The organism is Corynebacterium sp. HMSC073H12 (genome assembly GCF_001837775.1).
Classification (GTDB): Bacteria; Actinomycetota; Actinomycetes; order Mycobacteriales; family Mycobacteriaceae; genus Corynebacterium; species Corynebacterium amycolatum.
Genome location: NZ_KV834035.1, coordinates 56,602 through 112,369, shown reverse-complemented (window position 1 = coordinate 112,369; position 55,768 = coordinate 56,602). Strand labels below are relative to the sequence as shown.

Here is a 55,768-nt window from a genome sequence, read left to right as displayed (position 1 = left end):
TGTCGGTATCTTGTGGGCGTTGGTAAAGAAGCGAGTGGCAAAACGATGGATTGCTGTTTTTGGAATCGTATATTTCATTGCCATGGGGGTTATAAATGATAATTTCTATGAATTAGGATGGGTTCTATTTTCTATATTTATCATTACATTTGTGTCGATTGCCTATCTATTCGCTAAGGGGAAGGAATATAAAAATGGGGTTCTTTAATAACAAAAAGGATGAAAATAAAAAGGCTGCCAAGCATTCGGACAGTCGTGCTGATGAGTATCAGGAACGAGAGTCTAAGTATCCGGAGGTTGACTTCGGTGGAGCGCATAATTTCGCCCCGCTGCCGAACTTTGATGAGTCCTTCAGCTCTCGGGGCGCAGTCGACAATGGTGATACCACAGGTCAGGAGCCGGTCGAGTATTCCGGAGATCCGAAACTAGACACCGACGAAGCTGCATGGTCCAAGGTTGAGAACGCCGATTCTGGCAGTGCCGATTCTGGTGGTGCCGAGTTTGGCCATGATGAAGACACCACGGAAGGAGCTCCAGCCCAGCAGGATCTTCCTCCTGCTCCGGTGGAAGAACACTCAGAAGCGGATACCGAAAGTACCGCAGGTATTGCGGCCGAGAACGTCGTAAAGCAGTTGGATTTGATTCAAACTCGGCTGGACACAATGAACGCAGTACTGCGCTCTCAAAGTGAAGAGTTGGAAGCGCTGACTGATCGTCGTTGGTACGCCCAGTTGATGCCCCTGGCGGAAAAGTTGGCGGCCATCCATGACGGGATTTGCGCCGACCTTTCGCGGCTCGAAGAAACTACCGAAACTGATGGCAGTGACCTGTATTCGACCCTGGATTTCCTGCAGGACTCGATTGCAGATGCGCTTCAGTCCATGGGAGTGGCAATTACAGAGGCGAAGGTAGGCGATGCCTTTGATTCCTCAATTCACCGCCGCACCAAATTCGCGGATTCAGATAACCCCGCGCTGCACCGCACGCTAGCTCCATCACGACGAATCTCGCACTACTACACCTTCACCAGTTCTACCAGCCCAATTGTGGTGGCCAAGGCGCCGGTCACGGTGTATCGGCAGAGCGGCAACTAGGCCAAAACTCGAGTCTGAACAGGGCACAGCTCGAGTCCGGCCAGCACACAACTAGAGCGCTGACACGGCAAACGAAGTCAAGAATTCAACAGATTTCAGAATAAGGAGATATATCATGGCTGAGCGTATTTATGGCATCGATCTGGGTACATCCAATAGCGCAATTTCCTACGTGGACTCACTGGGTGTTCCGGTCATTCAAGAAAACCTCGACGGAGATCTGTCGACACCAAGTGTGGTGTGGTTTGAATCGAAGGCCAACACCGTTGTCGGAAAGCTGGCACGTGAAGAGAAGCTCTTCAGCCCCAATGACGTCATCGAGCTGGTGAAGCGGAGCATCGGCACCGATAAGAAATGGAACTTCAGCGGGAAGCCGTACACCCCGGAGGAGATTTCCTCATTGATTTTGCGCTCGTTGATTCCAGACGAAGCAGCTGACGACGAGATTTCGGCAGTTATTACTGTGCCGGCATATTTTGGTGCTAAGGAGCGCGAGGCAACTCGCAACGCAGGGCAGATTGCTAATTTCAATGTGTTGGAGCTGGTAGCAGAACCGGTTGCTGCGGCCCTCTACTACGACTCCAAGCAGCCTCTAAAGGACAAGACCTTGCTGGTGTATGACCTCGGAGGCGGTACATTCGATGCCACGATTGTGCAGGGGATCGACAACACCTTCCGGGTTATTGCCACCGACGGTGATGCTCGACTGGGCGGTGCTGACTGGGATAAGGCGCTTGGTGAATTTATCCTGGATAAATTCATTGAGCAGACTGGTGACGAGGAGGCGGAAAACGATGAGACCTTCGTCGCTAAGTTGCATGAGCAGACGGTGAACTGTAAAGAGGCGCTGAGTAATGCGGAAAGCGCCACTGTGCGACTTGCCAGTGACTCCGGTTCCCGCGCCAAGATTGCCGTTACCCGCGAAGACTTGGAGCGTGTCACGGCGCCATTGCTCGAGCAGACGGAGATTCCTTTGACCCGTGTATTGGAGACGGCAAAGGAAAAGGAGCCGGGACTGACAATTGATGAGGTCATCCTGGTTGGTGGATCTTCGCGAATGACCGCCGTAACCAAACTGGTGGAGCGTCTGACGGGTAAGAAGCCACTGTTGGTCGAGCCGGATTTGGCCGTTGCTAAGGGGGCCGCGCTTGCTGCGATGATTAGCAAGCTCGGGGGCGTGGTCAATGCTGAGTCCAGCCCTGCAGCACAACAGCAGTCAATTGCGCAGATTGCAGCTGAGACGGGAATCGACGCCGGGCAACTGACCGCACTGTCGGAGAAGAAGGTGGCGAATGTGTTGCCAAAGTCGATTGGCATTCGAGTTGTCGATCACCTGAACAACCCGTACATCGACTATCTGGTCAACCAGAATGACATGATTCCGCTGTCTGAACCTGTGGTACGGGAGTATGCGACCATAGCTGATGGCCAAGAGGAAGTAGATTTGACGTTGTACCAGCAGGCCAGCGACGTTCCATCTGAAGATGTCGCCCTCAATGACATCATTAGTGGTTCGGAATCTATGCTGACAGGAATCCCGCCGTTGCCCAAGGGTCAACCAATTCAGGTTAAGTTCTTTGTAGCAGCAGACGGCATGATTACCGTGGAAGGTACTCACGTTCCATCGGGTCGCTCAATCGAATCCCACGTGCGCATTGGTGTGATGAATGAGGACGAGATTTCGGCTGCTCGCACGACGATGATGAAGGTTTCTGTCAGCCAAGGAGATAACTGATGACCGACGATCGCACATTAATCCCGGGCGTCGATGACATTGACAGCGGTGCAAATTCCGATACTGGTGGTCGAAATCGGAAGATTCTGCTGTTCGTGCTCGCCATTCTGATTGTCGTCATCCTGGCAATGGTGGTCTGGATCCTAAATTTCCGCTCTAACCAGCAGGACAACGCCGACGGGCTGTTTGAAACCACTGAAAGCACCGAGGTGGAAGTCTCGCCGTCCTACTATGTGGGCGATGATCAGGAACCAACCTCGACCACTATCGCACCGCCTGCCGACGATCGGTTCGTAGACCCAGAGGTCTTAGCGTCGACCTTTGACTCGGAGTGCAACCTGCAGAGTGCCTGGTCAAACCAGGGCTCCGATATGGACTGTGAAGCATATTACGAGGTAGTGCGGGCGCTCAGTAAACAGCGGCAAGAGCAAGGAACGCTGCCAGAGCAGACGACAATCGAGATTGAGTATGACGGTCAGCCACTGACGATGGAATGCCAAGAAGTTTCGCCTAATTATGATTGCCGCTCTGAGTCGGGGATCCAGATTATGGTGGGTAACCTCGACGGGTCTGGGCAACGGAACCGATGACTAATCTTCCCCAGGTAGGCGATATTTTTGAGGGCTACGAGGTTGAAGCTCTCATCGGTGCCGGCAATATGGGGACTGTTTTTCGAGTACGAAATCCCAAGCTGGGCCGAAACGAAGCACTGAAAATCGTCCCGCTGCCGGAAGAGGCCGGTGCTTCTAAGCGAATGGAGGCACTGTTCCAGAACGAGGTTTCTATCGCAGCTACTGTTCACGTTCCCAACGTTGTGACCGTGTTCGATGGCGGGCGAGCCGGGAACCTGCTCTGGTTCACCATGACTCTTATCAGCGGTAATTCGTTGGGCACTGAGCTGGCTGAGTATCCGCCGCGCAATTTCGACAAGAGCGAAGTCATGTCGATTGGTGTGGAGATTGCTACCGCGCTAGATCGGCTAGCAAAGCACGAACCAGCGGTGATTCATGGTGATGTAAAACCATCAAACATCGTCGTAGAGCGGGATTCGTCGGGGCTTGTATTAAGTGCGACGCTTGTGGATTTCGGTGTATCAACCGCCACTGAAATCGACAGTGTTGGCGTGACAAATCGTGTTGCCGGCTCATTGCCCTACATGGCGCCAGAGATCTTCACCAAGGGGTGCATTAGTGCGGCTAGTGACGAGTATGCGTTCGCGTGCACGATATTCGAGCTGTTGCAGGGATATAAAGCATTTCCAGCTACTGACGCGGCCAATGCGCGGCAACTGCACTGCGGTAAGCGACCGGTTACCAATCTCGGCGCGGTAGTTGACTCGGTCTTCGCCAAAGCGTTGGCAATTGACGCCGATGAGCGCTACGAATCCTGCAATGCGTTTATCAGCGATCTCATTGCTGCGTTAAATGGCGGTGATGTCGAGGTTCGCAATCCGAAGAACCGGAAGAAAGCGCTTGCAGCGTTCTCTGTAGTGGCATGTCTAGGCCTTATTGGTGGCGGCATTGTTGTTGCCGAACGTAGCGGCATTGGAGATGGCGGTCTCTTTAGTGCCAAGCACTTGGCACAGCCAGTAGCTATCGGGGGTTCTGCGGAACCAATGCGACTTCGCGCTCCCGATTTGGCGAAGGGGCCTCGGATTCCGGTGGGTGACCGATGGACCCTTACGTCGTTAAGCGACGTCCCCATCGGCGAGAAGAGCTGGCAGGGGATTCAGCGGATGGGAACATTCAACGGTGCTGCATATCACGCGACGCAGTTTGCTTCAGCAGATGAATTCTTGCTGCCATTTCGCCACGGCATTGATGAGAAGAAGCCGATTGCAGAGGCTGAAAATGACAAATGGCGTGGTGAAATTCTGGATGCCGTGAGCAAGAACCGGTCAGTGGCTGAACCAGCTGGCTCTGAAGTGGTGAAACTGCGAATGGAGCCCGATGGTCGCCGGCTGGATGTCCTACAAACGTCAGGTTCATTTCAAGCTGTGAACAGCGAAGGTTCCGAGGCAACACGGCCGATCAATTATTGCTTGGTTCAGCCGGCGGAAAGCTCTGCGCCATCCAGTCCCGAAGTGCTTCGTCCAGTATTTGTCGTTTTGACTGAAGGCGATCCTTGTTCTGCTGCCTATGACACGGTGGCGGCGTGGGCAATGCAAACCACGACGAATTAAGCGATAACGCCGAGATTATTTGTTATATTTCGGATAATTATCCTGAATGCCAGTCACTTCAGCCGTCGTTGGGCGATTCCCAGGAGCATTGGGTAGGGTTCCTGATTCGCGGTTGGTGGCTGGTGGTGCGAGAGAAAGGCCTGGTCAACGTGACATCGCTCCCGACACTTGTGGTTGATAATTTGTGTGGGGATGCGATTGTTGCCAATCCGAGTGAGGGATTGACCATCGGGCGTGACGCCGACCTCAAAGTGGGCGAAGATAACCGCTACATGCACCGCATAGCAATGTATGTGTATGCGGAATCCGGAATGTGGTTTTTGCTCAATAACTGCGAGCACGTGACTGCAATGGTGCACATTCCGGAGGTGTCGCGGTCATTCCGGCTGGCTCCGCAACAGCGTTTTGATCTGAGCTACCCGGAGTATTTCATCCGCTTTTCCGTCAAGGATGACCAGTACGAAATTCAGATTAAACAGGATATTGAGCACGCCGATGCAAAGGTCGTGCTGCCAACTGACGGGACTGAAACCATCTCGGTTGGGGAGCTGCCGGAGCGCCAGCGTGCTCTAATCGCCGCATATGCGGAGGACTATCTGCGCGGCCGAATCGACACCATTATGGTTTCGTGCACCGATGCCGAGGCCGGCCGAAAGCTGGGAGGCAAGACTGCAAAGGCAGTCGAGCATTACCGCACCGCACTTTTTGAATCCGCTTTGAGCAAGGGGCTGGTCTCAAGCAAGGAGTGGCAACGGGTTAATCAAAAGAGCCGTCTGCAGCTGGTAGTTGTCGCTGCAATCGAAGCACGATTGGTCACTGCAGACGACTTGAAACTGCTCGCTTAACGACGGTACTTGCGATAAGTCAATCCCTTAATTGGCGTGTTCACAGTGGTGGTTCGGCCGCCACGGGCATTCTTCGTCCACCGAACGGGCCCCATGCGATAGGAATATCCGAGGCCAGAACGCGATAGCGTAACCCGGGAGTTGCGGGTGGGGCGGAAGGTCTTTCGGAAGCTGAATAGTTTGAAAGCCATTGATATGAGTCCATTCTCGGTGCGTCACAGACTGCCATGCGCTCTGACCGTGCTGCTTTGGACAGCATCGCTCTCTGACCGCATTGTGCCGGTGACATAAGCGAATAGGTCGTGGTGCGTTTGATCACCACTGTCCAGATTTGGGCAGTCCAGCATGGTTTGGCTAGGGGAGAACTCCCCGGGGAGAACTCCCGTTTCTTTTGCCTCCGAGAGTTTTTAATCTGAGATCATGTTCACCAAGAAGATTTCCGCTGTAGCCGCCGCAATCACTGCCGCCGCTGCGCTTGCTGTTGTCAATCCGTCCGTCGCCGATGCAGCTACGAATTACCCCAAGATCAACCGTGACTATGTCAGCTATTCCACAGACGGAGAAACCGTAGTCTGTGGTGGGTCGGTAAATCAGGACATGTTCCGCTGCCAGACCACAGCTAAGTGGGGTAACAAGAAGAATGCCCACAATCTGGTCACCTTTGATCTCGAGGATGCATCTGGAAGTTGGGAAGCCGGAATGAGCGGTGGAAATTGGGATGCCTCGCGCCCGCCATTCCGACTGAAGGAAGGGAAGAAGTATAGCTTCCACGGGATTGTGGTCCTGAATAAGAATGGCACCCTGTACTTCAGTTCTCCGTACCACGAGGCGCGCGGTGAAGTGACTCCGTATGAGTGGGAGATTATGGAGACTGACTGATAGCCCGTGCGAGTACTCCTTCTTGTCTGGCGTATGGCTTAACGCGCAGGAGTAATTCATTCCAAAATTCGTTTCCTCCCGGTGGCATTGCCGCCGGGAGCTTTTGCTGCCGTACGAGCAGTGATACCTCTCTCGACCAGTCTGTTCGCTACTGGCGTACGGCTATAGGGATTAATCTGTGTCGCGGCGCGTTTAAGCTAGGTGAAACAACCTTTATTGAATTACGGCAAAAATAGACACTTGAAAGGGCAGTGATGTTCGAGAGGTTTACGGACCGAGCACGTCGCGTTGTCGTCCTGGCGCAGGATGAGGCACGCGAGCTCAATCACAATTACATCGGCACGGAGCACATCCTGCTCGGCCTGATTAGTGAAGGCGACGGTGTGGCTGCCAAGGCGCTGGAGTCCATGGGTATTTCCCTGGACGCTGTGCGCTCTGAGGTGGTCGACATTATTGGTCGTGGCTCCCAGCCGCCGAGCGGTCACGTGCCGTTTACCCCGCGTGCAAAGAAGGTGCTGGAGTACTCTCTGCGCGAGGCTCTGCAGCTGGGTCACAAGTACATCGGTACTGAGCACCTGCTGCTCGGCCTGATTCGTGAGGGCGAAGGTGTTGCCGCTCAGGTCCTGGTTAAGCTCGGCGCTGATCTGCCGCGCGTACGTCAGCAGGTTATTCAGCTGCTCAGCGGTTTCCAGGGCGATGAGTCCGATGGTTCTCCGGAGCAGCGTCCGGTCGGCGCCACCTCCGGTGCTCGTGTGCAGGAGGGCAACCACCAGTCCGGTTCGCTGGTGCTCGATCAGTTTGGTCGTAACCTGACCGTGGCTGCGCGCGAGGGCAAGCTGGATCCGGTTATTGGCCGCGAGAAGGAAATCGAGCGCATTATGCAGGTTCTTTCTCGTCGTACCAAGAACAACCCTGTGCTGATTGGTGAGCCGGGTGTTGGTAAGACCGCCGTTGTGGAGGGGCTTGCTCTGGACATTGTCAACGGCCGTGTGCCGGAGACGCTGAAGGATAAGCAGCTTTACTCTCTCGACCTGGGCTCGCTGGTTGCAGGTTCCCGTTACCGCGGTGACTTCGAGGAGCGTCTGAAGAAGGTGCTCAAGGAGATTAACCAGCGCGGTGACATCATCCTGTTTATTGACGAGATTCACACGCTGGTCGGTGCCGGTGCCGCAGAGGGCGCAATTGACGCGGCCTCGATTCTGAAGCCGAAGCTGGCCCGCGGTGAGCTGCAGACCATTGGTGCTACCACTTTGGATGAGTACCGTAAGCACATCGAGAAGGACGCCGCTCTTGAGCGTCGTTTCCAGCCGGTGAACGTGCCGGAGCCGAGCGTGGATCTCACTATCGAGATTCTGCGCGGTGTCCGCGATAAGTACGAAGCTCACCACCGTGTCTCCATCTCGGATAAGGCACTGGTTGCCGCAGCTACCCTCTCGGATCGCTACATCAACGATCGCTTCCTTCCGGATAAGGCTGTTGACCTGATCGATGAGGCCGGTGCTCGTATGCGCATCAAGCGCATGACTGCCCCGGCTGACCTGCAGGAGATTGACTCCAAGATTGCCGATGTGCGCCGCCGGAAGGAAGCCGCCATCGATGAGCAGGACTTCGAGAAGGCAGCTGGTCTGCGCGACAAGGAGCGCAAGCTGGGCGAAGAGCGCCGCGAGCGCGAGAAGAAGTGGCGTGCGGGCGAGTCCGACACCATCGCTGAGATTGGTGAGGAGCAGATTGCGGAGGTCCTGGCATCCTGGACCGGCATTCCGGTGTTCAAGCTCACCGAGGAAGAGTCCTCTCGTCTGCTGCGTATGGAGGACGAGCTGCACAAGCGCATCATCGGCCAGGAAGAGGCTGTCAGTGCTGTCTCCCGTGCTATTCGCCGTACTCGCGCTGGTCTGAAGGATCCGAAGCGTCCGTCCGGTTCGTTCATCTTCGCCGGCCCGTCCGGTGTTGGTAAGACCGAGCTGTCGAAGGCCCTGGCCGAGTTCCTCTTCGGCGAGGAAGATGCACTCATTCAGATTGATATGGGTGAGTTCCACGACCGCTTCACCGCTTCGCGTCTCTTCGGTGCTCCTCCCGGATACGTCGGCTACGAAGAGGGCGGCCAGCTCACCGAGAAGGTGCGCCGCAAGCCGTTCTCCGTCGTGCTTTTCGACGAGATTGAGAAGGCCCACAAGGAGATTTACAACACCTTGCTGCAGGTCCTGGAAGACGGTCGTCTGACTGATTCGCAGGGGCGAGTGGTGGACTTCAAGAATACGGTCCTGATCTTCACCTCGAACCTGGGTACCAGTGACATTTCCAAGGCTGTTGGCATGGGCTTCTCGGGTGTCGGCGAGGCCGATGAAGATGGCAAGTACGAGCGGATGAAGGACAAGGTCCACGACGAGCTGAAGAAGCACTTCCGTCCGGAGTTCCTGAACCGTATCGACGAGATTGTGGTCTTCAAGCAGCTGAGCCAGGCCGAGATTGTCCAGATGGTTGACCTGATGCTGACCCGCGTTAGCGACCAGCTCGGCGAGAAGCGCATCACCATGGAGATTTCCGACCGCGCCAAGAACCTGCTGGCCAAGCGTGGCTTCGATCCGGTGCTCGGCGCCCGTCCGCTGCGTCGCACCATCCAGCGCGAGATTGAGGATCAGCTCTCCGAGAAGATTCTCTACGGTGAGGTTGGTCTCGGCGAGACCGTCTTCATCGATGTTGAAGGCTGGGATGGCGAGTCCAAGGACGTCGACAAGGCGAAGTTCACCTTCACCAACAAGGGCAAGGCCGGTAACGTTGATGCCGACGGCGGTGCTCTGGCTGACTCCGAGGAAGACAAGGACGTTCTTGGTAGCACTGGTGCTAGCGAGCCCGATATCATCACCCCGGATGTACCGGGTGACGGCGGTTCCACCGCCGCTGGAACCGACCTAGAGTCCGGTTCGGACTCCGATGACGACGGCCACAACCCGCCACCGGCTGGTGCGGGTGCTGGCCAGCCGCTCTAAGACGTTTAGCCGCTAGCAGTACCAACGAACACTGCCGCCCCAGTTCCGACTCCATTATGGGAGGAACTGGGGCGGCAGTGTGTCTATATGCGGTCTTTCCTAAAAGCGCGGAGAGCTGTAGTTCTACTTGGCCACGCCGAGGTCGACCAATGCTTTCTTTGCCACTTCGGGGTCATCATTTTTGATCATGTACTCAACGATTCCCTGATCATCTGGGAGGATTTCCTGGACAGTGATGAGGGACTCTACTCGCTGCGCCTTGAATGTGGAACCGCGCGTTGATTCTGCCGGAATCTCAACGGCATCCAAGACGGGCTTGCCGTCACGAACGGCGGCGGTGGCGGCAGGGTCATCGGTGAAGACTACGTAACCAACGTCGGGTGCCTTCGTAGTATCCACGGAACAGTTGGTACCCATTGTCTGTGGGGCAGGGGCACTATCCGGACCATAGTAGCTAAACACCACTTCATAGTCTGTGCAGGCCCGCACGAAGTTAGCAATCGGTTCAGGTGCGTGGTCGGCAGGGGTGAGGCCGCTAGTGGTATCCCCACCAGTGGCGCCGGTAGCGCCACCGTTGGAAGCGCCGGAATCGACAGGTGCTTCAGCTGCGGACTGTGCGGGAGCAGCGGACTCGTCTGACTTGTCACTAAAGAGCGCGTCTTTAGCTGCAACGTAGGCAATCGCTAGCACCACGATGCCCGCTATCACTAAGGGGAGGAGTAATAGCTGCTTCTTTACACTGAGACCTTTCGATGCGCCGCTGGTCTGAGCACCTGTCGTGCCCGCGCTGGAGTTTGACCTGGAGGTAGCAGTCGTATTTGCCGGAGATGCTCCAGTTTCTAGTAACGAGCCATGCTTGATGTAATGGCGATAGCCATTTTCCGCAATAGCCAGATTTTGCTCGATGTGTGATGTGTCTTCTGCCCCATTAAAGCGGTCGGGCGAACCCGGGTATGCAAGTCGAATCATTATTCAGTCCACCACCGTGAATCAATGTCGGAATACAGGGAGCGCATCGACTCTGCAAGCTCTTCTAAACTATTGCGATTGAGACGGTGCTTGTTTTCTTTCCATCGCTCAAAAAGCTCCGTCGACGACACTGCACGCGAGGCCTCCGTTCGTGCCTCTCGGCCTGCGGTCAGGGCCCACTGGGCAGCAAATTGCACACGTTTCGCAGCTTTTTCTGTGAAGCCGCTCCACACCTTATATGTGTTGTAGAGCTGGGCCACGACGGCCCAGCCACCCTTGTAAGGCAGAACGATTACATTGGCGAGGTTGTCGAGTTCAAGGAACTCGAATTGAGACGGATCTTTCTTGTTGGCGGTCACGAGAATTCTTCGGTTGGTGACGAAAGCGGCGCCATCGACTCCACTGGTTTTTGTAGCGGCGGCCTCGAGCACAATCTCGTCGACACCAAGACCTTCTACAACAGCGACGGCGGCAGTGCGCACAATCCCGGAATTACCGGCACGTTCAAGTGCGGCACCGAGATCTGGCCGGTCGGTCAATGCAATCTGGGATCCTGTCATGCACACGAGACTAGCAACACAACAAAAACCGCGCCTGAGGGTTCAGTGCTATGACATAACTCACCCCAGGTGTGGGGTGGTGTGTGAAGTAACACTGACTCAACCCCGAAACCTCGGTACTTTGTGAGGATATGAGTCCTACATTCACTCCAGCAAAGTTTGATGACTCTTCGCTCTACAGGTTTGCCAAGTTCCCATGGCCGGAACCGGCGCCGAGCAAAGATGAAGTGCGCCGCCACTCGTGGGGAATGACGTACAAGCACAATAAGGCGTTTGCGACCCCGCTAGGGGTTGAGAACATCAACGCAAGGGCGGCCAAGTACTACAAAGCATCTCTCGAGCAAAACTGGGGGGTCACCGGTGCCCAGGAAGCGCATCAGGTTATTGATGCCCTGTTCGAGGGCGATCAGCACGTGGAAAATGACCTGATTTTGCCCCTCGCATACGCCGTGAAGGACGTCCCCGAGCGCGAGCTAGATGCGGAAGTGGAGGAAAAGGTCGAGTTCCTCAAAGACTTCTTTGTTGTCCAAGGTGCGGATCCGCGTCGTGGGGAACATAAGTTCCGCTACCTCGTACGGATGCTGCGCTCCGAAAACTTTGCCAAAGCAGCAGCCCCGGCATTGCCCGCCACTACTCGCGCATGGGACATAATCCGAATTCACAGCGTTGGTGGTGCGGCAACGGAGCTGGGATGGATCTCTCCAGAAGAGTTCCTTCAGATTTCCGATAAGGCCGTGGCGGCGTTGCAGCGCTACTTCGTGTCGTGGGCTGACGTAGCCGCAAGCTTCTGGTGGGGGCGAATGATCTGGGCGAGTGATGGTGAGCCCAACGTTGCCGCTGCGATGAAGGACCAATCGCAACGGCTCACCGAGTTGCTCGCACACAGTGATTCACCTTGGGTGCGCGTGCCCCTGCACGACATTGCCGCCGAGGAGCCATTTTCATCCTTAGACGGTCTGCACTAACTAGCTGTCGTCATTGTTCGGGATGCCGTGGTAGCGGCCGGTTTCATGAGCTCATTAGAATCGGTCACAAATAACGGGTTGAGGCATCTATGGCGCAGGAACGGCGAGTTCAAGGGCATCTGCAAGGCGAAGTTACCTTCACCAATATGGGGCAAGGTCGGTAACGTTGATGCCGATGGGCGGTGCCTTGGCCAATTCTGAGGAAGATGACGGGCGTTATCGGCAGTGCTGACGGTATCCTGAGCGTTTGTATCTGGCTACGTCAAAGGTACTGCCGACCAGACCACTGCCGAGGCAGAGACCGAATCTGATAACTCCGAGGGAGAGAACTAAATGGGGATCCAATTTCGCAAGAAGCAGAACCTGGACAAGGACACGTGGCTGAACTACTCGGGTTCGGGAGTCTCTGGTTCGAAGCGTATCGGTCCGGTGACCATTAACAGCCGTGGCGGTTACACCGTCCGACTGGGCAAGGGCTTGACCTTCCGTGGTCGCTGGAAGAAAAAGTAGCTGTAGTTGCTAGATGGAGGAAAGCGGCGGTTGTCGCCGCTAGTACCCCATTTTCTGATTCACCCACGCAAGCATCTCGTCGTGGGTGAGCACGTAGGCAAGGCCGTGCGTCCCATCACCGAGGTCAGTGTCGACCTCCACGTAGGTGATGTCGGCGCCGGCCTTTTGCCATTTCTGCACAAGTTCGCGTGCCGACGTCACGGGTAACACATCATCCAATGCGTTATGGGTAACGAACACGGGCATACTGGGAGTCTTTGTGCCCAGAGCTTGTTCTTCCACGTGGCGCCGAACGACGGGGGAGAGCTCCGGCGAGCGCAGATTCTCCGCTATCCCCAAGTCGTTGGCCGTAAATGCCTTGGTGTCATTGCGGGGCCAACGTTCGACAGTGGCGCCAATGCATTCATCGGCCGTGAGCTTCAGGAAATCCTGCCCCAGCGGGCTCAGCATGCGCTCGATTGGTTCTTTTGTCTCTGGGTACTCTGCAACCAAGCCGTTCATGAAGTAACCGACGAGCCCCGCCAGCGCCGAGCCGCGAATATGCAGTGCAGTGTCGGTGAGATCGGCCGGAATAGCCCCGGCGTAAACAGCGCGGATGTTCAGCTCCGAGGCATACTCATCGGCGAGCTCGGCCGCTGCAGCGGTGGCGCCTCCGCCCTGTGAGTAGCCGAACAGCGCAATGGGAGTGTCTGCAGGCAGTTGTAAAGTTTCAATAGCCGCTCGCGCCATATCGAGTGTGTTATTCCCGGCGATCTCACGGTTGAGATACGGATGTACCCCAGGCGTGCCGAGCCCCTGGTAATCCACAATGGCAACATTCCATCCCTGTGCCAGCAGCTGAGGTGCCGGAGGCGTCGGAGGCGCTTCGTAGCGCAGGGCAACCGAACTGGCACAGTTATCAGCCATACCGAGAGTTCCCGGCGCAATCACCGCCAGAGGCCGTGGGGACTTCTCCGACCAGCGGGCATAGGGCTGCAAAATCGTGCCGGACACGGCTGCCTGGCGGTGGTCGCGTGCACCTGTGGAGGAAAACACGACCCGCTGTGCGCGTGCGGGCGCATTGACCGGAAATGGCGTCTTCGTAATTACCTGCCCCGGAGGCAATCGCTTCACCGTAGAAGAGTCAGAATCCGAGGAACCGAAGCCAGTTGCTCCTAGACCATCCACCGCCGAGCAACCACCGAGCGTTCCCACGCTAGAGCCCAGAAGAGCAACTCCAAGTACCATGCTCAGCGCGATTCTGCGCTTACTAGCCCCAAAGAGACAGCGCTGGCGCTGAGGTCGATGGGGCGTGGCATTCATGTTCCCAATTCTAGGCAACGCACTTGTTCGAATCTGGTCTTTACCGGAGCATTGTCTGGGTTCTAACGGGGCAACTGGAAGCGGCCATCGGAGGTTTGCTCCGCAAGCCCGTCGTCAAGCAGGGAAAACAATGCGCGGGAACGCTGATGCGCATCATCCCAGACCGCATCGAGAGCGGCCTGTTCGACGGGGGAGTCGGCGGCGCGGAGCACGTCGAGAAGCAAGCCCCGGACCTGGCGGTCGGTGCCTTCGAACTTCTGCACGCGCCGTTTAGCAGCGGCGATTTCGTGGTCTTCGGGTTCGGGGCGACCGGCGGCAACCCAGGCGCAACTGGTGGCGATGGGGCAGACCTCGCACTCGGGTGTCGTTCGACAGACAGTAGCGCCGAGTTCCATGAGTGCGACGGAAGTCTCGGCCGCAGTCGTGGGGTCGAGTGGTAGGAACTCTTCGACGAGCGCCATGTCGGCGCGTTTGGCGATGCCGGGTAGGTACGTGCCCTGACGGTGTCGCCGGAGTACGCGGCGCACGTTGATGTCCACCACCGGCGTACGCACGCCAAAAGCAAACGCCGCTACCGCCCGAGCGGTGTAGTCTCCTACCCCCGGAAGGGCTAACAGCGTGTCCACGTCACTCGGCACTTCGCCGTCGTGCTTTTCGACGATCTTTTCTGCGCATTCACGCAGCCGGAGTGCACGTCGGGGATAGCCGAGTTTTCCCCACATACGCAGGACTTCATCCTTGGGTGCGACTGCCAGATCGGCTGGGGTGGGCCATTTTTCCAGCCAGGCGTGCCACGAGGGGATCACCCGGGCGACGGGAGTCTGTTGACTCATCACTTCGCTGACGAGCACAGCCCATGGTGAAGTGCCTTCTTCGCGCCAGGGAAGTGGCCGCATATTGGCGCGATACCAATCACGTAAGGCGGCATCGACGTGTTCGTCGAAGTCGTCGGATTGGTTAATTGCAGAGGTCAATCTACATTCTCGCTTTCCCATAAACAGCGGAGTCGTTGCACAATATAGCTATGAGCAATTCTGAGAGGACTCCTGAAAGTGTATGGCAATCGATGGTGCGCGGAAACCTCCGCTTCTGCGAGAGCAAGACTGCGCATCCTCGACAGGACTTGGTTCGTCGTAAGCAGCTGACTCAGGGTCAGAAGCCGAAGGCCGTTGTGCTGGCGTGCTCGGATTCCCGCGCTCCGGTGGAGATTATTTTCGATCAGGGTTTGGGCGATGTATTTGTGATCCGTACCGCCGGTGAGATCACTGACCTGTCGGTGCTGGCTTCGCTGGAGTTCGCAGTTGATGGTCTTGGAGTTTCGCTGGTGATTGTTCTCGGCCACGAGTCCTGCGGTGCTGTGGCTGCGGCGAAGAATGCACTGGACGGTGGCGACCTGCCGGGTGGTTTCCAGCGTGTGCTGATTGAGAAGGTCACCCCGTCGTTGCTTGCGGCTCGCAAGGATGGTGAGACTGAAATCGACGAATTTGAGCGTCGTCACGTGCGCGAGATTGTTAATCACATTATTGATCGCTCGCCGGAGATTTCATCGCGTTTGGTGACCGGCGAGGTGGGCGTTGTCGGTATGCGGTACCGCTTGGAGGACGGACGCGCTGAGACCGTCGTTACCCATGGAGTCAGTGAGAACCCGCTAACCTAAATGTGTGACCAATAAGCTGCCTCCAGAAATCTACCGGCGTCGGCGTATCGCTGCGGCGGTGTTGCTCGTTATCATCCTCGTTCTCCTGGGCTGGGGTATTTCCGCACTGGTAAACCGGGACAGCGAGGATTCTGAACCGGTCAATGTCACCAGGGATGACGGGAAAGAGGTGACCCCTCCGGAACAGCCTAAGGAACCTTACGCGCCTAAGTCTGACAAGGACTCGAAGAACGACAAGTCTGATAAGTCTGACAAGGACGCCAAAAAGGGCGACAAGGAAGGCGAAGATTCCGCGAAGGATGACGCTCAGGCGGCGCTTGCGAACAAAAAGGACTGTAGCCTTGCAGATCTGCAGGTGACAGCCACCTCGGATCAGCCGAACTACGGCGATGAGCAGCCGACTCTGGCGATCACCGTCCACAATCCCACCGGTGGCGAATGCCGCGTGAACCTTGATGAGCAGCAGTTGCGCTTCGAGGTGTACGACCTGGCAACGTATGAGCGAGTCTGGTCGGATGTGGACTGCAATGACTCCGAAGGCCACGGTGAACTGGTATTGGCACCGGGCGAGGAAATCAACTATGCCGCCACCTGGTCGCGTCTGACCTCGGCGCCGAACAAGTGCTCCGAAGAAGACCGGGTCCCAGTTCCCTCCGGGTCGTACATCTTCTACGGCGTGATTGGTGACAACAACTCTGACGCCTACACGTTCAACATGCGCTAGCGCTTAGCTCCTAACCCAAGCTCAATGGCCTCGGCAACGGTGCCTGCTTCCAGCAGCCGCATCCCTGCCGGGCCTTTTGCGCCTCTGGGCACAATTGCCGTGTCGAAGCCCATTCGATGAGCTTCCTTAAGGCGCCACTCCAAATCGGTCACTCGCCGCACTTCGCCGGCCAACCCCAGTTCGCCGAGTGCAATGGTTTTGTCCTGGAAGGTCTGCTTAGTCATGGATGAGGCCAGTGCCAGCGCAATCGCTAGGTCCGCGGCAGGCTCCGACAGCGTCATTCCGCCGACGGTGGACACGTACATCTCCATGCGGGCCAACTGCTTGAAGTTACCGTGTTCAGTCAGCACGGCCGCGACCATCGGCACGCGCCTCGGGTCGAGACCAGAGACATTGCGTCGTGGATTATGTGCCTCAGTGTTGATTACCAGACCCTGCACCTCCGCCAGCAGCGGTCTGCGGCCATCCATAGCCACGGTAATTGCAGTTCCCGAGGTCGGCGTTCGGTGATGCAAAAACAGCCCCGAGGGATCCTCAACTTCCGCAATACCGCCCGCGGTCTGCTCGAAGCAGCCCACCTCATCGGTGCTGCCGAAGCGGTTTTTCAGACCCCGCAAGAAGCGTAGCCCCGAGTGTCTATCGCCTTCGAAGTTGAGCACCACATCAACCAGGTGCTCCATCGTGCGCGGGCCGGCCACATTGCCGTCCTTGGTCACGTGCCCCACCAGGAAAATCGCAGTCCCGGTCTCCTTCGCCAACGCCGCCAGGGCAGAGGTTACGGCGCGGGCCTGAGCAACGCCACCGCGAGCACCTTCGACGTCGGCACGCATCGTCTGCACGGAGTCCACAATGAGCAGACCGGGGGAGAGCTCTAGCGTCAGATCGATGACGTCCTCGATATTCGACACTGCCGACAGATACAGCGAGTCCGACAGCGCGCCAGTGCGTTCGGCACGCAGTCGCACCTGACCGACCGACTCCTCACCTGTGACGTAAAGCGTCGGCCCCAAATCGCCGTCCGCGCAGCGGTAGGCCACTTCCAGCAGCAACGTCGACTTACCAACCCCCGGCTCGCCGGCCAAGAGTACCAACGAACCCGGCACAATACCGGAACCGAGCACTCGATCCAGCTCGCCGATGCCCGTGCGCACCGCGTGCGCCGTCTTGGCGGAAATTCCGGTAATGGCTGTCAGCTCAGAAGAAGAAGTGGGGATTCGATCTGTTGCGGATGTCTCGGCGAGGAAACGTTCCTCCGCCTCGTCGTCAAGCGCGCGCTGTGCTAAACGCTGGCTTTCAGCCGCGACGGAAGTGGAAGATGCTTTACGACGACCACCCCGCGCGCCGGGCTCCGTTGCGGCAGCACTCCGACGACGTTGCTTGGCTGCCCGGGCGGCGATTTTGTCCTCAAGGGTGGAGCCGGACTTCCCGCTGCTGGAGCGGATAGCGACCTTCTCCAGCGTGCCCCACTCTTTGCAGTTGGGACATTGACCAACCCATTTCGACACCTGCCAGCCGCATGCCGAGCATTCGTAGGCTTCGTCTTTGGTCTTGGCCACGGTGCAACCGCCTTTGCTTCAAACGAGGGGGGCGACAGACCCGACAACGTTTGGTGCGGGATGTGCGGGAAATGTCGCTAAAAAATTGCCCCAGATACGCGAGAACGGGCCAGGGCAGAGTCAATGACATGTGTCAAGGACTGACTGTACCGCCGTGGCCCGTATCAAGCGACCAATCGCCCATGCCCGCTCGATGAAGCTCCTCGCGTTATTTGCGGGACAGGACTGCGCTGTACCAGCGCTAATAGTGCGCTGCGCGTGAGCAGCGCAGGAGCAGCACCGCGCTGCGCTTACTTGGTTTCAATCATGCCGTCAGCACCGCGGTTCGGTGCACCAGCTTCCAGAATGTCAGCGGAGACGGTGATGTCCAGGTCGTAGGTGTTGGTGTTGCCCTGCGGGTCAGTGAACTCGAAGGTGGCCTCGCGGTTCTGGCCGGCAGCGCTGCTCTTGTCGCCAACCAGGGTGGCCGGGTCCAGCTCATTGGTGTAGTACCCGATGCAACCGGTGTTGTCCTTGGCGGTCTTAGCCAGCGGATCGATGACGGACTTCGGGCCGGCAACAATCTGGCACTCGCGCGGCAGGGAGTTCTCGCCCTTGGCAGCCTTAGCGAAGGAAGGAGTCTCAGCGACCTTCTTCAGCTCAACCTCGCCGATACCCTCAACGGTGACGGACTTCAGCGTGTAGACCGACTCGGTAGCGCGCTGCTGGTTGCTGGCGGAGAACTTCAGACCAGCGGTACCAGCCTCCGGGTCAACCAGGATGTGAGCGTCGCGGATGTTGACGAAGCCAAGAGCCGAGTTGGTGTTCTCAGCACCCTTGCCGGCAGCATCTTCGCCGCCGTTCATCGCACCGTCGACAGCCGGGTGCTGATTTGCGGTCTGCGAAATCTGACCGGCGCCACAGGCAGCAAGTGCAACTGCGGATGCTGCGGAGACGGTGATGAGGGCGCTGCGGCGAAGTACGGACTTGAAGGCCATGACTAGATTTCCTCCAGTAGCTTGAGGATGGGCGATAGGATTTTCAGTATTTAAAGAACACCTTAGTGTCTTCCTAAGATGTTCTCATACTACCCGTAAAATCATGGGGGGACATGATAGGGTGGAAGGCCGTTGGAAAGGGCGTGTGCATTACATGGAATTCAGCATTGGCGATACCGTAGTTTATCCGCACCACGGAGCTGCGAAAATCGAAAACATCATTGAACGAGAGCTTAACGGTGAGACCGTTCAGTACCTCGTACTGCAGATTCTGCAGAGTGATCTGAACATCCAAGTGCCCGCCAAGAATGCCGAGCTGGTCGGCGTCCGCGACGTTGTCGGTGAAGAGGGGCTGCTGAAGGTCTTCTCCGTGCTACGTGAGACCGATGTGGAAGAGGCCGGCAACTGGTCCCGCCGCTACAAGGCCAACCAGGAACGCCTGGGCTCGGGCGATATTAACAAGGTCGCTGAGGTAGTCCGTGACCTGTGGCGCCGCGATCAGGACCGCGGTCTGTCCGCCGGTGAAAAGCGTATGTTGAGCAAGGCTCGCCAGGTTCTCGTCGGTGAGCTCGCGCTTGCCGACGGCGTTGATGAGGCCAAGGTCGAGGAAGTCTTTGCCCGCGTCGATGCCACTATCGAACGTCACCGCACACTGGCACAGGAAGGTGCCGCTGGTGAGAAGAAGGATGAAGCCGACGATAAGCCGGTGGACCTGGACGCAGACGCATAAGTCGTCTCCCTTCCCCGGTTCCTTCCAGTAGGGATTTTCTGCACTTTTCCGGGTAACGGCTAGCGTACACACATTGCCCGTGTGCGCTAGCCGTTTTCTCTTTTTCACCCGTATCTATTTCCCCGCTATGCTCGGGGCTGTGACTTTTCAAATCTTCGATACCGCAACCCGCCAACTGAAGGATTTTGAGCCTCTCCGCGAGGGGCATGCCTCCATTTACCTGTGCGGTGCGACTCCGCAGGCTCAGCCGCACATTGGCCATGTTCGCTCCGGCGTGGCCTTTGATATCTTGCGCCGTTGGCTGATCGCCAAGGGGTATGACGTCGCGTTTGTGCGTAACGTCACCGATATCGATGACAAGATCTTGAATAAGGCCGCCGAGCACGGCCGCCCTTGGTGGGAGTGGGTCTCCCGCTTTGAGCGCGAATTTACCTGGGCCTACAACCAGCTCGGTGTTCTTCCGCCGAGCATTGAGCCGCGCGCTACCGGACATGTCACTCAGATGGTGGAGTACATGCAGCGTCTGATGGATAACGGCTTCGCCTACGCTGTCGATGGCAGTGTCTATTTCGACGTGGACGCCTGGTCCAAGGCTGAAGGCAGCGACTACGGTAGCCTGTCCGGTAACCGCGTTGACGAGATGGAGCAGGGCGAGACCAACACTCCGGGCAAGCGTGGCGCGCACGATTTTGCGCTGTGGAAGGCGGCCAAGCCGGGCGAGCCCTCCTGGCCGACGCCGTGGGGCAATGGCCGTCCGGGCTGGCACCTGGAGTGCTCCGCTATGGCTACCTACTACTTGGGCTCGGAGTTCGACATCCACTGTGGCGGTCTCGACCTGCAGTTCCCTCACCATGAAAACGAGATTGCGCAGTCGCACGCAGCTGGCGACGGCTTTGCTCGCTACTGGATGCACAATCACTGGGTCACAATGGCCGGCGAAAAGATGTCGAAGTCGCTCGGTAACGTCCTCTCCGTGCCGCATATTCTGACCATGGTGCGTCCGGTTGAGCTGCGTTACTACCTCGGTAGTGCGCACTACCGCTCCGTGCTGGAGTACTCCGAGGAGGCTCTGCAGGAAGCGGCAGCGGGATACCGTCGTATCGAGGCGTTTGTGCACCGTGCCGTCGATAAGCTCGGCGATATCGAAATCGGTGAGTGGACGCCGGCGTTCGAAGCAGCGCTCGACGACGACCTCGCCGTCCCACGCGCGCTCGCGGAAATCCACAACGCTGTCCGTGGGGGCAATCAGGCGCTTGCCGACGGCGACGAGACCAGGGCCAAGGAGATTGCCGGTGCTGTCCGCGCTATGGCCGCAGTCCTGGGATTCGATCCGCTGAATGAGCAGTGGGCAACCTCCGATTCCGGTTCTGATGCAGCAATGCATGCGCTCGGTGTGCTGGTTGAGCACCAGTTGGAGGAGCGCACCCGGGCTCGTGCAGAGAAGGACTGGGCTACGGCTGATGCTGTACGCGACCGTCTGAAGGAAGCGGGTATCGAGGTAACTGATACCGCGGATGGTCCGGCATGGTCTGTCGCTGACTAAAGCTAAAGAAAAGCATTTCTCTTTTTAAACAACAGGAAGCAGGTAGCTATGGCAGGCAACGGTCGTCGTGGTGCAGTGCGCAAGGCAAGCAAGAAGAATGTTGGCGGCTCCGGTGGCCAAAAGCGTGGCTTGCGTGGCAAGGGGCCGACCCCGAAGGCAGAGGACCGCGTTTATCACGCAGCTCATAAGCGGGCGAAAGAGAAGCGCCGCCGTGACTCCGGGCGCCATGAGCGCAAGGGGGATGGCACCGAGCTGGTAGTTGGCCGTAACCCGGTCGTGGAGTGCCTGCATGCAAAGGTGCCAGCGGCAGCGCTGATTGTGGCGCTGGGTACAGACAATGACGAGCGCCTGCAGGAGTCAGTGCGTATTGCTAACTCCCGTGGTATCCCGATTCGCGAGGTACCCCGCCACGAGCTGGACGCTATGACCGGCAACACCATGCACCAGGGTATCGGCCTGCAGATTCCGCCGTACAAGTACGCATCTGTCGAAGATCTGATTGATTCGGTGGCCAAGACCGGTGAGCCGGGCCTTATCGTCTGCCTGGATAACATCACCGACCCCCGTAATCTGGGTGCGGTCATTCGCTCGGTGGCGGCCTTTGGCGGTCACGGTGTGGTGATTCCGGAGCGTCGCTCGGCCGCCATTACGGGCGTCGCCTGGCGTACCTCTGCTGGTACTGCTGCGCGTCTGCCGGTTGCGCGGGCGACCAATATGGTGCGCTCGCTCAAGCAGTTCCAGAAGGCTGGTTACCAGGTCGTTGGCTTGGATGCTGGTGGCGACCACACTCTGGATACTTACGACGGCACCACCCCGGTGGTTGTGGTCGTCGGTTCCGAGGGCAAGGGGCTTTCGCGCCTGGTGCGCGATACCTGTGACACCATCATGTCCATTCCGATGACCGGCTGGGTTGAGTCGCTCAATGCTTCCGTTGCTGCCGGTGTGACTCTGAGTGAGTTTGCCCGCCAGCGCCGGGCAAAGAGTAGCCAGTAGCGCATTTGATACCCCCGTAGGCGCCATTACCAATTCGTTATAGTAATGGCGTTTACGTGGGCTATTTTGAGTTCTAAATGGCGGCCGGTACTTATGGCTACCCCCAGTAGTTCAGCGCTTTAAAGATAATTCTATTTCCGGCGTGCGCTGCAGAAATGACGGCGTTATTATCACTTCCAACAGAAAATTATCCGTAGTTTCCCGAAGGGGAGGGCGGGCAAATCATGCTCCTAGAAATGGGGGCGTAATTGGCCGTAATTTAGGGATGCTCACGGACCTAGCGGTGGCTTGTACAGCTAGCTTTTGGGTCACTGAGATGTCAGACCACGACATCGTCAGCGTTAGTTTTTCTGTCTGCCGGGTCACCCCATTTCGGCAGCCTCGCAGTCTTAAAGAGAGCTGGGGGTATTGGAGTCTGCTTTTAGAGAATCCAGCAAAAATACGGGCAGCCCCTCGGTGGCGAGAGGGAAGGTGGACGCACCTTCTCCGCAATCGTCTCTCGAGGAGCTGCCCGATGTTTTTGTTGTTTTAAAAGCCACTTCGAAAAAGCGTATGTGTCTATTTGCTCCACTTCGCAGCCTGGACGTCGTCACGCGTTGCCTTGCGCGACTGCACCGTTCCAATGGCGTAACAGGCCAGGTAGATGACAAACGCGATTGTCGTCACTAGAACGCTGACCGGGATACCCGGTGCGAGCGAGAGAACGATGCCGCCGACAGCCGCGACCTCAGCGAAGATGGTCGACAAAATGATGGTCTTCACCGGCGAGGCAGTAACGAATGCGGCTGCGGCACCCGGGGTGATAATCAGGGCGATGACGAGCAGGGAGCCGACAATCTGCACGCCTTGGGCGGCGACGAGACCGGTGAGAATCGCGAAGTAGATCGATAGCGCCTTCACGTTGGCACCACTGGCGGCGGCCATGATGGGGTCGGCGGAGGCGAATAGCAGCGGCCGCCATTTCCAGGCAACGCCGCCGACGACGATGACCGCGACGATGGCCATCGTCCATAGAGAAGTGTCAGTCAGGCCAATGATCTGGCCGGTGAGAAGTGAAAACGCGGTACTTGTCCGGCCAGGGTAGAGGTGGATAAACAGCACCGATAAGCCCATGCCGAAGCTCAAGACCACGCCCACAACCGCATCTTGGCGCCCTCGAAGCGACAGTGTCGCCAGGACTATTGCGATGAGCACCGAGCCGATAATGGCACCGCTGCTGACACTGACACCCAGTAATAGAGCCGCGGATGCGCCCATGAGTGCCAGCTCACTGGTGCCGTGGACCGTGAAGCTCATCTGCCGCATGACAATCAGGGGCGAGATGATGCCGGAAATTAGCCCAAGCAGTGCTGCTGCAATGAGGGCATTGTGGACGAATCCGACCTGGAGTAGGGCGGCGGTGTCGGAGAAATACTGAGCCAGTAGGGTCATTAGGCGATAACCAACTTTCCCTCGACACGGGCAACCACAATTTTGGTTTGGTAGAGCTCCGAGAGCGTCTCTGAGGTGATAATTTCCTCGACCGATCCGACCGCATGTCCATGCGGCGTCAGGTAGAGCACCCGGTCACAGACGCCCAGGATGGGGTTGATGTCGTGGGTGACAAAGACGACTGCCGTGTCATTTTCCCGGCGATGCCGGTCCAGGCGCTCAACCGTGGTTCGCTGTGCCGCAGGGTCGAGGGAGAGCAGAGGCTCGTCGCAAAGCAAAAAATCCGGCGCCGAAACGAGCGCCTGTGCCTGACGGACAAGCTGCTGCTGACCGCCAGAGAGCGTGCCGACACGACGGTCCGCAATACCCGTAGCGCCGACAAACTCCAGCATCTGGTCGGTGGCGGAGCGGTTCTTGCCGGCCGCCAGCTCGACGAGGTCGCGAACCCGAATGGGCAGCGAGGGCTCGAACATCCGCTGCTGCGGAATGTAGCCCAGGTTCCCGTCGACTTTTACTGAACCGTGAGTCAGCCGCCGCATGCCAAGGGCTGTGGTCAGCAGCGTGGATTTGCCGACGCCGTTCGGCCCCAGGATGGCCAAGAACTCGCCGGGCTCGATATCCAAATTCAGACCGGACCACAGCGGTTCGACGGCTGCGTCAGTAAAAGTCAGTGAGGGCAAAGTTATGCGGACTCCATATCGGAAAGGGTTTGCTTGTAGAGGTCAAAGAACGACTGGTCAGTGCTGGGTGACTCAAAAACATCGACGATTTTAACGCCCTTTGCCTTGGCTGCCTCGACGAGTCGCTGCGAGACCTGGTCGTGGGTCTGCGGTGCGTCGATGAGGTAGTCGAGCTCGCCGGACTCAATCAGCTTCAACATTTCATTGACATCGCTTGCCGACGGTTCGGACTCATTCAGCGTGGACTGACGGTAGCCCTTCGGGGTGATGTCCTCGACCTTCGTGTCCTTCAGGATGTCATCGGCCAGCGGGTGAACCTGAGCAACCTTAGCGGCCTTGAGCTTACTCTTGGCCTCTTCGATGTCCTTGATTTCCTTGTCGACAGCCTTGGTGTCGGCCTTGGCGCCTAGCTTGGTCAGAGCTTCGGCGAGCTGCTCTGCAGTTTCTTCAACCGCATCGGTGTCGTACCAGATGTGCTCGTTGGCCTCGCCATCGTGGTGGTGCTCGTGACCTTCGTGGTCGCCATGGTCGTGGTCGTGCCCCTCATGGTCGTGGTCGTGTTCATGGCCGTGGCCCTCGTGATTGTGGTCATGGCCTTCATGGTCATGGTCATGTTCATGGCCGTGACCCTCGTGATCGTGATTGTGGTTGTGGCCCTCTTCTTGCGGCAGCGCAGAGATGATGACCTTATCCTTTGCGTCACGCAGAGAAGAGGTCAGCCATGCGTCGTAATGCCCGCCACCTGCGACGAGAATATCGGCGTCCTCTACCTTTGCCATGTCGGCTGCGGCCGGTTCGTAGGAGTGGGGGTCGATGTCGTTGGACGCGATAATCGGGTCGATGGCGACCTTCTCGTCGTCGGTGACTGCGTCGGCGACGTCTGCCCAGACCTTGTTGGAGGTGACCACTTTGATGGTGTCTTCGGACTTGCCCGCGGACGTAGCGCTGTCATCATTGCTGGAGCATGCGCCGAGGCCAGCGACGAGGCCGGCGCTGGCGACTAGCGCCGCGATGCGCGTGGAAAAGCGTGCCTTCATATATGTATCCAATCCTGTTGCGAGCTGAATTATTTCCTCTATTCAGCTCCTGGGCATTAACCGCTATTGAAAACAGTTGTCTTTTAGTTCAAAGAACATAGTAGGGGCTGCGGAGCTCCAGTCACAAGGCGGATCGCTGCCGGAGTGGCAGAAATGACAGTCGCGCACATTCGTTGGGTAAAGTTGTCCGCGATTAGATGCGTGTAATGCTCGTTGCAGTTCTTTTCCATAAAACTGAGGTTTTCTGCCTGAGGTAGATGAGCGAAGATAGCTGAGCGGGCAGTCACTGTTGGTTTTTCAAGAAGGGTCGGTATTCCGTGCAAAGTCGGCGTCGTCGTGGCACCTTGGCTTCCATCGCAGCAGAACTTGGGGTCTCGCGCACGACTGTGTCCAATGCTTACAACCGTCCTGACCAGCTCTCAGAGAAGTTGCGCGAGCACATCCTGGAAACTGCGGAGCGGCTTGGATATCCGGGGCCGGACCCAATGGCTCGGGGTCTGCGCATGCGCCGGGTTGGCGCCATCGGCGTGCTGTTCACCGAGCACCTCCCATTCGCTTTTGAAGACCCTGCGTCGGTGGACTTTCTCGCCGGCCTTGCAGAAGAGCTCGGCGAAATGGGCGACTCCATGTTGGTCATTCCAGCTTCCTCCGAGGAGGGCGGGGACGTAGATCTCAATCTGATTCGGCAGGCGGTGGTCGACGGCTTCGTGGTCTACTCCGTCGCGGACAACGATCCGTTCCTCGCTGCGGTGCGCGCTCGCGGCTTGCCGACGGTCGTGTGCGACCAGCCTGCAGATGCGGCGGCTCTACCGTTTGTGGGCATCGACGACCGTGAGGCCATCAAGCCCGCGGTGCGGCACCTGACTGAGTTGGGGCATCGCAAGGTGGGAATCCTTTCGGTGCGCTTGTCGCGTACCCCGAACTCGGGATATGTCACGGAGAAGCGGCTGGCAGAAGCTCATCACCAGGTGCAGAAGAACCGCGTCGAAGGTGCGCTGGAAGCGCTTGCCGAGGTCGGTATTCAGCAGGCGGATGTGCCTATCATCGAGCGTCACCTCAATGACCGCGAGAACAACCGCGATGCGGCTCGCCAGCTGCTGACCGACAACCCGGATCTCACGGCAGTGGTCTGTACCACGGATACTCAGGCAATTGCGGTCTTGGAATATGCCGAGGAGAACGGAATTCGTGTTCCAGAGGACCTGTCCATCACCGGCTTTGACGGAATTGAGCGCGCCCTCTTTCACAACCTGACCACCGTGATTCAGCCGAATAGGCAGAAGGGTATTGCCGTCGGCCGCGCGCTGGCCGAGGAGCTTGAGGCCGCACACGAGGACAGCGGTTGCGCTCCTCGCGTCTTGTTGGAGACTGAGTTTGTCGTTGGAGCGACAACTGCAGCGCCGTCGGCACCGTCAGCCGGGTAGCGGGCCGACGAGGCAATAACATCGTGGCGCTATCGGAGGTTCTTGGGGTGGTAAACCCTACCTCGTCTTTACTGTGTTCGGATTCAGATTAAGGTCTATTACATGACAGATTCAACAAATTCGAGCACCGACCGATCAGCTGCGGCTTTCAATAATCCGGAAGCCACCGGCCACGACCATGTCGAACTTGGCGGCCCCGTCGAATTGGATGAAATGTCTATCCGTGGCGCGATGAGTGAGTTCACCACTGGCGTGACCATTATCGCCACCGAGGACGAAGGTGAGCCGTACGGTTTTGCCTGTCAGTCTTTTTCCTCTCTCAGCCTTACTCCACCGATGGTTCTGTTTACTGTCATGAAGACCTCGCGGTCGTGGCCGCACATACGGAACGCTGGACGTTTCTCCGTCAACGTGTTGGCTGAGGATCAGGAGGATATCTCGGCAGCCTTCGGTCGCAGTAATGGCGAAAAGTTCAAGACGGGGAAGTGGACCCGCTCTGAGCTGGGCAACCCTTTACTGCACGGCTGCTCCGTGTGGATTGATTGCACCGTCGTCGATGTTTACGAAGGCGGCGATCACTGGGTCGTGACGGCGGATATTGTGGCTATCGGCAAGCGTGAAGAAATCAATCCGCTCATTTACCACCGCGGTTCTTACGCACGGGTTTCTCACCCCGGCACCGATGCGCCTGTTGATCAAAAGTGGCGTCAGCGCCCCTCGGTGTAACCCGAGGTAGTCGCAGTCCATCCGCGGCGGTCCTCGCCCGGCTTGGTGTCTTTTATCTCTCGCATGCGCAGACCATTGTTGTCCTGCGTGTAGACGAATTCGCCCGCAACAATCTTGTGGAAGCGCTCCGAATAGGTCTGAGCCTGGGCTGAGCAGTCCAAACTGCGAGTCTGCTCTGGGGTGCCGAATTCGACCGCCTCGCCCTTCCACTGCAGCGAACCAGAGCCGTTGCTACAGGAATCAGCGAAAGTATATGTTGTCTGCCCCAGCGTAATAGTCGGTGCCTGCGTTCCGTCCGGCACGCCGTGGGGCAGGTTTGGGTCATCAAAGATTGCGGTTATCTGCCACTGCTTGCCGACGATCTCTGCTGCCGGCTTTGCCTGGCATGCGGTAGCCGTCATGGACACCGCCGCAACGACAGCTACTGTGGCAACCGCCTTTTTCCCGCTCCGACCCATGCTGCGTGACCCCGTTAGTTAGCTGCCTTCTTGGTGCTCTTCTTAGCAGCCTTCTTCGTCGTCTTCTTGGCGGCCTTCTTTGTAGCCTTCTTCGCCGTCTTACGAGTGGTCTTCTTTGCAGCCTTCTTGGCCGACTTCTTCGCAGTCTTCTTAGTGGACTTGCGTGTGCGCTTTGCGGTCTTCGGAGCGTGTTCCTTCTCGTACTCCTCGTGAACCTTCTTGAAGCTCAGGCCTTCCTTCTCCACTCCGAGCATGCACATCAGAGTGACGGCATCGTAGAAGTCCTCGGCGAAGGTAGCCACAATTCGCCGTGCGCCAGCAGCGGTCTTTTCTTCGACCTTGTGAAGAGCCTCGTTCTGAGCAGTGCGAGTGTCTGTGACCTTCGGTGGCACGAATCCTCCTGGCAAGCATGGCCTTAATTGCGCCCAATACACCTACTTCTGCCAGCCATCTCGCCACATGCTCCCGTCACTGAGCTCAACCGAGTTCAGCGGAGAAAGAATGGGATTGTGATGACGCAGTTTCGGCTTTAAGCGCTACTTACAATTCAAAAACCTAATTCTACCACGTTGTTGATTGGTCGCGCGGTGTGGACAACCTGGTTCCGGAAGCGGCCAGTTCACGCAGCGACTAGTCCAGGCGCGGGTTCATACCGCCCTTGAAGCGGTAGTTGCGTGGACGGCGAGGCTTGTTCCGCGGATTCACAGGACGGATGCGACGCATACCGGCCCGGATTGGACGGGTCAGGCCACTGTCTTCGCGCAGTGCGCGAGGGCGACGGAGCCTGCGCGCCATCCATTCACCGAGGACAATGCCCGCAGCTAGTGCCGTCGCAATGCCTAGCGCTGAGGCCAGCGCCGTAAACCCCTTGGTCGGGTGGTCGTGCAGCAGTGCGTGCATACCGCGGTAGATTGTCATACCCGGAAGCAGTGGGGTGACGCCTGCCACTGCCGTAATTAGCGGCGGGATGGACCAACGTCGCGCCAGCAGGCCACCGATGAGACCAATTAGAGTCGCCGCCGCGCCTGCGCTGGTCACCGGATGAACTCCCAGCGGAGTCAACACGTAGTAGTAGGTCATTGACCCCAGCAGGGCGACCGTTCCGGACACTGCCAACGCGGTGAATCCAGCATTCGAGGCCAACGCAAATGCGATTGAGGCGGTAGTTCCCGCTATCACCCTCACTGTTGCCTGTGCAAGGTTGAGGTCGGAGCCCGCGATGACGTCGGGAAGCGGAATGCCCAGCATTCCGGAAAACTCGATGCCCATTGCGATGCCAGCGACGATTCCGCCGGTCAACAACATGGTGTCGAAGAAGCGCGCGGAGCCAGTCACGGGTGCGCCGGTGATGCCGTCTTGCAGTGCTTGCACGAGGGTTAGGCCGGCGAGCATCACGATAATTCCCGAGGCGATCAGCCTGGATGGCTGCATTTCAAAGGGGAGATACGCCTGCGCCGCATTGAGTACAGCAGCAGAGAGTGTGGCGATGAGACCGCCGACTGCGTTCTGGAAGAATGTGGGCAACTCGCGGGCGGCGAGTTCACCAATCACGATGACGATGGCCAGTGTGACCGCAGCCGCGATAAGGGCGACCCCGAAGCTCGAGCCGAGCAGCACTGTCACAGATGAAGCCAGCAATGCCCAGCCAGCGTAGATGACGCGGAGGCGGTATTTTGCGGGCTCACGCTCGACCTTGTCGATAGCCTCAATAGCCTCCTCCAAACTCAGGTGGCCTGCGCGAATTCGGCGGATGACACGGTCGGTGTGACGCAAGCGCTCGAAGTCGGGCACTGGTGCGGTGACCACGCGCATAGCTGTAATTGGTGTGCGGCGGGCACCGATGAGGTGGTAGACCGTCACGGAGGTCAATGTGATGTCGACCTGGATCTGGGTGAGGCCATAGGCTGAGGTCACGGCCTTAATCTGCAGCTCGGTATCGCGGTTGCCCGAGCCACACGCCAGCAGCAACCCGCCGATGCGAGCAGCGAGATCGAGTACGGCCGTGACCTGACTCGGGTCGGAATAATCGATCGGTGCCAGCGGCAGTGGGGTAGTGGTCGAGTGCACTAGGTCGACAGTTGCCGTTGGGCCGGAAACGAAATCAATCACGCGCTGCTTGAAGGTGGACTGATCGTCGATTGCAGGAAACTGGGTCTGCGGAGTGTCGTCGTGAGGGACGGTGGGGTCAGTGTCGTAAGAGGCAGTGGCTTCGGCGTCGTGGAGATCATTCTTCGCTGCGGAGTTTTCTCCGGCGTTGGAATTGCTGTCACCAGCGAATGACATGTCGACACTTCCTTTCCCCGATACTGCCTGGGGTGCATTGCAGTGATGCTGCAAAGACGCGATGTGGAGACGTTGCAGAAACATAGCCCCAGTGATTTAGCGATAGTCACACTACCCCGTCAGCGACCGAGAATCTCAATTCGTTTTTGAGGCGGCGAATTTACTTATCTGAGCGGGGCTTTTAGTGTGCAGAAAAGTGTTCAGGAAGTGCGGTTGCAGTATTCCTGTGGTGTCGTTTTTAACTTCTGCTTGCCAACCTGTACAATCGCCTGTCAGCGGCACAGCTGAGTTCGATTCTCAGGTTGACTCTGATTCTTTCGAGCCAGCGACGGCTAACGCCAAAAGGGTCGCTTTAAAGTTGCCGGGATGGCGCAATTGGTAGCGCAACTGATTTGTAATCAGTAGGTTACGGGTTCGAGTCCCGTTTCCGGCTCCAAAACCCCAGGTCAGGAAGTTTTCCGGCCTGGGGTTCTTTGGTTTTAAGGGGAAAAAGTAGGGGGTTAAGTAGCGTGAGGGGTGAAATCGTCTAACAGAACGTCCGCATCCCTTCTGCCCCGTAAGCCGGCTTAGAAGCTGGAAGAACCACCTGAACCGGAAAACCCCGAGCTAAACCCGCTGTTGACGCCGCCGCTACTAGAAGAGCTGTCGCGGGCAGTGGTGGCATCGCTATCCCAGGTGCTCACGACATAGAAGGGTACGTAGCCGTGGTAGCCGGAGCCAGCGAAGAAATTAGAGTCGTAGATGCGCGTGCGCTCGGGGCGCTCGTCGGCCTCATTGCGCTTCTGCAGCTGGGACTGCACGTGCTCCGACAAGAGCGCGGAGCGATCCAAGAGTTCTAGGTAGCGCTCCATGAACTGCGGATGGTGTGGTTCCTTGGATAATTCAGTGGCGGCATCTTCCAACTCCTTCGCGTGGCGCTCAAGCGTCGAGTCGATGCTTGCGGCCAAGTAGCCTGCCTGTGCCAGATCCTTCCCCAGCTCGTAGAGTTCATAGCGGCGAGCATCCGCATCAGCGTTCTCAATGCGGTGCAGCTTTTCAATATTGACCTCAGCGGTTTCCACGCGCTCGCACAGTTGGCGCACGTTGGCGATGAGCTCGGAGCGTGAGCGGAATTGCTCATCTGGCGCATCCGCCGGAATCGACATGAGGGAACCAACCTGGCTATCGATCGCTAGGAAGTCATCGCGCAAACCCTCCCAGTCCTGGCGCAGGCGCTCATCCACCAGTCCTGATTGGAGCGAGTGCGCTCGAATATCAATCTCCCTTAGCCGTTGCGCCACACCGGTGTAGGTCTGCGACACGTAGTCCCAGTCCTCGCGTGCCTGCTGTGTCTTCTTCTGTCGGCTGCGGCGTACACCGCCGGCGAGGCCGACACCAGCGCCGCCAACGCTCAGGCCCGCCACCCCGAGGCCAACGGCCGCCCCCATCCGATCCTCTTTTGCGCCCTCGTACTGAGTATCCGCAGCACGGTCTACGTCGATTGCAGCCGCTGCGCCAGCAAAGAGGCCAGCAGGAATGTTGTCATCCCGCACGCCCGGCTTAATTGCTTCGATGGACTGTTTCAGATGGCTGTCATTCTTGCGTAGCTTCATTTGAGCAGCCACGTCCTCACCCGCGAAGACGAAGGCTTGGCGCGGATTAAGGCCCACGCCGACGAAGACCTGGCCATCAGCAAACTTATCCTTGCCGATGAGCTCCTGGTGGTTATCGCGCAGGTACTCCTCTACGGAGTCATTAACGTTTTCCTTGTTCTCGGCAAAGACCATGTAGTGCAGCTCTTGGACCACGTCAGGGGCGGCGATCAGGGAGACATCGCGAAGCATGCGCTGTTCTTCCTCCGGCGTGAGCACATCGTCCGGGTCCATGATGTCAGCCTGTACCTCACGCTGCGCAGTCTGCATGACGTAGTCGGAGCGCTCGGGCACATCGAGAATTGCCAAGCAGGTGCCCGCACCGACACCTCCGAGAAGCAGGCCGCCCACTGCGGCTGCGCCGATGATGGCACCGATGGAGGTCACTTTGGGGCCGCGGTTGGATGCAAAAGGTTTAATATCGCGAGAGTCGGTCACGGTGGTTCTCCAATTCGCGAGCAATCGGTCCCCGCCAATTTTATCCGGTTTAAGGGGACTGGGCGGGGAGCAAAGGATGCGTTTGAAGACAGATTAAAGGGCAAATGTCTGTCGGGGCTGGTGTCGGGGAATCTTCTGTCACTTATGCGCACGTTGTCGGAAGTCCCGGTCAACATATGGATGAGCTATCCACTTATGGCCACGCTGCTGCGTATCGATAGGTGAATATTGCATCGATAGGACAACGCAACACCGGCAGCAGAACAGCGCAACACCGGCAGCAGGACAACGCAACACCGACAGCAGGACAACGCAACACCGGCAGCAGGACGACGCAACACCGGCAGCAGGACAACGCACCGCCGACACCCGGAAAATCACAGGCCACAGAGCATTCACATACGTAACACTAACCCCACGTTTCACAGGGGTTACATGCGCATGTAAAGTGGACTTTGTTTTTAAGTCATAAGTGTCGATAGGGCTGGTCTCGGGGAAGGGCCTGCGCTATGGGCGCTTTTGGCAGTTTTCTGTAAAAACCTTCCAGAAAACCCCACAAGCTGGGGTGATTTCTTCGAGAAAAATATTCTACGATAGAGCCATGTCAGAGGTGCTCTTTGTCAGTAGTTCAAACATGGGACTCTCACGCGTACTAGAAGGGCTGCTGCGGCAAGCTGCCCCAGGCCTGACAGTTTTGTCAGCAGGTATCAGCATCGATGATGATGACCGCGGTCTGGATGAAGACGCGCGGCGTGCGCTCTGTGAGGTGGGGGCACGGTGTGACGGTGATCCTCATCAACTCACGCCGTCTCTCGCAGACAGTGCGGATGTGGTCATTGTCGTGGGGAAAATCGATGTGTCGGACTACATCGCACCAGATGTAGAGACGGAGCGCTGGGAATATGATGACCCGGCTGACCGCGGTATTTATGGCTACCCTCGCTACGTGCAATTGCGGGATTATTTCGTACAGCGCGTCAATACGCTGGCGGAACGGTTTGCTGCCTAAATAGTCGCTGTCTTAATAAAAGGTGGGGCGCGGGAACCGTCGTAAAGCATGTTCTGCGGCCGACACACTTTGTTTTCTGACGATAATGCCCGCGTTCGTCCGGTCAGCACCTAATGTAAGTAGTTATGTCTATTGGTCCCTCGCTGCGACGCACCCTGTACAAACTTGCTGAGAAAGAGATGTCCCCGGCTAAGGCAAAGTTCTTGCTGAACATTTGGCCGCCGCTGTTTGGCACCGGCATCCGTATCACCGAGATTGCGGATGACTGGTCTGAGGGGCGATTGGAGCTGCGCCTGAACGCTCTGACTGCGAATATGCATGGCGCGGCATTTGGCGGTGCACTGTTTTCGATGACGGATGTGCTGTTTGGCACGCTGGTTATGCAGCGCCTGGATGTCAAGAAGTACGAGGCGTGGACGCGAACTGGGTCGTTTGAATTTATCCGGCCGGGTAAGAACGGTGCGTACCTCGAGGTAGAGGTGTCGGATGAGATGGTCGAAAAGCTTAAGGCCGAAACCGAAGGTGGCTATTCGACGGTCGTTCCATACACCTCTGTAATCCGAAACCGCGATGGTTCCCTGGTCGGTATTGGTCAGCAGGAGCTCTACGTGCGCCGTCGTGGTCGCAAGAAGCCGCCGGCCAATCCGAATCAGCAGGATCGTGTTGCCGGTGAGAACCTCATCTCTGCTGCTCGCACTCTTGCGCGGCTGGGGATGCGCGGGGTGGAAAACCGTGATGTGCTCGTCCAGCAGGAACGCACCGCACGACGCTGCATTTCGCCAGAGTCGCGTGCAGTCGCATGGCTCCACGGGGTCCTCGAGTACGGCGATGTCACTGTCGACGACTACCGAGCCGCAGGGCTTCCCGACGTCGTCATCGAGGCCCTCACCTCCGAAAACCCCTCGCCAGCCGCGCAGCAGCTGCTTGCGGATGTCGTTACCGCGCGCGAGTCGCTGACCAAGTTCTAGGTCGAAGCTCTACGCCAATAGCCGAGTGATCAGATTGATCACTTCGGGGTCTGTTTGCTGCTTCCAATGCGCAACAGACCTGCCCTCCAGCTCGGTTTCGAGCAAAACAGTTTGGCTGTCCGGCAGGAAGCTCTGCGCGGTATCGGACCACGGAATGACCAGGTTGTCATGGTGGCTGATGACATTAATCCAGTCAGGTGCGGCTGCCTTGTGCCCTCGGAGGTGCGGGGCAGTGTTGGCGGCAGGCAGTCTGTATTTTCCTGCCGCTACCGCAATTTGATCGGCTAAAGCCTGTCCCATTAGCCAGCGGGCAGGTGTCCCATTCCACCAGCCCAAAATGCTGGAGATTCCAGTCAGATTTACACCGCCGACAGAGCTCGACACACTGATGACACGTCGAAACGAAAAACGCTCGCATTCATGGTTCGCTAGGCGCGTAAACAGCAGGAAAGCCAGTAGCCCACCCTGAGAGTGAGCCACAATATCGACCGTGTCCGAGTTCGTTTCAGCGCAAACGCCGTTGATATAGGCCTCGACCTCGGCCACAGAATCCGCAATGGCAGCAGTGCCGCGGTTTCCGTAGGCCGGTACATAGACTCGGCGGCCACAGTCACGGAGTCCGTCGGCAAGCGGTGCCCACGCGCCGGGACTATCGAGCGTGCCATGTAGTGCGATAACCGGAACGGGATCTCTGAGGTCCCCCGCTGCCGGACTCGGATTTGGTAAGGACGGATGTGCGGCTGTCGGTGGGAAAATCCGCGCTAGGAGCGGTCTATTCCGCATGCTCAGTTGGGTCAAAATCCTCGCCTACCAGCTTGAATAGTGCCTCGCGAGTAAGCGCGCGGGGACGCCAATCGTGCGCCATTTGCTCGTGCAAAATGATGGCTTGAGGGAACGCGTCCTGCACATAGAGATTGGTGACCATGCCTGTGTCACCATCGTCCAAGAAACAGGACTGTGGAGGGGAAATGAGCTGGTCATACTTGGTGGCAATGCAGGTGTAAGTAACACCGGGACCGAGGATATCGTGGGAATTGGAGTTCAAAACCATCTTTGAGCCCGTGAGCTGTTCCAAACCGGAAACGCCCCAGTAGTTCTGAACGAAGTTGCTCATCAGCGACTTTGTGCCGGGAATCTTAGTGATACCGGAAGCGATGCCGCCCAGGTTGGTGCCGTGATTGGGCGCGGCAAGGCAGACAACATGTTTGATGTACTTGGAAATGCGCAGAGAAAGCAGGGTGGCAATTAAGCCGCCTTGCGAGTGCCCCACGATAACGGCGTGCTTGGCACCAGTCGCGTGCAGGACAGCCTTGATGTAGGGCACGAGCATGTCGATGGACTGATTGATGGGATCTGTTGCACGGTGGCCAAAATCCGGCGCGAAGACAGCCCAGCCATCCTCCCGTAACTGACCGCCGAGGGTCTCCCAAATTCCCTTGACCTGGCCTGTTCCGTGCAGGAGGATGACCGGCCACGGCCGGGATTTGGACACTTTGGCTCCCCAGTTATCTTCGAAAACACCACGCAGCGGACGGAAGATGGCATAGGGGAGAGATGCCGATCCTTCAACTGCGGCCGGTTTTTGCGCCTCCGGATCCTGCCCCTCCGGGGCAGGGACTACCGGAAGTTGTTCTTCCCGAAAATTCTCTTTTGAAGCGGCGATTAGCGCACCAACTTTCCGTCTTCATCAGTCCCGAGGGCCTCCCGTAGCTTAGCGGCGGCCTCATCCATGGACTCTGCGGAAGGATTGCGATCGACCGACTGGAGGTTGTAGCCGGACATGTCGTGGGCAGGGAAGATATGGATGTGGGTGTGCGGAACCTCAAAGCCGGCGATGAGGTAGCCAGCACGTGGAGCGTCAAAAGCGGAGACAACAGCCTGACCAACCTTCTGGGCAACCTCATTGAGATGAGCCCACAGCTCAGGCGAGGCGTCTGTCCACTTGTCCACCTCTTCAACAGGGACAACCAGAGTGTGACCAGGTGCGATTGGCTCGATGGTCAAAAATGCGACGACCTTGTCATCGCGGTAGACAAAACGACCGGGGAGTTCACCGTTGATGATCTTGGTAAATACTGTGCTCATGTGCCAAGGGTAACCCGAATAGCGGATTGAGGGGTTGGGTGCGATGAGAGTTATCCGGGCTGATTAGTAAGATGATTGCTATGCGCATCCTCGTAATTGGCTCCGGTGCCCGTGAGCACGCCCTGTTGTACGCAATGAGTAAGGACCCGCAGGCTACTGATCTTCACGTAGCCCCTGGTAATGCGGGTATGAGTGAAATTGCCACCATGCATCCACTGGTCGTGGATGACCCCGCTGGCGCTGTTGCGCTGGCCAAGGAAATTGGGGCCGATTTGGTTGTTATTGGCCCGGAGGTTCCGCTGGTCGCGGGTGTGGCAGACGCACTGCGCGACGCTGGCTTTGCGGTTTTCGGCCCGAACGCTGATGCAGCTCGGATTGAGGGGTCGAAGGCTTTCGCTAAGGACGTCATGAAGGCGGCTGGAGTAAAGACCGCCTCGGCAGAGGCTATTCAGCCGGAGGCTTCCGACGAAGACATCGAGGCCACCATTGACCGCTTTGGCCCGAACTGGGTCGTGAAGGATGACGGTCTGGCTGCTGGCAAGGGCGTGGTGGTCACTAAGGACCGCGCTGAAGCTCTTGAACACGCTAAGGCGGTTCTGGCAGCCGGCAACCCGGTACTGCTGGAGTCCTTCTTGGATGGCCCGGAGGTTTCCCTGTTCTGCTTGGTTGACGGGGAGACCGTCGTTCCGCTGCTGCCGGCACAGGACCACAAGCGCGTTGGCAACAACGACGAGGGGCCAAACACCGGGGGTATGGGTGCTTACAGCCCACTTTCCTGGCTGCCAGAAGGCGCAACCCAGCGCATTGTTACCGAGGTCTGTGAGCCGGTCGCTCGTGAGATGGCCGCTCGCGGCTGCCCTTTCCAGGGGCTGCTGTACGCGGGGCTGGCCTGGGGCGAGGACGGCCCGGCTGTCATTGAGTTCAACTGCCGTTTCGGTGACCCGGAGACCCAGGCCGTGCTGGCGCTGCTGGAGTCCCCGGTGGCGCAGCTGCTCAACGCCGCTGCTACCGGCACATTGGCGGACTTCGGTCCGCTGTCTTGGCGTGATGGGTACGCTCTGACTGTTGTGCTGGCAGCTGAAGGCTACCCGGTGTCGACGCGCACGGGCGATGTCATTGAAGGTGCAGAGCCTGGTCGCGAGGCAGATGGCATTCTCCACGCAGGTACTGCCCGCAATGCTGCAGGTGAGCTGGTCTCCGCTGGTGGCCGTGTGCTCAACGTCATCGGCGTTGGTGACACGTTGGAAGAGGCCCGCGATAAGGCATACGAGACCATCAAGACCATTAAGCTCGAGGGCTCGCACTACCGCACCGACATTGCACTACCTGCAGTTGAGGGCCGCATTTCCATCTAGATTTCCATTTAAATAATGCTCGAGGCGGTCAGGCTGCACTCGGATACCTCACTGGTGCACCCACCCGGGTTGAACTGGATTTCCCGGGTGGCCTCGGTGGCTGCAAAGATGAAGGTATGCACGCCGAATCTCCGCAGTCGCCAAAGTCGTCGCAGTCATCGCAGCCGTTAAACTCCTCGCGGCCTCCGCAGGCATCCCAGCCCGAGCACGACCTAGCATCCCGCCGCAGTGAGGTCGCACCCTTCCATGTGATGGATGTTCTCGCGCTCGCACAGGAGCGTCAGCGTACTCACGGTGACGCTCTATTCCTCTGTGTGGGGCAGCCCGCGACTGCGGCCCCGGCTGCCGCGATTGCCCGTGCTCGTGCTGATTTAGAGAATCAGGTTCTGGGCTACACAGCGGCCATCGGCACGCCTGAGCTGCGTGAAACCATCGCCGCCTGGCATCGTGAAAACTATGGCACGGACACGGAGGCTGCCGATGTTGTCATCACCACCGGTTCTTCCGGTGGTTTCGTGGCACTTTTCCTCGCGGCGCTCGATATCGGTGATGACATTGTGCTCGCGCGCCCGGGCTATCCCGCATACCGCAATACGCTGCAGGCGCTCGGCGCCAACATTGTCGAGATTGACTGTGGTCCCGAGACCCGCTTTCAGCTCACCGTGGGGCACTTGGAGGCACTTCCGCGCGTGCCCAAGGCCGTGATCGTCACCAGTCCGGACAATCCCACTGGCACCATTATCGATGCCGACGAGCTGCGTTCCATTGCGAAGTGGTGCGAGCAGCACGATTGCCTGCTCATCTCCGACGAGATTTATCACGGCATTACCTATGGTCGAAAGTGTGCGTCAGCGCGCGAGTTTTCTGATGCGGCGGTCGTAGTCGGCAGTGTCAGTAAGTACTTCTCGATGACCGGCTGGCGCGTCGGTTGGCTGATTGTGCCGGAGTGGTTGCGTGCGCCCCTGGATCGTCTCGAAGCCAACCTCACTGTCTGCCCACCGGCAATTTCGCAGGAAGCGGCAGTAGAGGCGTTCAGCGCCGAGTCCATTGCCGAGCTCAATTCGCACGTGACGCGTTACGCGCGCAACCGCGACGTTTTGCTTGAGGGGCTGCCCCGCGTCGGGCTCGGTAATATCGCCCCGCCCGACGGCGGTTTCTATATCTATGCCAATATCGCGGGGCTTTACGACGACCCCAGCTCCGTCGATTCCATGGCGTGGGCCCGGGCATTGTTGGCCGCAACTGGTGTGGCTGTTGCTCCTGGTATTGACTTTGATACCGAGAATGGCCATGAGTGGGTGCGCCTCTGCTTCGCTGGTGAGACTTCCGAGATGGAAGAGGCCGTCCGGCGTATTGGGGCGTTCACTGGCCGCGGTTAGCGGCAGCTTTTTATTGCTTCCTAAAAGTGATTTGCATCACTCTATTAGATAATCTTTTTATATCTATCTAGAAATGAAGCCTAGGGCTATTGCGTCGCCCTGGGGGCGTTGTTGGCGGTCGCAGAAGGTTCTACTTTGGGGATGTCCTGGGCGTGCGCAGTCTGTGCTTTCGACCTGGGGTTTTACGGGTTTTGCTCGTGTGAAAAAGCTGTGTAGCGCAGCGAGTGTTTTGGTTGTGGCGGTAGCTGAGCTAGGGGGGATAAAGCGCACAGCGCCTGGGATTGAAAGCTCCGTAAAGTTAACGCAAGGTTAACGGGAAACAAACAATAACACTTGCCAGGTCTTGTGTTGTCGTCTACGGTTGCAGGTCATAAGTTCCAAACGGTTCGATGAAACATTGTTTCAACTGCGGAATCGCAAAGAATCGGTTGGAGAAGCCCAACAATAAAGATCAAAGAGATCTTAAGAGAGGTGACCTCTGATGAACGCATTCAACGAGATTATGGATACTGTGTCCCCAATTTTCCAGGACGGCAAGGAATCCAAGCAGGATGCGCTGGCATCGCTGCTTGCCGAAGCCATCGTGGAGGCGAACCCGAAGCAGGGCATCGCCGCCGACGACCGCCGCGCTGCCTAACAAGAACTAACTTTGGTTCGGTTCCTGTTAGTCAGCTAGTGGGGAAACAATCCCTTCTGGCCATCCCTACTGGTTCAGGAACTCCTGAACCTGCTCCATATCCTTATCACCGCGACCCGACAGGTTCACGAGCAACAGCAAAGGCTCATCGCCTTCGTGAACCGGCAGCCCGAGCTCGCTACCAGCGGCAGGGTCGGTTTCACGGAGTCGCGCAATCTTAATGGCCTGCGCCAGCGCATGCGAGGATTCCATCGCCGGAATAATGCCCTCCATGCGGCTGAGCAACTGGAACGCTTCCAGCGCCTCCTCGTCGGTAATTCCGACATAGCTGGCGCGGCCATTCTCCATCAGCATGCCGTGCTCCGGGCCAACAGACGGGTAATCCAAGCCCGCCGAGATGGAGTGCGATGGCAACACCTCGCCGTCGTCGGAAAGCATGACAAATGAGCGCATGCCGTGAAGGACACCAGTCTTGCCCGCATTGATGGGCGCGCCGTGACGATCGGTGTCGAGTCCCTCACCCGCAGGCTCGACACCAATGAGGGCGACATCGGAGTCGTCGATGTAGTTAGCAAATGCGCCGATGGCGTTGGAGCCGCCACCGACGGCTGCGATGACAGCGTCGGGAAGCTTGCCGTAGCGCTCGACCATCTGACTGCGTGACTCCTCCGAGATGACCTGCTGGAATTCACGCACGATAGTGGGGAATGGGTGCGGCCCGGCGGCTGTGCCCAGCAGGTAGAAAGTGGAGTCGAGAGTCTTGCTCCACTCGACCAGTGCCTCGTCAATAGCATCCTTCAAACCGGCCTCGCCGGTGGTGACGGGAACGACCTTCGCGCCCATGAGCTCCATGCGCTCGACATTGGGGTGCTGGCGGGCGACATCGTGCGCGCCCATGTAGATCTCGCACTCAAGTCCCAGAAGCGCTGCGGCCATCGCGGTGGCCGTGCCGTGCTGGCCTGCACCCGTCTCAGCAATGAGACGGGTTTTCCCCATGCGCTTTGCCAGCAGCGCCTGACCGACCACGTTGTTGCCCTTGTGCGCGCCGCCGTGGTTCAAGTCCTCGCGCTTGAGCACAATCGTCGTGTTCGGCGTGGATAGACGTCGGCATTCGAACAGCGGGGTTGCGCGGCCGAGGAAATCGCGACGCAGTTCTTCCAGCTCGCGCTGAAACTCCGGATCGCTCATCGCCTCGATGTAAGCCGCTTCCAGCTCATCGAGTGCTGGCAGCAGGAACTCCGGCACTTCCTGTCCACCGAAGCGACCGAAAAATGCGGGCAAGAGGGTTTCGCGCACCTCGCCCGCGCCGTTAACGCTTGCCGACGGCACCCTGGTTGCAGTCGGTGCTGAAGCCTTGGCGATGGCATCCGCGCTGGGGTTGTAATCAGTCATTGAGAGGGCCTTTCGTTGCTGTTGTTTATTTCAGCGGGCCCTGGTTCTCTTCGTCGAACCGATAAAAATCTCGAACCGATAAAAGAAAAGAGCCCGCCAGATTTATCTTCTTGCGAGCTCGTACTTGACGGGTTTGCCGTCGACATTAATGAGATGACGTGACGTTGCTCGCGGACTCAAGCGAGCCACCACCACTGTGCGCCGCGCGGCGCGGGTGTGTTCATCAGGGGTGTCATCATGAACCTGACCATAACTCAAGGTTTCCGCAGTAGCCAAAGCGGGGTGGGGTGTGGGGGCGGGCATTGGGTGCGGGTTGTGTACGGGATATCGCAACGGTGTCTGGGGTCGTAAAGCAGTTCCTTTATAAGTCCGGGCATATGTAGAGGCGGAATATCAGCATTCCCCTCGACATTGCTGGCCACGAGGACTAACGTTCCGATGGTGATTACGCTGTCGCGGCAGGCCACTAAATCACGTCGGGGAGTTCGTCCCACAACGTTGGTGGTGTGGTGTTATGTCGCCCTGATAACCGCTGGCACGGTTTTGTTAATGCTGCCGATTTCGGCGGCCAATAGCCATCCCACGGGGCAGTGTGCCCCGAGCCCTGGGGATATGTGTTTGCCCACGGCGCTGTCTGATGCGCTGTTCACAGCCACCTCAGCAACAAGCCTGACCGGCCTGATCACCGTAGATACGGCCACCCATTGGTCAACTTTCGGCAAGGTCGTCATCATGTTGTTGATTCAGCTGGGTGGTCTCGGGTTCATGACCTTGGCTTCACTCTTTGGCCTTTTCGTTGCGGGAAGGCTCGGTCTTAACCGACGTGCCGGTGCCCGCGTTGAAGGCCGCGGCATGGACATGGGCGAGATTTCGTGGGTTGTCCGTGCTGCCGTTAGCTTCACCCTGTTGGTGGAGTTTGTTGTGGCAGTGGCACTTACGCTGCGGTTCCACTCCGGATACGGGTATGGCTGGGGAAGATCTGCATGGGAAGGCTTGTTCCATGCCATCTCCGGCTTTAACAACGCCGGTTTCGCTCTATATACCGACAATGTCATGGGATTCTTCAGTGATGCCTGGGTGTTATTGCCACTGGCCTTCGCCCTCATCGTGGGCGGTCTGGGGTTTCCTGTTTTGCTCGAGGCGTGGCGGCACGGCAAAGCGTGGCTTAGTGTTCGCACTCGAGGACAGCTGCCTAAGCGCTGGTCATTGACTACTCGCTTCACCATTAAAGGCACGATTCTGCTGATTGCTTTGGGTACGCTCATGGTGGCTTTTGGGGAGTGGTCCAATGCTATGTCTGGATTCACCACGGGGGAGAAGGTACTCAACTCATTCTTCGCTGGTGTGAGCCCGCGTACCGCGGGGTTCAACGCACTTGATTACGCGGATTTCCACCCATCGACACTGCTGGGCACTGACTTCCTCATGTTCATTGGTGGTGGCACCGGCGGTACTGCAGGTGGCGTGAAAATCACGACATCGGCAGTCATTCTCGCCGCTGTTCTCGCGGAGATTCGCGGTGACACCTCCGTGTCCGTGGCTCGGCGGCGCCTGAATCCAAAGGTGCTGCGCCAGGCCCTCGTCGTCCTTGCCTTCGGTATTGGCCAGGTATTCCTGGCAGTAATCGCCGTCAGTTTCCTAGCGCCACAGTTTTCTACTGACCAAATCCTTTTTGAAGTAGTCAGTGCCTTCGCCACGGTAGGCCTTTCCACAGGTATTACCGCCGACCTGCCGGTGGCGGCACAGGCAATCTTCATCGTGCTGATGTTCACCGGACGTGTTGGCCCGATCGCCTTGGCGACGGCCTTGGCCGCGCGCCCACGCCAGCGTGTCTACGAATATCCGGAAGAAAGGCCCTTCATTGGCTAACTCGAAATTCAACCCGTTTGCTGGTTTTGCAGAGCATTTCTCCAACCAAGCCAGCTCTTCGCCTGTTGTCATCCTCGGTATGGGGCGTTTCGGACAGGCGCTCGGCGAGGAGCTGGTCGCTGGCGGTATCGAGGTTCTCTGCGTAGACCACCGCGAAAAGGTAGTCCAGGAGCTGTCCTCGACCTTCGACCACGTGGTCACCGCCGACACCACCATGCCGGAGGTACTGAAGCAGCTCGGTGTCGATGAAGCCGAACGCGTTGTTATCGCCATCGGCAGTGACATCGAGGCATCGCTACTGACCGCGTCTGCGCTGGTGGATATGGGGGTGCCCATGATTTGGGCAAAGGCCGATAACCAGGCCCACGCCAAAATCCTGGGCCAGATTGGTGTGCACCACGTCATTCGCCCAGAGGCCGACACCGGCCGTCGCATCGCGCACCTCATCGGCGGCAAGGTTCAGGACTTCTTGGAGTTCGACCGCGATTACGCGGTGGGCAAGGTCGCGCCACCAATCCACTGCCTGGATAAGACGGTGGCGGAGATTAACCAGAGCGCACCGATTACGGTCGTCGCCGTGCAAAAGCGCGGTCAGCGATTTCGCCCTGCGCTTGCCGACGACCGCATTTCCGCAGGTGATCTCCTGATTGTCTCCGGTGCCATTCGGCAGTTGGAGACATTCGCCGGAGAGTAGTCGCTGATTGTTACTTGTCGCCGTGGCTGTCGATTCCGTCGACTCCAGTAACCGCAGCGCGCAGGGCACGCGCTACCTCTTCCGGATTTTCTGCCTCGGTCAGTGCGCGAACCACCACAATGCGCTCCGCACCAGCGGCGATAACCGCATTGGCGGTCTCGGCGTTGATACCTCCAATTGCCCACCATGGCTTGACGGGGTCACTTGCGCCGCGGTCGTGTGGGCGCACAATATCGGCCACGGAATCCTGGTGGGACTCCGCTGATCCTTGTGCCCGCACTCTCCGTACCAGTGCCGCAGCTTCACGGACCATCTCGACTCCGACAGGCTGGCGGTCGGGCTTCGTCGGAGTGGCATACACCGGGCCGATTACCGCGTAATCGATGCCATCGTCGGCAAGTGAGGCGGCGAACATGTCCAGATTTCGGTTGGATCGGCCGATGAGAACCTCGGGTCCAACGATCTGGCGGGCCTGCTCGGTCGTGAGGTCTTCCTGCCCCACATGCAGGATGTCTGCGCCGGTCAGCGCGGCAATGTCGGCGCGGTCATTGACTGCGAAGAGCTTGCCGTGTTCAGCGGCGACCTCGGCGAGGGTCTCCACGGCGGCAATTTCGTCGCGAGTGTCGACTTTCTTGTCGCGCAGCTGGATGATGTCGGTGCCGCCTTCGTAACAGGCGTGCAGGAATTCGCGCAGATCACCGCGGGATGCGCGCGAGTCGGTGCAGAGGTACAGGCGGGCGTCGGCAAGCAGGGCGCGTCGTGTTGTGCGAGTGGCAGCTGATGAGGCGTTCATGTCCCCATGCTAGGCGAGGTTGGGGATGCGGTGTCGTGGCGGAGAGTCCGAAGTCATATGATGGGGGAGTACCACGTTCCGCGGGAGCCGTACTCGGCATCGACGAGATGCCGCTGGCTGAGAGGGCGAGTAACGCCGACCGCTTTTACCTGATGCGGGTTATGCCGCCGGAGGGAGGAATGGCAGTGAATGCTGCCGCTATGGGTGCTGCCTCGACAAGTGAGGGCGGCGCAGGGGACACGTCGTCAAGCGTTGTTATCGCAGGCGCGGGCATTATCGGCTTAGCGACGGCATGGAGGCTACTCCGTCAGGGATTCGATGTAACCGTCCTCGATGCCGAGCCCGTTTCCGGCGCAACTTTCGCCGCAGCGGGCATGCTGGCGCCGGTGGCCGAAGTTGTGTGGGATCAGCCGACGCTGTATCCGCTGATGGTGGAGTCGGGCAAGCTCTACCGCGAATTTGCCCAGACCATCGCCGAGGAATCGGGCCACGATGTCGGCTATATCGAAAACTCCACGTTTGTTTGTGCGGGTGATGCCGCCGACCGACAGACACTCAGCGAGCTCGTTGAGCTACAGCATGACATGGGTATGGAGATCAACCGCATCACAGCCACCGAAGCGCGCCGGGTCGAGCCGGCACTGGGGCCAGGCTGTGTTGGTGCGGTGGATATTCCAGGAGATCACCAGGTCAATCCGCGTCTGCTCGCCGACGCACTGCTGACCATCCTGGGAGACCGTGTCATCCGCACCCGCGCGCAAGAGGTTATCTACGCTTCCGACCGCGCCATCGGTCTGCGCGGCGCAGACGGAAATGATTACCTCGCCGATGAGGTCGTGCTGGCGGCGGGGTTGAACACCGCCGATATCACCGGTCTGCCGGAGAATCTGAATCTGCCACTGCGCCCGGTCTATGGGGATGTGCTGCGTCTGCGTGTACCGGAGCGCCTGCAGCCGCTGGTCAACCGCACTATTCGCGGTATGGTTCAGGGGCGTCCGGTGTATATCGTCCCGCGTGCTGACGGCACCGTCGTGCTCGGCGCTACCTCGCGTGAAGATGACCTGACCGGCGTCTCCTCCGAAGGCGTCCACCAGCTACTCCGCGACGCATACCGCCTAGTGCCCGGCATTCTAGACTGCGAAATCTACGAGATGACTGCCCGCGCCCGGCCGGGTTCCCCGGACGATGTCCCCATGATTGGTCGCGTGGCTCCAGGACTGACCGTGTCCACCGGCTACTTCCGCCACGGCATTCTGCTTACGGCCATCGGTTCCAAGCTCACCGCCGATGTTGTCGCAGGTCGAGAAAATGACAACGACCCGGCGCTTCTTTCCGCCGTCAATCCATTCCGCTTCAGCGACTAGAGGAGGCTTGCTTATGTCCACCACAACACTCAATGGCGAAGGCTACACACCGGCTGCGGGGGAGATGGTCGCAGATCTTGTTGCAAAGCACACGGGGCACGTGCTTAACGACGACGGCACTGCCGCGGACGGTACCCGCCTGGGGATTGCAGTAGCCGTGGATGGTGCGGTGATTCCGCGTGCCAAGTGGGCGACCACGCCCGTGGCAGGTGCAATCGACATCGTGACAGCAGTTCAGGGAGGCTAGAGATGACTGAGAAGTCCGCACAAGCAAATATGTCCGCACAGGAAAACGAAACCGGGGCGGCGAGCGAACTGACGCGCGAACTTACACGGGAACCGCTGCGCATTGGCGGGCTGGAATTGAACTCCCGTCTGATTATGGGAACTGGCGGTGCGACCAGTATGGATACGCTGGAGCGCGCGCTGGTGGCTTCGGGCACCGAGCTGACTACGGTGGCGATGCGCCGCTTTACGCCCGGCACGAAGCAGAGCGTTTTTGAGATTCTGCAGCGCAACAATATTGCGGCGTTGCCGAATACCGCGGGGTGCTATACCGCTCGTGACGCGGTGTTGACTGCGCAGTTGGCCCGCGAGGCGCTGGAGACCAACCTGCTGAAGCTCGAGGTCATCGCCGACGAGGACACTCTGCTGCCGGACCCGGTCGAGCTGGTCGCTGCCGCGGAGCAGCTGGTGGCTGACGACTTCGTCGTTTTCGCCTACACCAATGACGATCCGGCGCTGGCCAAGCGGCTGGAGGATCTGGGCTGCGCAGCGGTCATGCCGGCAGGTTCGCCGATTGGCACTGGCCTGGGAATTCTCAACCCACACAACATCGAGCTGATTGTTGACCGCGCGAATGTGCCCATCATCCTGGACGCGGGCATCGGCACCGCCTCCGAGGCAGCGCAGGCAATGGAGCTGGGCTGCGATGCAGTGCTGCTGGCATCCGCCGTGACTCGTGCACATGATCCGGTGGGCATGGCCACAGCGATGCGCTTCGGCGTTGAGGCGGGTCTGACTGCTCGCGAGTCCGGTCGCATTCCACGGCGCCGACTGGCTCAGGCGAGCTCGTCGTTTGAGGGAATCATCACCGAGCGCGTCAGCGGCGCACGCGAGCAGGATTCCCTGTAATGGCTGAGCAGGGTGTCAATCTATCGGATCGTGACCTGCGTCGGTACGCGCGGCACCTTACGCTGTCGGGCTTCGGTGCCGAGGGGCAGCGAAGCCTGCGAGCCTCCCGCGTCCTCGTTATCGGCGCTGGTGGCTTGGGATCACCTGCGCTGTTGTACCTGGCCGGTGCAGGGGTCGGACACATCACCATCATTGACGATGACGTAGTCGACGAGTCCAATCTGCAGCGCCAGGTTATTCACCGCGAGTCCGACATCGGTCGCCCGAAGGCCGAGTCCGCCGCGGATGCTGTGCGGCGCCTCGATTCCGAGGCATCGGTGACCGCAATTGTCGGCAGGTTGAGCGTCGACAATGCCGAGGAGCTCTTTGCCACTCACGATGTAGTGCTCGACGGCGCGGACAATTTCGCCACGCGCTACCTGTCCTCCGATGCTGCGGAGCTGACCGGAACTCCACTGGTCTGGGCCACGATTCTGCAGTTCACAGGGCAGCTGTCCGTCTTCTGGCCAGGCCACGGCCCCATGCTTCGCGATCTCTACCCCGACATCCCCGACCCCGGCTCCGTACCGTCGTGCGCCGCAGGTGGTGTCCTCGGCGCAATGGTCGGACAGATTGGTTCCATGATGGTCGTCGAAGCAATCAAGGTGCTCACTGGTGTCGGCAAGGTCGCCGTTGGCAAGCTCGTGCTTATCGACGCCCTGGAGGCAACCACCCGCACACTGTCCTTTGCAGCCGACCCGGAGCGCGAACCCGTTTCCGACCTGACCGAAATTGCGCAGGTATGCGCAGCATCGTGGTCCGAGGATGAGAACAATCAGGCACAGAGCGTGCGCAGCATTGGTCCCAACATGGCGCACGAGCTTCTTGCCAGGGGAGTGCCTCTCATCGATGTACGCGAACCCGATGAGCACGCGGAGGTCGCCATTGCCGGATCTGTGCTTGTGCCACTCGGCGATATTCGCAGCCGTGGGTGGGCTGCTGTGAATGAGGCACTTGCGCAGGCTGACGGTGTCGCAACTGGGGCAGAGGGAGTTCTCATTCACTGCCACTCGGGGGCCCGCTCGCAACAGGCGATTGAGCTGCTGGCTGGCGAGGTCGAGGCTGATGGTGTCACGCCGGAGCTCATCAACCTGGACGGGGGCATTGTGGCCTGGCAGGCGGCGGGGCAGGAGACCGTCGTAAAGCGTGGCGGAACGCACTAATTAGTAGCTGCCGCCACGCTCTGTTGAACAGTGTGCTTACGCCTGCGGCTTCAGCGTTGTCGACCACAATTCGGTGCCGCGGGTGGTGAGCAGACGGACAGTCATCTCGCGTGAGTCGCCGTCGATATCGACTTCGCCGAAGTGTTGGAAATCCTGTGTGGGGTCGGCGTTGGCATTGTCCTTACCCGGTGCGTGGACGTATTCCACCTTCGGTCCGAAGGTCGGATCCATTTCGTTGGGGCCGAAAGCGCCCGCGTGGAGAGGACCGGAGACGAATTCCCAGAAGGGTGCGAAGTCGGTGAACTGTGCGCGCTCGGGGCTGTAGTGGTGAGCCGCGGTGTAGTGAACATCGGCGGTGAGCCAAACGATATTTGAAACATCCTTAATGGCGCTGAGCAGACGGGCGATTTCACGTTCACGTCCTGCAGGCGCACCGGTGGCCCCATTGGATACGCTTTCTTGGTCACCATCGTCGCCGTCGGGAACGATGATTCCAAGCGGTAGGTCATTAGCAACAATCTTCCACGTCGCGCGGGAGTCCTTGAGGGAGTTGATTAACCAGTTTGTCTGCTTTTCGCCAAGGATTGGTTCTTCGGTTGTCGAGCGCGGGTTATTGGAAGTATTTTCTCCCTTGTAACTGCGCATATCCAGAATGAAGATATCTAGCAAAGGGCCGTAGGAAACCTTGCGGTATACGCGCCCATCAACAGCCATTTGCTGATCAAGTGGCTGCCACTCATGGAAAGCCTGGTAGGCGCGCTTGGCCAGGGTGTTGACATCGCGCTCGGTATAGCGATCATCGTCTAGGACTTCGTTGGGGTACCAGTTGTTGACTGTTTCGTGGTCATCCCACTGGACCAGCTGCGGAACCTGCGCATTGAAGGCCAAGTAGTTCTTGTCCATGAGGTTGTAGGAGTACTGGCCGCGATAATCCTCGAGGGTTTCAGCAACCTTGGATTTGGCCGGAGTGACATGATTGCGCCACACAGTGCCGTCGGAAAGCGTGACGGATTCCTCCAGCGGACCGTCGGCGTAGCAGGTGTCGCCTGAGTGAATGAATAGGTCTGGATTGCGCTCCAGCATGGTGGAAAAACCGGTGTAGCCACCGATTTCGTCGTTAATTCCCCAACCCTGACCTGCGACATCGCCGGACCAGTGCAATCGGATGTTGGATGCGCGGTTGGGGGCAGTACGGAAGGTGCCAATAACGGGATCAGAGCAAACTCCAGTATCTGCCTCTTCCAGCGTGACGCGGTAAAAGATTTCCTGTCCCGGCTCGAGACCAACGACACGTAGACGTCCGGTGCCGTCGGTGTCCGGAGTTAACAGAGAGTTGCTGCGGAATACCTTGGCATTCTGGAAGCTCTCAGTTGCAGCAGTTTCAACCACCATGCGGGCGGGGCGGTCTGAGCGAGCCCAAACTAATGCGCCGTCGCCGCGGATATCGCCACTTGCAACGCCGTGGGTGAGCTGTGGCCGAGAACGCAATAGACCTGGGGAGGCCAGTGACGGCGAACCCGGTGTAACTGAAGCGGCAGCTCCAGGGGCATGAGCGAGCGTGACTGAAGTAGCAAGTGCGGTGGATGCGCCTAAACGTAGAGCGCTGCGACGGGAAAGCTGCATGGAGTCGAACGATAGGTTTTCCACTTTGACGTTCAGTTAAACCAGCGTGAACTCGAAGGGAAAAGTCTCAATTACAGCACAAGGGGCTAGGATATTGAGAATGGCTCCGCTTCTTTTTGTAACGTAGATAACTGACTTGGGAGGAATGTGTCTTCCGAGCTGTCTTTTAAAGACAGACAATCTAGAAGTGAAAGGCGCTGACCCCGATAATGGGATCTACACAAACGCCACAAGCAAATACGCAAGAAAAGAAGTCGGGTGGTTTTCTCAAGAAGCTGCCGACCGATCCGTTGATCTTCACGACAGCGATGGGTTTCATTGTCCTCTTTGTGGCAGTGACCGTTGCGCTGGGGGATACAGCTCGGGATGCCTACTCGGCTGCTTCCGAATGGGTTACATCTAACTTGGGCTGGCTGTTCATTGGTGGTGTCTCGGTAAGCTTTATCTTCCTCATCGGCTTGTTCGTGTCTCGCTACGGCCGCATTCAGCTTGGCGATGACGACGAAGAGCCCCAATACACCATCGCCGAGTGGTTCGGCATGCTCTTCGCTGGTGGTACTGGCTCCATGCTGATGTTTTGGGGTGTGGCTGAACCACTCAACCACGCCTACAACCCGCCGCTCGGTCAAGACCCGATGACCCGCGAGGCCCAGAACACCGCGATGGCATTTACCATCTACCACCTGGGTATTCACATGTGGGTCATCATGGCGCTGCCGGGGCTCGCGCTGGGTTACTTCATCTACAAGCGTCATCTCCCGCCGCGCGTTTCCTCCATCTTCGCGCCACTGCTCGGCACCCGCATCTACTCATGGCCGGGCAAGCTTATCGACGCCGTCGCCATCATCGGTACGGTTGTCGGTATCGCGGTATCGGTGGGCATGGGTGCGCTGCAGATTAACTCCGGTGCTGCTCGTGTAATCGGTACCCCGGAAAACTCGATGGTACAGCTCATTCTGATTGCCATCATTATTGTGATTGCCTCGATTTCCGTGGCCCGCGGTCTGGACAAAGGTATTAAGGTGTTGTCCAATGCGAACATTTGGGCCGCCATGGCATTGATGGTCTTCGTGCTGCTGATGGGCCCGACTTTGACGCTGCTGCGCCAGACCGTCGATACGGCGGGTGTCTACTTGGATGCGCTGCCGCGCATCATGTTCTGGACTGACTCCTACGACGTCAACCCGAATTGGAAGCAGGGTGCCTGGACGGTCTTCTACTGGGCCTGGACAATCTGCTGGTCGCCATTTGTGGGCATGTTCATCGCGCGTATTTCCCGTGGACGTACAGTCCGCCAGTTCATTGCCGGTGTGATTGCACTGCCGACAATCGTGTCGATTCTGTGGTTCTCCATCTTCGGCCGTGCCGGCTTTGAACTGGAAAACGAGCAGCCAGGAATTCTGACTGAACCAGTGGTCGAAGGCGGAGACCCCTCACCGGCACTCTTTATTCTGTTGGAGCAGTACCCGCTGACAACGCTTGTCAGCGTGTTTGCGCTCTTTGTAATCATGATTTTCTTCGTCACCTCCATCGACTCGGCTTCGATGGTCATGGACATGATGTCCACCGGTGAGGAGAACAAGGCTCCGACCTTTTACCGCGTGCTGTGGGGCGTCATGATCGGTGCTGTGGCAGCTTCTCTGCTGCTGATTTCTGGTGAAACTGCACTGGAAGCGCTGCAATCCGCGGTGATTGTCATTGGTGTGCCGTTCTTCTTCCTCCACTTCATCATGATGTACTCCCTGGTCAAGGGCATGAGCGATGACCATATGGCCGTGCGCAAGCCGGTCACGCGACAGTGGAGCAAGGCCGACACTCCGGAGAAACTGGAGGAGAATGAAGCAGCTCCCGCACCGGGCTACGACGAAGAGGGCAACGAACTCCCGCGCTTTGAATACACCCACGATGAAGACGGACGCCTGGTTATTCAGTCCGATGTTGTGGTTGAGGGGGAGGTCGAATCTGGCGAAAAGTCGGAATCGGAGGGGCCAGAGGAGTCGGTTGAAGATGCTCAGCCCCAAGGCTAACTTCGATATGAGCTCGAATTGTCCGAGGCAGTCTCAGGGGTATGTATGAATACATCGGATATATTTCGACGGGAACAATTCGATGCATAATCCCCATTTTGCTTGAGTTCGCTTTGGGGGAATTTTATGGATTGTTCCGGATGTAACCGAAAAGTTGCTAAACTCTCAGTACGTCTGTTGAGAATATCTCAGGAGAGTATCATGAAGAAACTCGTAGTAGGAGCTTTGACAGCTGTGGTTAGCAGCATCGTCCTAGCAGCGCCGGTCGATGCGCAACCGGTTGTTCGCACTATTAAGCCTAAGGATGAGTATCCAATTGAAATAGTGCATCTGGTCGAAAAGGCAGCTTCAGGTCCACTCAGTAATGGTGAAGTCAATCTTTTAAAGAAGGACTATCCAGAGCTAGCAGCAGTCACCCCTGATTATCGGGCGAATAATGTCAAATTGGCGGAGACGATAGCGCCGGCTGCATCGCTACGCGCGGCAAGCGGTTGTGCTAATGCGTTTGGAACGCATCATTCCAGGACCTTACTCGGGGATACTTTTTATCGTATGAACACGTCAGTACGCTTTTGCTGGAATAGTGATCGAGTGACCTCTGTCACAAATCTAAACACTACATTTTCTGACGTATCCCCAAATGCGGAGATCGGAAATGTCGTAGAGGCTATTGCGCGACCTGGCGCAAACGGATTTGCGCGCCATAAGTATTTGGTAAAAAATGTTATCCCTGTGTGGGGTCAGGTGAATGCGAAGTACCCGCATAACACGTTTACTCTCTACAGGGGTGGGCGCTATGACCATGGGCATGGTGAATAATGAAATCGAAGCTCATGCTTTGCCTAGTATTTCTATTTGTTTTCGTAGTCATTGGGTTTCTCGTGCTAACAGTCGTAGCGCTGATTGGCGGCAATATTGGCGTCAGTGAGCTGATACTGCTGGTTATGGTTTCCGCTCTTGTTGCTGGCGGAGTCACATGGACGGTCGGAAACCGCAGCCGTAAGTAAATAAACCAGCAAACAAAACGCCGCCCGGCGGAAACCAAAAGTAGTTTCCGTGGGCGGCGTCGCTATGTTCGTCGTAAAGCGAATGTGGATGCGTGGGTAATGCGGCGAGCTTTACTCGTGAGTGCCACGCAGATCTCGGTGGCCTTCGGCGTGCCAGTCGACATTGGTTTCATCCTTAGTGGTGACACCCACGTCGCGTTGATGCGGAACCTTCGCAATGATGTTGCGTCGAGCGCGGCCGGCGCGGAGCTGGCTTTCGATGCGCTCGGCAAGGTTGGCCAGGCCGAAGTTGATGGCGATGAGAATGATTGCTACGACGACCAGCGATGGGATCATGGCGCCGTAGTACTCGCCGAGCTGGCGGCCGGAGCGAACCACTTCGACGTAGCCAATCATGTAGCCCAGCGCGGAGTCCTTCAGCGCAATGACCATCTGCGAGATAATCGCTGGCAACATGGCGGCGACTGCCTGCGGCAGCAAAATGGTGACCATCGTCTGGCGGTGGGAAAGACCCAGCGCAATCGCGGCCTCTCGCTGGCCCTTCGGTAGCGACTCGATGCCGGAGCGCAGAGTCTCGCCAATGACGGAGCCGTTGTACATGGTCAGACCAAACACAACAGCGGCAAAGCCGAGGTAGTTCGACGGGAACAGCTGCCAGATGGCGAACACCGAGTAGGCGAACAGCATGAGCACGAGCACCGGGATGGCGCGGAAGAACTCGACAATCACCGAGCATAGCCAGCGCACCGGTGCGATTGGGCTCAGCCTGCCGACGCCCAGGAGAGCGCCAATAACCAGTGCCAACACAATAGAGACGACAGCCGCGACAATGGTGCTGACCAGGCCGGGCAGAATGTATGTGGTCCAGGTTGTGGATTCGAGGAAGAACGACCACTTGTTGGCCTCGAACTGGCCCTTGTCGGCCAGTTTCATTCCCACCCAGGCGAGAATCGCAACGGTGATTGCAGCCACGATCCAGGTGAGGGTTCGGTTGAAGCGCTGAGCCTTGGGGCCCGGCGCGTCGTAAAGAACTGTTGCGCGAGTAGCCATTAGCGCTTCACCGCCCATCGCTTGCCAGCCCAGCCAAAGAACAAGCCGGTTGGCAGAGTCAGAATAATAAAGCCGACAGCGATGATGCCGAAGATAATCAGGATATCGCTGGCGTAGTTTTCGGTCATGGTCTTCATCAGCAGCGACGCTTCAGCCACACCGATTACCGAGGCAATCGTTGTGTTCTTGGTCAGCGCGATCAGGGTGTTGCCAAGCGGCACGATAGCGCCACGGAATGCCTGCGGGAAGATGATGTAGCGGAAGCTCTGGCCGAAGCTTAGCCCCAGGGAGCGGGCGGCTTCGGCCTGCCCGAACGGCACAGTATTAATACCGGCGCGCAGGGACTCCGCGACAAAGCACGAGGTGTAGGCAACAAACGCCAGCACCGCCAGGCGGAAGTTCTGCTTGACAATGAAGGAGTCATTCTCCGCAGCCAGCAGCAGACCCAAGTTGTAGTAGAGACCCATCGAAGCCAACAGCACAATCAACGTCAGCGGGGTATTGCGGACGATGTTGATGTACCAGGTCGACAGGGTACGCAGGATTCCCACGGGGCTCACGCGCATAGCGGTGAGAAGCGTGCCAAAAATCAGGGAACCAATCGCCGAGGCAATCGTCAGTTTGATGGTTACCCAGAAAGCCGGAAGCAGTTCCGGCCCCATTTCACTCCATAGTTCTGGATTCATTGTTTGCTCGCACCCCTTCCTACTTCTTCTCTACGAACGACAAATCGCCGATTGCTGGCTTGTCATCGAGCTCGAACTTGTCGCCCAAATGCTTCTTGACAATCTTCTGAAGTTCACCGGTGTCGTACAGCGACTCCAGCGCCTCATTGATGGCCTCACGGCTGGCATCATCGCCCTTGGGTAGACCGATGCCGTAGTACTCGTTGGTCCAGTAGGAGCCATCGGGGTTACGCAGCTCAACCACGCGGAAGTCATCGCCGAAGCGTTCCTTGTAGCGCTGGGCGAAGCCCGCGAGAATAGTCGCATCGGTGGTCAGGGCATCGACGACACCCTGCTTCACACCTTCGGCGCATGCGGCGTAGGTATCGAACTCCTGCAGCTGCACCTCCGGCAGAGCGTCCTTGACCTTCTGCGCTGGGGTGGAACCGGAAACAGAACACAGGCGAGTGCCCGGGGCGACGTCGTCAAGCCCCTGGATGCCCTCGGAACCGCGCACCAACAGTGCCTGGTGCGTGACCAGGTACGGGCCGGCGAAGTCGACGGCAGCCAGGCGGCCAGCGTTGATGGAGTAGGTGGCGGCAATCATGTTGACCTCGCCGTTGTTAATTAGCGTCTCGCGCTGAGCGGACGGGGTCTCGCGCCACTCCATCTCGGGCACATCCCAACCGTTCTTGTTGGCGATGTACTCGATGACGTAGCGGGAGACATCTGTGTCGACGCCCGCGAACTCGCGGTCCGGGGTGCGCTCACCGAGACCCGGCTGGTCATACTTCGTACCCAACGTCACGTGCCCGGCCTCGATATCGGCCAGCAGGTTTCGGGGCCCGCCGCTACCGCACGCCGCAAGGCTCATCGTCGTGGCAACACTTACGACAGCCGCCGCAACTCGCTTGCCGACGACACCTCGGCGGCCCTGGTTGCGACTGCGTCCCCGGCCTCCTCGTAATAGTGAAAGCTTCATGGTGACCAGCCCCGCCTAGTGTCCGACGATCTTGGCCAAGAAGTCCTTGGCGCGATCGCTCTGCGGATTGGTGAAGAAGGTCTCCGGGTCGGTGTCTTCGACAACCGCACCGTCGGCCATGAACAGGATGCGGTCGGCCACACGGCGGGCGAAGCTCATCTCGTGGGTGACACAGACCATGGTCATGCCGCCCTTGGCCAGGTCGGTCATGACATCG

55 protein-coding genes, 1 tRNA gene and 1 riboswitch (2 of these 57 running past the window's edge) are annotated in these 55,768 nt (G+C 58.1%); of the genes, 32 read left to right on the top strand and 24 right to left on the bottom strand.

Annotation, left to right across the window (positions count from 1 at the left end):
• The 6 genes from HMPREF2708_RS05600 to HMPREF2708_RS05575 form a co-directional block, all read left to right on the top strand.
• Positions 1–208, top strand: the final stretch of a protein-coding gene (locus HMPREF2708_RS05600) for a hypothetical protein (RefSeq protein ID WP_070833345.1). Its footprint begins 1,094 nt before the window's first position; only the last 208 of its 1,302 coding nucleotides appear in the window; the start codon falls outside the window, past its left edge; the stop codon is at positions 206–208.
• Entirely contained in the window at positions 195–1,094 is a 900-nt protein-coding gene (locus HMPREF2708_RS05595) for a hypothetical protein (protein ID WP_070833342.1), read from the top strand. The genes HMPREF2708_RS05600 and HMPREF2708_RS05595 overlap by 14 nt, the downstream gene beginning before the upstream one ends.
• Positions 1,095–1,209: 115 nt before the next feature.
• Positions 1,210–2,829 (top strand): Hsp70 family protein, encoded by a 1,620-nt coding sequence (locus HMPREF2708_RS05590; protein ID WP_070833337.1) that lies wholly within the window; start codon positions 1,210–1,212, stop codon positions 2,827–2,829.
• Positions 2,829–3,419 (top strand): hypothetical protein, encoded by a 591-nt coding sequence (locus tag HMPREF2708_RS05585; RefSeq protein ID WP_070833334.1) that lies wholly within the window; start codon positions 2,829–2,831, stop codon positions 3,417–3,419. Before HMPREF2708_RS05590 ends, HMPREF2708_RS05585 begins: the two co-directional genes overlap by 1 nt.
• Positions 3,416–5,011, top strand: a complete 1,596-nt coding sequence (locus tag HMPREF2708_RS05580) for a serine/threonine-protein kinase (protein WP_070833330.1) — start codon at positions 3,416–3,418, stop codon at positions 5,009–5,011. Before HMPREF2708_RS05585 ends, HMPREF2708_RS05580 begins: the two co-directional genes overlap by 4 nt.
• Complete coding sequence (locus HMPREF2708_RS05575) at positions 4,984–5,856, top strand: hypothetical protein (protein WP_246815982.1); 873 nt, start codon at positions 4,984–4,986, stop codon at positions 5,854–5,856. Before HMPREF2708_RS05580 ends, HMPREF2708_RS05575 begins: the two co-directional genes overlap by 28 nt.
• Here the strand turns inward: HMPREF2708_RS05575 and HMPREF2708_RS10890 are convergent.
• On the bottom strand, positions 5,853–6,047 hold the full coding sequence (locus HMPREF2708_RS10890; RefSeq protein WP_016421461.1) for a DUF4236 domain-containing protein: 195 nt from the start codon (positions 6,045–6,047) through the stop codon (positions 5,853–5,855). The genes HMPREF2708_RS05575 and HMPREF2708_RS10890 overlap by 4 nt on opposite strands.
• A gap of 229 nt (positions 6,048–6,276) precedes the next feature.
• On the opposite strand from HMPREF2708_RS10890, the gene HMPREF2708_RS05570 reads away from it, so the two are divergent.
• Both HMPREF2708_RS05570 and HMPREF2708_RS05565 read left to right on the top strand, forming a co-directional pair.
• Entirely contained in the window at positions 6,277–6,735 is a 459-nt protein-coding gene (locus HMPREF2708_RS05570; protein ID WP_070546643.1) for a hypothetical protein, read from the top strand.
• A gap of 254 nt (positions 6,736–6,989) precedes the next feature.
• Positions 6,990–9,722 (top strand): ATP-dependent Clp protease ATP-binding subunit, encoded by a 2,733-nt coding sequence (locus tag HMPREF2708_RS05565; protein ID WP_070833327.1) that lies wholly within the window; start codon positions 6,990–6,992, stop codon positions 9,720–9,722.
• A 123-nt stretch (positions 9,723–9,845) separates the two neighbouring features.
• Here the strand turns inward: HMPREF2708_RS05565 and HMPREF2708_RS05560 are convergent, their stop codons facing one another.
• Both HMPREF2708_RS05560 and HMPREF2708_RS05555 read right to left on the bottom strand, forming a co-directional pair.
• Entirely contained in the window at positions 9,846–10,691 is an 846-nt protein-coding gene (locus HMPREF2708_RS05560; RefSeq protein WP_070833324.1) for a hypothetical protein, read from the bottom strand.
• Positions 10,691–11,251: a hypothetical protein gene (locus HMPREF2708_RS05555; protein ID WP_070833320.1), complete on the bottom strand. Its 561-nt coding sequence runs from the start codon at positions 11,249–11,251 to the stop codon at positions 10,691–10,693. Before HMPREF2708_RS05555 ends, HMPREF2708_RS05560 begins: the two co-directional genes overlap by 1 nt.
• Before the next feature lie 131 nt (positions 11,252–11,382).
• Between HMPREF2708_RS05555 and HMPREF2708_RS05550 the strand changes: the two genes are divergently transcribed.
• A complete protein-coding gene (locus tag HMPREF2708_RS05550; protein ID WP_070833317.1) occupies positions 11,383–12,216 on the top strand; it encodes a DUF1266 domain-containing protein in 834 nt (277 codons plus the stop codon).
• Between the two features lie 333 nt (positions 12,217–12,549).
• Complete coding sequence (locus HMPREF2708_RS11105) at positions 12,550–12,726, top strand: hypothetical protein (protein ID WP_005510144.1); 177 nt, start codon at positions 12,550–12,552, stop codon at positions 12,724–12,726.
• 39 nt (positions 12,727–12,765) lie between these two features.
• Here HMPREF2708_RS11105 and HMPREF2708_RS05545 read toward each other — a convergent pair whose 3' ends face one another.
• Positions 12,766–13,953, bottom strand: a complete 1,188-nt coding sequence (locus HMPREF2708_RS05545; RefSeq protein WP_070833314.1) for a lipase family protein — start codon at positions 13,951–13,953, stop codon at positions 12,766–12,768.
• Positions 13,954–14,090: 137 nt separating this feature from the next.
• The gene (locus HMPREF2708_RS05540; RefSeq protein ID WP_070833311.1) at positions 14,091–15,023 is read right to left on the bottom strand and encodes an HhH-GPD family protein; all 933 of its coding nucleotides are present in this window, start codon (positions 15,021–15,023) and stop codon (positions 14,091–14,093) included.
• A gap of 29 nt (positions 15,024–15,052) precedes the next feature.
• Here HMPREF2708_RS05540 and HMPREF2708_RS05535 point away from each other — a divergent pair, with 29 nt between their 5' ends.
• On the top strand, positions 15,053–15,685 hold the full coding sequence (locus HMPREF2708_RS05535) for a carbonic anhydrase (protein ID WP_070833307.1): 633 nt from the start codon (positions 15,053–15,055) through the stop codon (positions 15,683–15,685).
• A gap of 4 nt (positions 15,686–15,689) precedes the next feature.
• A complete protein-coding gene (locus HMPREF2708_RS11260; protein WP_070833304.1) occupies positions 15,690–16,409 on the top strand; it encodes a hypothetical protein in 720 nt (239 codons plus the stop codon).
• Here HMPREF2708_RS11260 and radA read toward each other — a convergent pair.
• Positions 16,406–17,965 carry a DNA repair protein RadA gene (radA, locus tag HMPREF2708_RS05525; protein WP_070833301.1) on the bottom strand — a complete coding sequence of 520 codons (1,560 nt, stop codon included), beginning with the start codon at positions 17,963–17,965 and terminating at the stop codon, positions 16,406–16,408. The genes HMPREF2708_RS11260 and radA overlap by 4 nt on opposite strands.
• Before the next feature lie 290 nt (positions 17,966–18,255).
• Complete coding sequence (locus HMPREF2708_RS05520; protein ID WP_070833298.1) at positions 18,256–18,942, bottom strand: hypothetical protein; 687 nt, start codon at positions 18,940–18,942, stop codon at positions 18,256–18,258.
• Between the two features lie 154 nt (positions 18,943–19,096).
• On the opposite strand from HMPREF2708_RS05520, the gene HMPREF2708_RS05515 reads away from it, so the two are divergent.
• The 3 genes from HMPREF2708_RS05515 (at position 19,097) to rlmB (ending at position 22,208) form a co-directional block, all read left to right on the top strand.
• Positions 19,097–19,672 (top strand): CarD family transcriptional regulator, encoded by a 576-nt coding sequence (locus HMPREF2708_RS05515; RefSeq protein ID WP_038626586.1) that lies wholly within the window; start codon positions 19,097–19,099, stop codon positions 19,670–19,672.
• Positions 19,673–19,811: 139 nt separating this feature from the next.
• A complete protein-coding gene (cysS, locus tag HMPREF2708_RS05510; RefSeq protein WP_070833593.1) occupies positions 19,812–21,215 on the top strand; it encodes a cysteine--tRNA ligase in 1,404 nt (467 codons plus the stop codon).
• 48 nt (positions 21,216–21,263) lie between these two features.
• Complete coding sequence (rlmB, locus tag HMPREF2708_RS05505; protein WP_070833295.1) at positions 21,264–22,208, top strand: 23S rRNA (guanosine(2251)-2'-O)-methyltransferase RlmB; 945 nt, start codon at positions 21,264–21,266, stop codon at positions 22,206–22,208.
• A 558-nt stretch (positions 22,209–22,766) separates the two neighbouring features.
• Here the strand turns inward: rlmB and HMPREF2708_RS05500 are convergent.
• From HMPREF2708_RS05500 to HMPREF2708_RS05490, 3 genes are read right to left on the bottom strand one after another with little or no spacing between them, the layout of a single operon-like run.
• Positions 22,767–23,639 (bottom strand): metal ABC transporter permease, encoded by an 873-nt coding sequence (locus HMPREF2708_RS05500; RefSeq protein WP_070833292.1) that lies wholly within the window; start codon positions 23,637–23,639, stop codon positions 22,767–22,769.
• Entirely contained in the window at positions 23,639–24,319 is a 681-nt protein-coding gene (locus tag HMPREF2708_RS05495) for a metal ABC transporter ATP-binding protein (protein ID WP_070833289.1), read from the bottom strand. Before HMPREF2708_RS05495 ends, HMPREF2708_RS05500 begins: the two co-directional genes overlap by 1 nt.
• 2 nt (positions 24,320–24,321) lie before the next feature.
• The gene (locus HMPREF2708_RS05490) at positions 24,322–25,356 is read right to left on the bottom strand and encodes a metal ABC transporter solute-binding protein, Zn/Mn family (protein WP_070833286.1); all 1,035 of its coding nucleotides are present in this window, start codon (positions 25,354–25,356) and stop codon (positions 24,322–24,324) included.
• Between the two features lie 317 nt (positions 25,357–25,673).
• Between HMPREF2708_RS05490 and HMPREF2708_RS05485 the strand changes: the two genes are divergently transcribed.
• Together HMPREF2708_RS05485 and HMPREF2708_RS05480 are read left to right on the top strand one after the other, a co-directional pair.
• A complete protein-coding gene (locus HMPREF2708_RS05485; protein ID WP_070833283.1) occupies positions 25,674–26,780 on the top strand; it encodes a LacI family DNA-binding transcriptional regulator in 1,107 nt (368 codons plus the stop codon).
• 102 nt (positions 26,781–26,882) lie between these two features.
• Positions 26,883–27,506, top strand: coding sequence for a flavin reductase family protein (locus tag HMPREF2708_RS05480; protein ID WP_070833280.1), 624 nt, complete (start codon positions 26,883–26,885; stop codon positions 27,504–27,506).
• Here HMPREF2708_RS05480 and HMPREF2708_RS05475 read toward each other — a convergent pair.
• The 3 genes from HMPREF2708_RS05475 to HMPREF2708_RS05465 form a co-directional block, all read right to left on the bottom strand.
• Positions 27,488–27,964 (bottom strand): META domain-containing protein, encoded by a 477-nt coding sequence (locus HMPREF2708_RS05475; protein WP_070833277.1) that lies wholly within the window; start codon positions 27,962–27,964, stop codon positions 27,488–27,490. The genes HMPREF2708_RS05480 and HMPREF2708_RS05475 overlap by 19 nt on opposite strands.
• A 14-nt stretch (positions 27,965–27,978) precedes the next feature.
• Positions 27,979–28,356, bottom strand: coding sequence for a hypothetical protein (locus tag HMPREF2708_RS05470; protein ID WP_070833273.1), 378 nt, complete (start codon positions 28,354–28,356; stop codon positions 27,979–27,981).
• Positions 28,357–28,594: 238 nt separating this feature from the next.
• A complete protein-coding gene (locus tag HMPREF2708_RS05465; RefSeq protein ID WP_070833271.1) occupies positions 28,595–30,247 on the bottom strand; it encodes a threonine/serine exporter ThrE in 1,653 nt (550 codons plus the stop codon).
• Positions 30,248–30,607: 360 nt separating this feature from the next.
• On the opposite strand from HMPREF2708_RS05465, the gene HMPREF2708_RS05460 reads away from it, so the two are divergent.
• A tRNA-Thr gene (locus HMPREF2708_RS05460) sits at positions 30,608–30,683 on the top strand.
• 130 nt (positions 30,684–30,813) lie between these two features.
• Here the strand turns inward: HMPREF2708_RS05460 and HMPREF2708_RS05455 are convergent.
• Complete coding sequence (locus tag HMPREF2708_RS05455; RefSeq protein WP_070833268.1) at positions 30,814–32,316, bottom strand: hypothetical protein; 1,503 nt, start codon at positions 32,314–32,316, stop codon at positions 30,814–30,816.
• Between the two features lie 634 nt (positions 32,317–32,950).
• Here HMPREF2708_RS05455 and HMPREF2708_RS05450 point away from each other — a divergent pair.
• Positions 32,951–33,325 (top strand): hypothetical protein, encoded by a 375-nt coding sequence (locus HMPREF2708_RS05450; RefSeq protein ID WP_141762925.1) that lies wholly within the window; start codon positions 32,951–32,953, stop codon positions 33,323–33,325.
• 125 nt (positions 33,326–33,450) lie between these two features.
• Complete coding sequence (locus tag HMPREF2708_RS05445; protein ID WP_070833262.1) at positions 33,451–34,293, top strand: PaaI family thioesterase; 843 nt, start codon at positions 33,451–33,453, stop codon at positions 34,291–34,293.
• Between the two features lie 9 nt (positions 34,294–34,302).
• Here HMPREF2708_RS05445 and HMPREF2708_RS05440 read toward each other — a convergent pair whose 3' ends face one another.
• The 3 genes from HMPREF2708_RS05440 to HMPREF2708_RS05430 form a co-directional block, all read right to left on the bottom strand.
• Positions 34,303–35,076, bottom strand: coding sequence for an esterase/lipase family protein (locus HMPREF2708_RS05440; RefSeq protein WP_070833259.1), 774 nt, complete (start codon positions 35,074–35,076; stop codon positions 34,303–34,305).
• Positions 35,066–35,785 (bottom strand): esterase/lipase family protein, encoded by a 720-nt coding sequence (locus HMPREF2708_RS05435; RefSeq protein ID WP_070833257.1) that lies wholly within the window; start codon positions 35,783–35,785, stop codon positions 35,066–35,068. Before HMPREF2708_RS05435 ends, HMPREF2708_RS05440 begins: the two co-directional genes overlap by 11 nt.
• Positions 35,786–35,955: 170 nt before the next feature.
• Complete coding sequence (locus HMPREF2708_RS05430) at positions 35,956–36,378, bottom strand: HIT family protein (RefSeq protein ID WP_005511554.1); 423 nt, start codon at positions 36,376–36,378, stop codon at positions 35,956–35,958.
• An 80-nt stretch (positions 36,379–36,458) separates the two neighbouring features.
• Here HMPREF2708_RS05430 and purD point away from each other — a divergent pair, with 80 nt between their 5' ends.
• The 3 genes from purD (at position 36,459) to HMPREF2708_RS11100 (ending at position 39,749) form a co-directional block, all read left to right on the top strand.
• The gene (purD, locus tag HMPREF2708_RS05425; RefSeq protein WP_070833592.1) at positions 36,459–37,733 is read left to right on the top strand and encodes a phosphoribosylamine--glycine ligase; all 1,275 of its coding nucleotides are present in this window, start codon (positions 36,459–36,461) and stop codon (positions 37,731–37,733) included.
• A gap of 251 nt (positions 37,734–37,984) precedes the next feature.
• Positions 37,985–39,112, top strand: a complete 1,128-nt coding sequence (locus tag HMPREF2708_RS05420) for an aminotransferase class I/II-fold pyridoxal phosphate-dependent enzyme (RefSeq protein WP_070833591.1) — start codon at positions 37,985–37,987, stop codon at positions 39,110–39,112.
• 481 nt (positions 39,113–39,593) lie between these two features.
• Positions 39,594–39,749, top strand: a complete 156-nt coding sequence (locus HMPREF2708_RS11100) for a hypothetical protein (RefSeq protein WP_162837147.1) — start codon at positions 39,594–39,596, stop codon at positions 39,747–39,749.
• 66 nt (positions 39,750–39,815) lie between these two features.
• Here HMPREF2708_RS11100 and trpB read toward each other — a convergent pair whose 3' ends face one another.
• A complete protein-coding gene (gene trpB / locus HMPREF2708_RS05415) occupies positions 39,816–41,141 on the bottom strand; it encodes a tryptophan synthase subunit beta (protein ID WP_070833254.1) in 1,326 nt (441 codons plus the stop codon).
• A gap of 438 nt (positions 41,142–41,579) precedes the next feature.
• On the opposite strand from trpB, the gene HMPREF2708_RS05410 reads away from it, so the two are divergent.
• Together HMPREF2708_RS05410 and HMPREF2708_RS05405 are read left to right on the top strand one after the other, a co-directional pair.
• Entirely contained in the window at positions 41,580–43,010 is a 1,431-nt protein-coding gene (locus HMPREF2708_RS05410) for a TrkH family potassium uptake protein (protein ID WP_070833251.1), read from the top strand.
• A complete protein-coding gene (locus HMPREF2708_RS05405; RefSeq protein ID WP_070833248.1) occupies positions 43,003–43,704 on the top strand; it encodes a potassium channel family protein in 702 nt (233 codons plus the stop codon). Before HMPREF2708_RS05410 ends, HMPREF2708_RS05405 begins: the two co-directional genes overlap by 8 nt.
• A 10-nt stretch (positions 43,705–43,714) precedes the next feature.
• On the opposite strand, the gene HMPREF2708_RS05400 is transcribed toward HMPREF2708_RS05405, so the two are convergent.
• The gene (locus HMPREF2708_RS05400) at positions 43,715–44,497 is read right to left on the bottom strand and encodes a thiamine phosphate synthase (RefSeq protein ID WP_070833246.1); all 783 of its coding nucleotides are present in this window, start codon (positions 44,495–44,497) and stop codon (positions 43,715–43,717) included.
• Between the two features lie 70 nt (positions 44,498–44,567).
• Positions 44,568–44,690, top strand: a riboswitch (TPP riboswitch).
• A gap of 7 nt (positions 44,691–44,697) precedes the next feature.
• On the opposite strand from HMPREF2708_RS05400, the gene thiO reads away from it, so the two are divergent.
• Genes thiO through HMPREF2708_RS05380 form a run of 4 tightly spaced genes read left to right on the top strand, consistent with a single transcriptional unit; the run spans position 44,698 to position 48,197 of the window.
• Entirely contained in the window at positions 44,698–45,861 is a 1,164-nt protein-coding gene (gene thiO, locus HMPREF2708_RS05395; RefSeq protein ID WP_070833590.1) for a glycine oxidase ThiO, read from the top strand.
• A 13-nt stretch (positions 45,862–45,874) separates the two neighbouring features.
• Positions 45,875–46,108 (top strand): sulfur carrier protein ThiS, encoded by a 234-nt coding sequence (thiS, locus tag HMPREF2708_RS05390; protein WP_070833243.1) that lies wholly within the window; start codon positions 45,875–45,877, stop codon positions 46,106–46,108.
• A 2-nt stretch (positions 46,109–46,110) separates the two neighbouring features.
• Positions 46,111–46,995, top strand: coding sequence for a thiazole synthase (locus HMPREF2708_RS05385; RefSeq protein WP_210400320.1), 885 nt, complete (start codon positions 46,111–46,113; stop codon positions 46,993–46,995).
• Entirely contained in the window at positions 46,995–48,197 is a 1,203-nt protein-coding gene (locus HMPREF2708_RS05380; RefSeq protein ID WP_070833240.1) for a ThiF family adenylyltransferase, read from the top strand. The genes HMPREF2708_RS05385 and HMPREF2708_RS05380 overlap by 1 nt, the downstream gene beginning before the upstream one ends.
• A gap of 36 nt (positions 48,198–48,233) precedes the next feature.
• On the opposite strand, the gene HMPREF2708_RS05375 is transcribed toward HMPREF2708_RS05380, so the two are convergent.
• Entirely contained in the window at positions 48,234–49,820 is a 1,587-nt protein-coding gene (locus HMPREF2708_RS05375) for an alkaline phosphatase D family protein (RefSeq protein WP_070833237.1), read from the bottom strand.
• 209 nt (positions 49,821–50,029) lie between these two features.
• On the opposite strand from HMPREF2708_RS05375, the gene HMPREF2708_RS05370 reads away from it, so the two are divergent.
• Both HMPREF2708_RS05370 and HMPREF2708_RS11020 read left to right on the top strand, forming a co-directional pair.
• Positions 50,030–51,847, top strand: coding sequence for a BCCT family transporter (locus HMPREF2708_RS05370; RefSeq protein WP_070833234.1), 1,818 nt, complete (start codon positions 50,030–50,032; stop codon positions 51,845–51,847).
• Between the two features lie 201 nt (positions 51,848–52,048).
• On the top strand, positions 52,049–52,666 hold the full coding sequence (locus HMPREF2708_RS11020) for a hypothetical protein (RefSeq protein WP_141762924.1): 618 nt from the start codon (positions 52,049–52,051) through the stop codon (positions 52,664–52,666).
• Positions 52,667–52,965: 299 nt separating this feature from the next.
• Here the strand turns inward: HMPREF2708_RS11020 and HMPREF2708_RS05365 are convergent, their stop codons facing one another.
• From HMPREF2708_RS05365 to HMPREF2708_RS05355, 3 genes are read right to left on the bottom strand one after another with little or no spacing between them, the layout of a single operon-like run.
• Entirely contained in the window at positions 52,966–53,904 is a 939-nt protein-coding gene (locus tag HMPREF2708_RS05365; RefSeq protein ID WP_070833231.1) for an amino acid ABC transporter permease, read from the bottom strand.
• Positions 53,904–54,590, bottom strand: coding sequence for an amino acid ABC transporter permease (locus HMPREF2708_RS05360; protein ID WP_048733083.1), 687 nt, complete (start codon positions 54,588–54,590; stop codon positions 53,904–53,906). Before HMPREF2708_RS05360 ends, HMPREF2708_RS05365 begins: the two co-directional genes overlap by 1 nt.
• Before the next feature lie 19 nt (positions 54,591–54,609).
• On the bottom strand, positions 54,610–55,443 hold the full coding sequence (locus HMPREF2708_RS05355; RefSeq protein WP_246840364.1) for a glutamate ABC transporter substrate-binding protein: 834 nt from the start codon (positions 55,441–55,443) through the stop codon (positions 54,610–54,612).
• Between HMPREF2708_RS05355 and HMPREF2708_RS11255 the strand changes: the two genes are divergently transcribed.
• Positions 55,378–55,536: a hypothetical protein gene (locus HMPREF2708_RS11255; RefSeq protein WP_246840367.1), complete on the top strand. Its 159-nt coding sequence runs from the start codon at positions 55,378–55,380 to the stop codon at positions 55,534–55,536. The genes HMPREF2708_RS05355 and HMPREF2708_RS11255 overlap by 66 nt on opposite strands.
• Positions 55,537–55,566: 30 nt before the next feature.
• Here the strand turns inward: HMPREF2708_RS11255 and HMPREF2708_RS05350 are convergent, their stop codons facing one another.
• Positions 55,567–55,768, bottom strand: the end of a protein-coding gene (locus HMPREF2708_RS05350; protein ID WP_070833588.1) for an amino acid ABC transporter ATP-binding protein. The gene runs 527 nt beyond the window's last position; 202 of the gene's 729 nt are visible here — the last part of the coding sequence; its start codon lies beyond the right edge, outside the window; its stop codon occupies positions 55,567–55,569.

Excerpts from the sequence above, each read along its gene's own strand:
- HMPREF2708_RS05595 (WP_070833342.1), top strand. The coding sequence starts at position 195 with ATGGGGTTCTTTAATAACAAAAAGGATGAAAATAAAAAGGCTGCCAAG.
- HMPREF2708_RS05590 (WP_070833337.1), top strand. The coding sequence starts at position 1,210 with ATGGCTGAGCGTATTTATGGCATCGATCTGGGTACATCCAATAGCGCA.
- HMPREF2708_RS05585 (WP_070833334.1), top strand. The coding sequence starts at position 2,829 with ATGACCGACGATCGCACATTAATCCCGGGCGTCGATGACATTGACAGC.
- HMPREF2708_RS05580 (WP_070833330.1), top strand. The coding sequence starts at position 3,416 with ATGACTAATCTTCCCCAGGTAGGCGATATTTTTGAGGGCTACGAGGTT.
- HMPREF2708_RS10890 (WP_016421461.1), bottom strand. The coding sequence starts at position 6,047 with ATGGCTTTCAAACTATTCAGCTTCCGAAAGACCTTCCGCCCCACCCGC.
- HMPREF2708_RS05570 (WP_070546643.1), top strand. The coding sequence starts at position 6,277 with ATGTTCACCAAGAAGATTTCCGCTGTAGCCGCCGCAATCACTGCCGCC.
- HMPREF2708_RS05565 (WP_070833327.1), top strand. The coding sequence starts at position 6,990 with ATGTTCGAGAGGTTTACGGACCGAGCACGTCGCGTTGTCGTCCTGGCG.
- HMPREF2708_RS05560 (WP_070833324.1), bottom strand. The coding sequence starts at position 10,691 with ATGATTCGACTTGCATACCCGGGTTCGCCCGACCGCTTTAATGGGGCA.
- HMPREF2708_RS05555 (WP_070833320.1), bottom strand. The coding sequence starts at position 11,251 with ATGACAGGATCCCAGATTGCATTGACCGACCGGCCAGATCTCGGTGCC.
- HMPREF2708_RS05550 (WP_070833317.1), top strand. The coding sequence starts at position 11,383 with ATGAGTCCTACATTCACTCCAGCAAAGTTTGATGACTCTTCGCTCTAC.
- HMPREF2708_RS11105 (WP_005510144.1), top strand. The coding sequence starts at position 12,550 with ATGGGGATCCAATTTCGCAAGAAGCAGAACCTGGACAAGGACACGTGG.
- HMPREF2708_RS05545 (WP_070833314.1), bottom strand. The coding sequence starts at position 13,953 with ATGGTACTTGGAGTTGCTCTTCTGGGCTCTAGCGTGGGAACGCTCGGT.
- HMPREF2708_RS05540 (WP_070833311.1), bottom strand. The coding sequence starts at position 15,023 with ATGGGAAAGCGAGAATGTAGATTGACCTCTGCAATTAACCAATCCGAC.
- HMPREF2708_RS05535 (WP_070833307.1), top strand. The coding sequence starts at position 15,053 with ATGAGCAATTCTGAGAGGACTCCTGAAAGTGTATGGCAATCGATGGTG.
- HMPREF2708_RS05520 (WP_070833298.1), bottom strand. The coding sequence starts at position 18,942 with ATGGCCTTCAAGTCCGTACTTCGCCGCAGCGCCCTCATCACCGTCTCC.
- HMPREF2708_RS05515 (WP_038626586.1), top strand. The coding sequence starts at position 19,097 with ATGGAATTCAGCATTGGCGATACCGTAGTTTATCCGCACCACGGAGCT.
- rlmB (WP_070833295.1), top strand. The coding sequence starts at position 21,264 with ATGGCAGGCAACGGTCGTCGTGGTGCAGTGCGCAAGGCAAGCAAGAAG.
- HMPREF2708_RS05500 (WP_070833292.1), bottom strand. The coding sequence starts at position 23,639 with ATGACCCTACTGGCTCAGTATTTCTCCGACACCGCCGCCCTACTCCAG.
- HMPREF2708_RS05490 (WP_070833286.1), bottom strand. The coding sequence starts at position 25,356 with ATGAAGGCACGCTTTTCCACGCGCATCGCGGCGCTAGTCGCCAGCGCC.
- HMPREF2708_RS05480 (WP_070833280.1), top strand. The coding sequence starts at position 26,883 with ATGACAGATTCAACAAATTCGAGCACCGACCGATCAGCTGCGGCTTTC.
- HMPREF2708_RS05475 (WP_070833277.1), bottom strand. The coding sequence starts at position 27,964 with ATGGGTCGGAGCGGGAAAAAGGCGGTTGCCACAGTAGCTGTCGTTGCG.
- HMPREF2708_RS05465 (WP_070833271.1), bottom strand. The coding sequence starts at position 30,247 with ATGTCATTCGCTGGTGACAGCAATTCCAACGCCGGAGAAAACTCCGCA.
- HMPREF2708_RS05450 (WP_141762925.1), top strand. The coding sequence starts at position 32,951 with ATGGGACTCTCACGCGTACTAGAAGGGCTGCTGCGGCAAGCTGCCCCA.
- HMPREF2708_RS05445 (WP_070833262.1), top strand. The coding sequence starts at position 33,451 with ATGTCTATTGGTCCCTCGCTGCGACGCACCCTGTACAAACTTGCTGAG.
- HMPREF2708_RS05440 (WP_070833259.1), bottom strand. The coding sequence starts at position 35,076 with ATGCGGAATAGACCGCTCCTAGCGCGGATTTTCCCACCGACAGCCGCA.
- HMPREF2708_RS05430 (WP_005511554.1), bottom strand. The coding sequence starts at position 36,378 with ATGAGCACAGTATTTACCAAGATCATCAACGGTGAACTCCCCGGTCGT.
- purD (WP_070833592.1), top strand. The coding sequence starts at position 36,459 with ATGCGCATCCTCGTAATTGGCTCCGGTGCCCGTGAGCACGCCCTGTTG.
- HMPREF2708_RS05420 (WP_070833591.1), top strand. The coding sequence starts at position 37,985 with ATGGATGTTCTCGCGCTCGCACAGGAGCGTCAGCGTACTCACGGTGAC.
- HMPREF2708_RS11100 (WP_162837147.1), top strand. The coding sequence starts at position 39,594 with ATGAACGCATTCAACGAGATTATGGATACTGTGTCCCCAATTTTCCAG.
- trpB (WP_070833254.1), bottom strand. The coding sequence starts at position 41,141 with ATGACTGATTACAACCCCAGCGCGGATGCCATCGCCAAGGCTTCAGCA.
- HMPREF2708_RS05410 (WP_070833251.1), top strand. The coding sequence starts at position 41,580 with ATGGTGATTACGCTGTCGCGGCAGGCCACTAAATCACGTCGGGGAGTT.
- HMPREF2708_RS05400 (WP_070833246.1), bottom strand. The coding sequence starts at position 44,497 with ATGAACGCCTCATCAGCTGCCACTCGCACAACACGACGCGCCCTGCTT.
- thiO (WP_070833590.1), top strand. The coding sequence starts at position 44,698 with ATGGGTGCTGCCTCGACAAGTGAGGGCGGCGCAGGGGACACGTCGTCA.
- thiS (WP_070833243.1), top strand. The coding sequence starts at position 45,875 with ATGTCCACCACAACACTCAATGGCGAAGGCTACACACCGGCTGCGGGG.
- HMPREF2708_RS05385 (WP_210400320.1), top strand. The coding sequence starts at position 46,111 with ATGACTGAGAAGTCCGCACAAGCAAATATGTCCGCACAGGAAAACGAA.
- HMPREF2708_RS05380 (WP_070833240.1), top strand. The coding sequence starts at position 46,995 with ATGGCTGAGCAGGGTGTCAATCTATCGGATCGTGACCTGCGTCGGTAC.
- HMPREF2708_RS05375 (WP_070833237.1), bottom strand. The coding sequence starts at position 49,820 with ATGCAGCTTTCCCGTCGCAGCGCTCTACGTTTAGGCGCATCCACCGCA.
- HMPREF2708_RS05370 (WP_070833234.1), top strand. The coding sequence starts at position 50,030 with ATGGGATCTACACAAACGCCACAAGCAAATACGCAAGAAAAGAAGTCG.
- HMPREF2708_RS11020 (WP_141762924.1), top strand. The coding sequence starts at position 52,049 with ATGAAGAAACTCGTAGTAGGAGCTTTGACAGCTGTGGTTAGCAGCATC.
- HMPREF2708_RS05365 (WP_070833231.1), bottom strand. The coding sequence starts at position 53,904 with ATGGCTACTCGCGCAACAGTTCTTTACGACGCGCCGGGCCCCAAGGCT.
- HMPREF2708_RS05360 (WP_048733083.1), bottom strand. The coding sequence starts at position 54,590 with ATGAATCCAGAACTATGGAGTGAAATGGGGCCGGAACTGCTTCCGGCT.
- HMPREF2708_RS05355 (WP_246840364.1), bottom strand. The coding sequence starts at position 55,443 with ATGAGCCTTGCGGCGTGCGGTAGCGGCGGGCCCCGAAACCTGCTGGCC.